General features: G+C 62.5%; 53 protein-coding genes and 8 tRNA genes (1 of these 61 only partly in view). 47 read left to right on the top strand and 14 right to left on the bottom strand.

Annotated features, from left to right (window positions below):
* From B0E46_RS12950 to B0E46_RS17400, 5 genes are all read left to right on the top strand, one after another.
* The coding region (locus tag B0E46_RS12950) for a hypothetical protein (RefSeq protein ID WP_217316349.1) at positions 1-421 on the top strand (421 nt) is incomplete at its 5' end.
* Positions 418-1,422: an RHS repeat-associated core domain-containing protein gene (locus B0E46_RS12955; RefSeq protein ID WP_168171202.1), complete on the top strand. Its 1,005-nt coding sequence runs from the start codon at positions 418-420 to the stop codon at positions 1,420-1,422. The genes B0E46_RS12950 and B0E46_RS12955, both read left to right, overlap by 4 nt.
* Positions 1,423-1,923: 501 nt before the next feature.
* A complete protein-coding gene (locus B0E46_RS17760) occupies positions 1,924-2,394 on the top strand; it encodes a hypothetical protein (RefSeq protein ID WP_168171203.1) in 471 nt (156 codons plus the stop codon).
* Positions 2,391-3,356, top strand: a complete 966-nt coding sequence (locus tag B0E46_RS12960; RefSeq protein ID WP_168171204.1) for an RHS repeat-associated core domain-containing protein — start codon at positions 2,391-2,393, stop codon at positions 3,354-3,356. The genes B0E46_RS17760 and B0E46_RS12960 overlap by 4 nt, the downstream gene beginning before the upstream one ends.
* Complete coding sequence (locus B0E46_RS17400; RefSeq protein WP_139350539.1) at positions 3,356-3,760, top strand: hypothetical protein; 405 nt, start codon at positions 3,356-3,358, stop codon at positions 3,758-3,760. The genes B0E46_RS12960 and B0E46_RS17400 overlap by 1 nt, the downstream gene beginning before the upstream one ends.
* Before the next feature lie 564 nt (positions 3,761-4,324).
* On the opposite strand, the gene B0E46_RS12965 is transcribed toward B0E46_RS17400, so the two are convergent.
* Positions 4,325-5,412, bottom strand: a protein-coding gene (locus B0E46_RS12965; RefSeq protein ID WP_254425159.1) for an IS3 family transposase whose coding sequence is annotated in 2 segments (ribosomal slippage) — positions 4,325-5,160 and positions 5,160-5,412 — 1,089 coding nt in all. Because the reading frame shifts where the segments join, the coding sequence is not laid out codon by codon here.
* A gap of 774 nt (positions 5,413-6,186) precedes the next feature.
* Here B0E46_RS12965 and B0E46_RS12980 point away from each other — a divergent pair.
* Positions 6,187-7,206: a hypothetical protein gene (locus B0E46_RS12980; RefSeq protein WP_254425160.1), complete on the top strand. Its 1,020-nt coding sequence runs from the start codon at positions 6,187-6,189 to the stop codon at positions 7,204-7,206.
* 213 nt (positions 7,207-7,419) lie between these two features.
* On the opposite strand, the gene B0E46_RS12985 is transcribed toward B0E46_RS12980, so the two are convergent.
* Together B0E46_RS12985 and B0E46_RS12990 are read right to left on the bottom strand one after the other, a co-directional pair.
* Positions 7,420-8,184, bottom strand: coding sequence for a sulfotransferase family protein (locus B0E46_RS12985; RefSeq protein WP_077556218.1), 765 nt, complete (start codon positions 8,182-8,184; stop codon positions 7,420-7,422).
* Positions 8,181-9,107, bottom strand: coding sequence for an aminotransferase class IV (locus B0E46_RS12990; protein WP_077556219.1), 927 nt, complete (start codon positions 9,105-9,107; stop codon positions 8,181-8,183). Before B0E46_RS12990 ends, B0E46_RS12985 begins: the two co-directional genes overlap by 4 nt.
* A gap of 134 nt (positions 9,108-9,241) precedes the next feature.
* On the opposite strand from B0E46_RS12990, the gene B0E46_RS12995 reads away from it, so the two are divergent.
* Positions 9,242-9,529, top strand: coding sequence for a hypothetical protein (locus B0E46_RS12995; protein WP_077556220.1), 288 nt, complete (start codon positions 9,242-9,244; stop codon positions 9,527-9,529).
* Positions 9,526-10,290 carry a DoxX family membrane protein gene (locus B0E46_RS13000; RefSeq protein WP_168171206.1) on the top strand — a complete coding sequence of 255 codons (765 nt, stop codon included), beginning with the start codon at positions 9,526-9,528 and terminating at the stop codon, positions 10,288-10,290. Before B0E46_RS12995 ends, B0E46_RS13000 begins: the two co-directional genes overlap by 4 nt.
* Positions 10,291-10,299: 9 nt before the next feature.
* Here B0E46_RS13000 and B0E46_RS13005 read toward each other — a convergent pair whose 3' ends face one another.
* The gene (locus tag B0E46_RS13005) at positions 10,300-10,683 is read right to left on the bottom strand and encodes an ArsR family transcriptional regulator (protein ID WP_254425161.1); all 384 of its coding nucleotides are present in this window, start codon (positions 10,681-10,683) and stop codon (positions 10,300-10,302) included.
* Positions 10,673-11,116, bottom strand: a complete 444-nt coding sequence (locus tag B0E46_RS13010) for an SRPBCC family protein (protein ID WP_077556222.1) — start codon at positions 11,114-11,116, stop codon at positions 10,673-10,675. Before B0E46_RS13010 ends, B0E46_RS13005 begins: the two co-directional genes overlap by 11 nt.
* A 257-nt stretch (positions 11,117-11,373) precedes the next feature.
* On the opposite strand from B0E46_RS13010, the gene B0E46_RS13015 reads away from it, so the two are divergent.
* On the top strand, positions 11,374-11,943 hold the full coding sequence (locus tag B0E46_RS13015) for a type II secretion system protein GspG (protein ID WP_139350540.1): 570 nt from the start codon (positions 11,374-11,376) through the stop codon (positions 11,941-11,943).
* A gap of 344 nt (positions 11,944-12,287) precedes the next feature.
* Here the strand turns inward: B0E46_RS13015 and B0E46_RS13020 are convergent, their stop codons facing one another.
* Positions 12,288-13,358 carry a serine hydrolase domain-containing protein gene (locus B0E46_RS13020; protein ID WP_168171207.1) on the bottom strand — a complete coding sequence of 357 codons (1,071 nt, stop codon included), beginning with the start codon at positions 13,356-13,358 and terminating at the stop codon, positions 12,288-12,290.
* 279 nt (positions 13,359-13,637) lie between these two features.
* Here B0E46_RS13020 and B0E46_RS13025 point away from each other — a divergent pair, with 279 nt between their 5' ends.
* The gene (locus tag B0E46_RS13025; protein WP_077556224.1) at positions 13,638-15,134 is read left to right on the top strand and encodes an amidohydrolase family protein; all 1,497 of its coding nucleotides are present in this window, start codon (positions 13,638-13,640) and stop codon (positions 15,132-15,134) included.
* On the opposite strand, the gene B0E46_RS13030 is transcribed toward B0E46_RS13025, so the two are convergent.
* Positions 15,131-15,889: a DUF4386 domain-containing protein gene (locus B0E46_RS13030; RefSeq protein ID WP_077556225.1), complete on the bottom strand. Its 759-nt coding sequence runs from the start codon at positions 15,887-15,889 to the stop codon at positions 15,131-15,133. The genes B0E46_RS13025 and B0E46_RS13030 overlap by 4 nt on opposite strands.
* Positions 15,890-15,942: 53 nt before the next feature.
* Between B0E46_RS13030 and B0E46_RS17765 the strand changes: the two genes are divergently transcribed.
* The 6 genes from B0E46_RS17765 to B0E46_RS13055 all read left to right on the top strand — a co-directional run bounded on the left by B0E46_RS17765 (position 15,943) and on the right by B0E46_RS13055 (position 22,391).
* Complete coding sequence (locus B0E46_RS17765; protein ID WP_168171208.1) at positions 15,943-16,140, top strand: hypothetical protein; 198 nt, start codon at positions 15,943-15,945, stop codon at positions 16,138-16,140.
* Positions 16,128-16,991: an AraC family transcriptional regulator gene (locus tag B0E46_RS13035; RefSeq protein ID WP_168171209.1), complete on the top strand. Its 864-nt coding sequence runs from the start codon at positions 16,128-16,130 to the stop codon at positions 16,989-16,991. Before B0E46_RS17765 ends, B0E46_RS13035 begins: the two co-directional genes overlap by 13 nt.
* Positions 16,992-17,066: 75 nt before the next feature.
* Positions 17,067-18,830, top strand: a complete 1,764-nt coding sequence (locus B0E46_RS13040) for a serine hydrolase domain-containing protein (RefSeq protein ID WP_168171210.1) — start codon at positions 17,067-17,069, stop codon at positions 18,828-18,830.
* A 280-nt stretch (positions 18,831-19,110) separates the two neighbouring features.
* A complete protein-coding gene (locus B0E46_RS13045) occupies positions 19,111-20,688 on the top strand; it encodes a sulfotransferase (RefSeq protein WP_077556228.1) in 1,578 nt (525 codons plus the stop codon).
* A 100-nt stretch (positions 20,689-20,788) separates the two neighbouring features.
* Entirely contained in the window at positions 20,789-21,493 is a 705-nt protein-coding gene (locus B0E46_RS13050; protein ID WP_077556229.1) for a glutathione S-transferase N-terminal domain-containing protein, read from the top strand.
* A gap of 127 nt (positions 21,494-21,620) precedes the next feature.
* Entirely contained in the window at positions 21,621-22,391 is a 771-nt protein-coding gene (locus B0E46_RS13055; protein ID WP_168171211.1) for a hypothetical protein, read from the top strand.
* Positions 22,392-22,621: 230 nt separating this feature from the next.
* On the opposite strand, the gene B0E46_RS13060 is transcribed toward B0E46_RS13055, so the two are convergent.
* Positions 22,622-23,458, bottom strand: a complete 837-nt coding sequence (locus B0E46_RS13060) for a DUF4097 family beta strand repeat-containing protein (RefSeq protein WP_077556231.1) — start codon at positions 23,456-23,458, stop codon at positions 22,622-22,624.
* Between the two features lie 261 nt (positions 23,459-23,719).
* Between B0E46_RS13060 and B0E46_RS13065 the strand changes: the two genes are divergently transcribed.
* Both B0E46_RS13065 and B0E46_RS13070 read left to right on the top strand, forming a co-directional pair.
* Positions 23,720-24,388 (top strand): NAD-dependent epimerase/dehydratase family protein, encoded by a 669-nt coding sequence (locus B0E46_RS13065; protein WP_077556232.1) that lies wholly within the window; start codon positions 23,720-23,722, stop codon positions 24,386-24,388.
* Between the two features lie 76 nt (positions 24,389-24,464).
* The gene (locus B0E46_RS13070; RefSeq protein WP_139350543.1) at positions 24,465-25,238 is read left to right on the top strand and encodes a hypothetical protein; all 774 of its coding nucleotides are present in this window, start codon (positions 24,465-24,467) and stop codon (positions 25,236-25,238) included.
* A 30-nt stretch (positions 25,239-25,268) separates the two neighbouring features.
* Here the strand turns inward: B0E46_RS13070 and B0E46_RS13075 are convergent, their stop codons facing one another.
* Positions 25,269-25,502: a hypothetical protein gene (locus B0E46_RS13075; RefSeq protein WP_077556234.1), complete on the bottom strand. Its 234-nt coding sequence runs from the start codon at positions 25,500-25,502 to the stop codon at positions 25,269-25,271.
* 492 nt (positions 25,503-25,994) lie between these two features.
* On the opposite strand from B0E46_RS13075, the gene B0E46_RS13080 reads away from it, so the two are divergent.
* Positions 25,995-26,771, top strand: a complete 777-nt coding sequence (locus B0E46_RS13080) for an iron-containing redox enzyme family protein (RefSeq protein WP_077556235.1) — start codon at positions 25,995-25,997, stop codon at positions 26,769-26,771.
* A 68-nt stretch (positions 26,772-26,839) separates the two neighbouring features.
* Positions 26,840-29,599, top strand: a complete 2,760-nt coding sequence (locus B0E46_RS13085) for an EAL domain-containing protein (protein WP_077556236.1) — start codon at positions 26,840-26,842, stop codon at positions 29,597-29,599.
* A 20-nt stretch (positions 29,600-29,619) separates the two neighbouring features.
* Here the strand turns inward: B0E46_RS13085 and B0E46_RS13090 are convergent, their stop codons facing one another.
* The gene (locus B0E46_RS13090; RefSeq protein ID WP_077556237.1) at positions 29,620-31,419 is read right to left on the bottom strand and encodes an aminopeptidase P family protein; all 1,800 of its coding nucleotides are present in this window, start codon (positions 31,417-31,419) and stop codon (positions 29,620-29,622) included.
* Between the two features lie 145 nt (positions 31,420-31,564).
* Between B0E46_RS13090 and B0E46_RS13095 the strand changes: the two genes are divergently transcribed.
* From B0E46_RS13095 to truD, 7 genes are all read left to right on the top strand, one after another.
* Positions 31,565-33,235 (top strand): CTP synthase, encoded by a 1,671-nt coding sequence (locus tag B0E46_RS13095; protein ID WP_077556238.1) that lies wholly within the window; start codon positions 31,565-31,567, stop codon positions 33,233-33,235.
* The gene (gene kdsA, locus B0E46_RS13100) at positions 33,232-34,068 is read left to right on the top strand and encodes a 3-deoxy-8-phosphooctulonate synthase (protein ID WP_077556239.1); all 837 of its coding nucleotides are present in this window, start codon (positions 33,232-33,234) and stop codon (positions 34,066-34,068) included. The genes B0E46_RS13095 and kdsA overlap by 4 nt, the downstream gene beginning before the upstream one ends.
* 61 nt (positions 34,069-34,129) lie before the next feature.
* Positions 34,130-35,428: a phosphopyruvate hydratase gene (eno, locus tag B0E46_RS13105; RefSeq protein WP_077556240.1), complete on the top strand. Its 1,299-nt coding sequence runs from the start codon at positions 34,130-34,132 to the stop codon at positions 35,426-35,428.
* 19 nt (positions 35,429-35,447) lie between these two features.
* A complete protein-coding gene (gene ftsB, locus B0E46_RS13110; protein WP_077556241.1) occupies positions 35,448-35,780 on the top strand; it encodes a cell division protein FtsB in 333 nt (110 codons plus the stop codon).
* Positions 35,777-36,472: a 2-C-methyl-D-erythritol 4-phosphate cytidylyltransferase gene (gene ispD, locus B0E46_RS13115; protein WP_077556242.1), complete on the top strand. Its 696-nt coding sequence runs from the start codon at positions 35,777-35,779 to the stop codon at positions 36,470-36,472. Before ftsB ends, ispD begins: the two co-directional genes overlap by 4 nt.
* Positions 36,472-36,945 (top strand): 2-C-methyl-D-erythritol 2,4-cyclodiphosphate synthase, encoded by a 474-nt coding sequence (gene ispF, locus B0E46_RS13120; RefSeq protein WP_077556308.1) that lies wholly within the window; start codon positions 36,472-36,474, stop codon positions 36,943-36,945. The genes ispD and ispF overlap by 1 nt, the downstream gene beginning before the upstream one ends.
* A gap of 46 nt (positions 36,946-36,991) precedes the next feature.
* On the top strand, positions 36,992-38,026 hold the full coding sequence (gene truD / locus B0E46_RS13125) for a tRNA pseudouridine(13) synthase TruD (RefSeq protein WP_077556243.1): 1,035 nt from the start codon (positions 36,992-36,994) through the stop codon (positions 38,024-38,026).
* Between the two features lie 77 nt (positions 38,027-38,103).
* On the opposite strand, the gene B0E46_RS13130 is transcribed toward truD, so the two are convergent.
* Positions 38,104-38,649, bottom strand: coding sequence for a Smr/MutS family protein (locus B0E46_RS13130; protein ID WP_077556244.1), 546 nt, complete (start codon positions 38,647-38,649; stop codon positions 38,104-38,106).
* A 142-nt stretch (positions 38,650-38,791) separates the two neighbouring features.
* Here B0E46_RS13130 and surE point away from each other — a divergent pair, with 142 nt between their 5' ends.
* From surE to B0E46_RS13150, 4 genes are read left to right on the top strand one after another with little or no spacing between them, the layout of a single operon-like run.
* Positions 38,792-39,589, top strand: a complete 798-nt coding sequence (gene surE, locus B0E46_RS13135; RefSeq protein ID WP_077556245.1) for a 5'/3'-nucleotidase SurE — start codon at positions 38,792-38,794, stop codon at positions 39,587-39,589.
* 3 nt (positions 39,590-39,592) lie between these two features.
* Positions 39,593-40,273, top strand: a complete 681-nt coding sequence (locus B0E46_RS13140) for a protein-L-isoaspartate(D-aspartate) O-methyltransferase (protein ID WP_077556246.1) — start codon at positions 39,593-39,595, stop codon at positions 40,271-40,273.
* Positions 40,273-40,878 carry a VTT domain-containing protein gene (locus tag B0E46_RS13145; RefSeq protein ID WP_077556247.1) on the top strand — a complete coding sequence of 202 codons (606 nt, stop codon included), beginning with the start codon at positions 40,273-40,275 and terminating at the stop codon, positions 40,876-40,878. Before B0E46_RS13140 ends, B0E46_RS13145 begins: the two co-directional genes overlap by 1 nt.
* 53 nt (positions 40,879-40,931) lie before the next feature.
* Positions 40,932-41,897, top strand: a complete 966-nt coding sequence (locus B0E46_RS13150; protein WP_077556248.1) for a peptidoglycan DD-metalloendopeptidase family protein — start codon at positions 40,932-40,934, stop codon at positions 41,895-41,897.
* Between the two features lie 40 nt (positions 41,898-41,937).
* Here B0E46_RS13150 and B0E46_RS13155 read toward each other — a convergent pair whose 3' ends face one another.
* Positions 41,938-42,315, bottom strand: a complete 378-nt coding sequence (locus B0E46_RS13155) for an Mth938-like domain-containing protein (protein WP_077556249.1) — start codon at positions 42,313-42,315, stop codon at positions 41,938-41,940.
* A gap of 11 nt (positions 42,316-42,326) precedes the next feature.
* A complete protein-coding gene (locus tag B0E46_RS13160; RefSeq protein WP_077446100.1) occupies positions 42,327-42,623 on the bottom strand; it encodes a YhbY family RNA-binding protein in 297 nt (98 codons plus the stop codon).
* Between the two features lie 81 nt (positions 42,624-42,704).
* Between B0E46_RS13160 and rlmE the strand changes: the two genes are divergently transcribed.
* The 16 genes from rlmE (at position 42,705) to B0E46_RS13240 (ending at position 55,635) form a co-directional block, all read left to right on the top strand.
* Positions 42,705-43,355, top strand: coding sequence for a 23S rRNA (uridine(2552)-2'-O)-methyltransferase RlmE (gene rlmE / locus B0E46_RS13165; protein ID WP_077556250.1), 651 nt, complete (start codon positions 42,705-42,707; stop codon positions 43,353-43,355).
* On the top strand, positions 43,352-45,307 hold the full coding sequence (gene ftsH / locus B0E46_RS13170) for an ATP-dependent zinc metalloprotease FtsH (RefSeq protein ID WP_168171212.1): 1,956 nt from the start codon (positions 43,352-43,354) through the stop codon (positions 45,305-45,307). Before rlmE ends, ftsH begins: the two co-directional genes overlap by 4 nt.
* A gap of 286 nt (positions 45,308-45,593) precedes the next feature.
* Positions 45,594-45,670, top strand: a tRNA-Arg gene (locus B0E46_RS13175).
* A gap of 175 nt (positions 45,671-45,845) precedes the next feature.
* Positions 45,846-45,922, top strand: a tRNA-Pro gene (locus B0E46_RS13180).
* Between the two features lie 26 nt (positions 45,923-45,948).
* A tRNA-Arg gene (locus B0E46_RS13185) sits at positions 45,949-46,025 on the top strand.
* A gap of 13 nt (positions 46,026-46,038) precedes the next feature.
* Positions 46,039-46,115 (top strand) — tRNA-His (locus tag B0E46_RS13190).
* 51 nt (positions 46,116-46,166) lie between these two features.
* Positions 46,167-46,242: transfer RNA gene (locus B0E46_RS13195), tRNA-Lys, on the top strand.
* 306 nt (positions 46,243-46,548) lie between these two features.
* Positions 46,549-46,633, top strand: a tRNA-Leu gene (locus tag B0E46_RS13200).
* Positions 46,634-46,726: 93 nt separating this feature from the next.
* Positions 46,727-48,019, top strand: a complete 1,293-nt coding sequence (tig, locus tag B0E46_RS13205; RefSeq protein ID WP_077556252.1) for a trigger factor — start codon at positions 46,727-46,729, stop codon at positions 48,017-48,019.
* Positions 48,020-48,109: 90 nt separating this feature from the next.
* Positions 48,110-48,733: an ATP-dependent Clp endopeptidase proteolytic subunit ClpP gene (clpP, locus tag B0E46_RS13210; RefSeq protein WP_217316351.1), complete on the top strand. Its 624-nt coding sequence runs from the start codon at positions 48,110-48,112 to the stop codon at positions 48,731-48,733.
* 109 nt (positions 48,734-48,842) lie between these two features.
* The gene (gene clpX / locus B0E46_RS13215; RefSeq protein ID WP_077440358.1) at positions 48,843-50,135 is read left to right on the top strand and encodes an ATP-dependent Clp protease ATP-binding subunit ClpX; all 1,293 of its coding nucleotides are present in this window, start codon (positions 48,843-48,845) and stop codon (positions 50,133-50,135) included.
* Between the two features lie 173 nt (positions 50,136-50,308).
* Positions 50,309-52,783: an endopeptidase La gene (lon, locus tag B0E46_RS13220; RefSeq protein WP_077556254.1), complete on the top strand. Its 2,475-nt coding sequence runs from the start codon at positions 50,309-50,311 to the stop codon at positions 52,781-52,783.
* A gap of 341 nt (positions 52,784-53,124) precedes the next feature.
* Complete coding sequence (locus B0E46_RS13225; RefSeq protein WP_007511239.1) at positions 53,125-53,397, top strand: HU family DNA-binding protein; 273 nt, start codon at positions 53,125-53,127, stop codon at positions 53,395-53,397.
* Positions 53,398-53,416: 19 nt separating this feature from the next.
* A tRNA-Val gene (locus B0E46_RS13230) sits at positions 53,417-53,491 on the top strand.
* 9 nt (positions 53,492-53,500) lie between these two features.
* A tRNA-Asp gene (locus B0E46_RS13235) sits at positions 53,501-53,577 on the top strand.
* Between the two features lie 153 nt (positions 53,578-53,730).
* Positions 53,731-55,635 (top strand): SurA N-terminal domain-containing protein, encoded by a 1,905-nt coding sequence (locus tag B0E46_RS13240; protein WP_077556255.1) that lies wholly within the window; start codon positions 53,731-53,733, stop codon positions 55,633-55,635.
* 230 nt (positions 55,636-55,865) lie between these two features.
* Here B0E46_RS13240 and B0E46_RS13245 read toward each other — a convergent pair whose 3' ends face one another.
* Positions 55,866-56,100, bottom strand: the final stretch of a protein-coding gene (locus B0E46_RS13245; RefSeq protein WP_343124472.1) for a transglycosylase SLT domain-containing protein. 833 nt of this gene lie beyond the right edge of the window; 235 of the gene's 1,068 nt are visible here — the last part of the coding sequence; the start codon falls outside the window, past its right edge; its stop codon occupies positions 55,866-55,868.

A 56,100-nucleotide genomic window follows, 5' to 3' on the forward strand; every position in this document is an offset into this window, starting at 1 on the left:
CAGCGGCTGGACAGCCTCCGCGCCGGTGTCGGTGACGCAGGTGCCGGCGACGCCCACGAACTTCGCCATGAGCACCACCAATGGCGTCACGTCGATGACCTGGAACGCGATGCCGTGGGCCACCAGCTACAACTTCACGGCGCTCGGCAAGAATGGCCATCTGGGCACGTACACCTACGTCGTGGCCACCAACAGCTACAACTTTCCCTCGGGCAGTTACACGGCCCAGCAACTGACGGCCTGCAGTATCGCCGGTTGCAGCGCCCCGCTGCAGATCAGTGGCCAATTCACGGTGGGCGGTGGGGCAGCCCAAACGAGTGCCGTGATGACGAAGCCCACGCGGGTGCTGGGGGCAGACACGGGCTCGGGGAGCGGATGCGACGCCAGTACCTGCTCGGTCACGCTGGGAGGCAACCCATGAGCCCGTTCATGAGCAGGGTGCGCCGCCGGCTGCTGGAGGCGATGGGCGGGCTGATGGTGCTGATGGCCACGGCCGCTCATGCGGGCTCGGTGACTTACGTGTACACCGATCCGCAGGGCACGCCGCTGGCGGAGGCCGATGCCAGTGGCAACATCACGGCGACGTACGACTATGCGCCGTATGGGAGCCAGGCGCTCGGGTCACCGCCGAACGGGCCGGGGTATACGGGGCATGTGAATGATCCGGATACGGGGTTGGTGTATATGCAGGCGCGGTATTACGATCCGGCGGTGGGGCGGTTTTTGAGTACGGATCCGGTCACACCATCAGCGGGGAGTACGTTCAACTTCAATCGGTTTGCTTATGCGAATAATAGTCCGATTGATAATATGGATCCGGATGGGAGACACCCAGACGACCCATTATTTATGCTAACCTGGACTAATCAAGTAATAAATGATGCATATCAAGATAATATCGTAAAACCCGTGAAAACTGCATATAACAAAGTGGATAACAGTGCAGTGGTTACTATAAATGTGGCGGCGGCTTCAGGCATTGGTCCATCATATGAGATTAACGCACTTCACCCCGAAAAAAGAAGGCTTGGTTTTGTCGTCGGGGAGGGAGCGAATGCGAGCATTGATATTGCGCCAAAAAGAGGCTTCAGCATGGCATTGGGCAACAACACTAATTCTACTAGTTTGCTAGCCAGTGCTGATTTTCTAGCTGGAGATATTTTTCACGGCGGATTTTCTCTAACTCTTGATGCGAACTTGAATTTAACAATCATTCCAAAGGCTGGTTTTGGAATGGGGGAGTTGATGACATTTAAGAAATTTGGTGTATCTGGGGCAGCTGGTTTATCAGATGAAGTCGTCTCAGGTCATCATGAAGAGAAGCATCCAGATAATAAGTCGTCTGTGTCTGAGCCGGGGTGTTATCTTGAAGAGTGTGAGCGTGGAAGGCCTTTTCCGGAGATGAAGCGTGGCGGTTCATAATGAAATGTTAAGTGAAAATTTCTGGAGCTTTCTATGAGTATTAGTACCATTATATGGATAATGGCGTCATATATATATATTCAATATATTTTTGCTAGGTACGTGGCCTGGATGATTAATAAGATTGACCCTGGTTATTTCGAATTCAATGAAGTTGATAATAAAATGCCAACGGGGATAAAAACATCGTTTGGCATTACGAGTATGATTTTTGACTCAGACCTTCCAGATCCCTGTCATGGTTCAAAAGTTAGAATATCTTTGTATCTTTTGCGATTCATTTATGCATTTACAATACCATTAGTAATAATACTATGGATAATATGATTACTTTAAGAATTTAAGTGCAATTTAATTTAACGGGACGGAGGCTGAGGTATCCCAATTAAAGGGGACGTGGCTAATTAATTCACTGAGGTAAACCCCAGCTTTGCTGGGGGACTCACAAAGTTTGACTTATGCGGCGGTCGGGGTTTCGAGAGCTTTTGCAAGAGCTGCATATTGCACGGTACCTACACCTATCAGGTCGCCGCCAGCAATGCCTACGGCACCAGCGGCTGGACAGCCTCCGCGCCGGTGTCGGTGACGCAGGTGCCGGCGACGCCCACGAACTTCGCCATGAGCACCACCAATGGCGTCACGTCGATGACCTGGAACGCGATGCCGTGGGCCACCAGCTACAACTTCACGGCGCTTGGCAAGAACGGCCATCTGGGCACGTACACCTACGTCGTGGCCACCAACAGCTACAACTTTCCCTCGGGCAGTTACACCGCCCAGCAGCTGACGGCCTGCAGCATCGCCGGCTGCAGCGCCCCGCTGCAGATCAGTGGCCAATTCACGGTGGGCGGTGGGGCAGCCCAAACGAGTGCCGTGATGACGAAGCTCAAACGGGTGCCGGGGGCAGACTCAGGCTCGGGGAGCGGATGCAACGCCAGTACCTGCTCGGTCACGCTGGGAGGCAACCCATGAGCCCGTTCATGAGCAGGGTGCGCCGCCGGCTGCTGGAGGCGATGGGCGGGCTGATGGTGCTGATGGCCACGGCCGCTCATGCGGGCTCGGTGACTTACGTGTACACCGATCCGCAGGGCACGCCGCTGGCGGAGGCCGATGCCAGTGGCAACATCACGGCGACGTACGACTACGCGCCGTATGGGAGTCAGGCGCTCGGGTCACCGCCGAACGGGCCGGGGTATACGGGGCATGTGAGTGATCCGGATACGGGGTTGGTGTATATGCAGGCGCGGTATTACGATCCGGCGGTGGGGCGGTTTTTGAGTACGGATCCGGTGGGGCCAAGCGTAGGTAACCCGTTCAACTTCAATCGGTTTGCTTATGCGAATAACAGTCCGATTGATAATATGGATCCGGATGGGAGGATGGTATGGGATGAAAGTCATCCTATGAATCAAGATTGTTATTCAAGAGCAGATTGCAGATTTGCATTATCAGCCGGAACTTCACATGGGAACTCAGGTGGCTCTCCAACGCACGTAACAAACCTTGCGGCAGTGACAGTTGTGGGTTCTTACTCTTCTGAATCGTTGATTAGTGGTATTGGCAGTAGTGCCGTGCGTATGACAGGTTTAGTTGCTCTAGGGTTGGAACTGTTCATCTGGGATGCCAATGATTTTCATGATAAGGTTTATGGGCATCAGTGTTGTTATGGAGAAATTCCACTTCACTTAATTCCTCAATTGTCAAAGCCAAAATATGGGGCGACATACAATGAAGGCGCACAACCCGACGAGAGAGATTTGACAAAATTGAAAGAGCGAGATGGAAATAAGGCGGCGGAAGAAGCTGGTTACGTTGACGCGCATGAAGCGAAAAAAGGCCGCGGAGCCGGGCATGTAGATATCTATAACGATAAAACAACAGGTAAGAAATGGCTTTGGAATGGTGTTCCTGGTGGCGGAAAGGAAGAATTATAATGTCATCTACAAAAGTCAAATCTGTCTCGTTGACATTTAGAGGTTTTGAAGTTGAGCCAGATATAATCGAACAATTAATGGGAGCTAAGGCCAATTCAATAGGGCGTATAGGATCACCTATTAAGGCTGGAGTTAAAACATTATTAAAGCGATCATTCGTTGAATTTTCAGTCAGTTTTAGCAAAGATTCTAGATTGGATGAAATGATTCCCATTCTACTATCGCATCTGGGTGGTGTTAATAATATCACGATGGTGCGCGAATATGTTTTGCCGGAATTTTTTGAAATAAATTTCACACTCCCAATAAAGAGTTCCGATGAGCAGGAGAGTGGATTTATTCCGGCGGAAGTTATCATGAATGTGTTTAAATTAGGATGTAGCTTGTCATTTGATTTTATCTGAGAGAACAAAAAGGCGGGTCACCATTTCGCCGCTGCGGTCAACAGGCACGCACTTGCTCTTCCCCGGCCGTGCCGAAGCGTAAGTGCCCGTTTTGCCGCTGACCACCCGCCGTTGTGTTTCATGCTGAAACCGGGGTCACCATTTCGCCGCTGGGGTCAACAGGCACGCACTTGCTCTTCCCCGGCCGTGCCGAAGCGTAAGTACCCATCTTGCCGCTGACCACTCGCCGCTGTGTTTCATGCGGTGCCAAGATCGCACCAGTCACCGTTCTGGTTCGGGTCGCGTAGCGACCCGGTTGTTCCCAAACACTCATCGGTCATCGCGGATCCCGTCCAGGTGCGCGTCGTGCGTCGCACAGAGTCTCGGGCTTGAAGCCCACCCCTTGATGGCTCGGTCCACGTGCGGTCTTGCTTACAACACGGGTGCCGACGGTCGCGACCTTTCAGAGTCACTGGCTCGAAGCCAAACCCCGATTCCAGCCTGCGACCGTCAGCGTAATCAGCCGAAGGCGCGCGCCAGATCGAACGGTAATCCTCCCGCTTTTAACTGACGCCAAAAGTGGAGCTATGCGGCAAGCGCCAGTTTCTGCATTGGGGTGATGCCGCCGAGTGCCATGTTCGGGCGCTCATGGTTGTAAGTCCATAGCCAGCGGGTGGCCGTGTCCTGCACCTGTTCGATCGAGTCGAATAAGGTCCGGGCCAGCCACGCGTAGCGCACGGTCCGGTTGTAGCGCTCGACGTAGGCGTTTTGCTGCGGCTTGCCCGGTTGGATGTGTTCGATCCGGATGCCGTGCTGCTCGGCCCAAGTCAGCAACGCGCCACTGATGTATTCCGGCCCGTTGTCGCAGCGGATTGCTCGCGGCTTGCCACGCCACTCGATGATCTGCTCCAAGGCGCGGATCACGCGAGCGGATGGGAGCGAGAGATCGACCTCGATGCCCAGCCCTTCGCGGTTGAAGTCATCCAGCACGTTGAACAGCCGGAAACTGCGGCCGTCGCTGAGCTGGTCGTGCATGAAGTCCATCGACCAGACCTGGTTGATGGACGCGGGCACCGCCAGTGGCTCGGGCCGCTCGCGCACCAGCCGCTTCTTCGGTTTGATCCGCAGGTTCAATTCGAGCTCTCTGTAAATCCGATAAACCCGTTTGTGGTTCCAGCTGAAGCCCTTGACGTTGCGCAGGTGCAGAAAGCACAGGCCAAAGCCCCAGTCGCGATAGGTCGTGGTCAACCGGACCAGCCAGTCAGCGATCCGCGCATTCTCCGCGCTCGCCTTGGCCTGATAGCGATAGCCGGTTTCGCTTAGTGCGAAGGTTTGGCAGGCGTGCCGGATACTCGTGCGTCCGCTCGCCACTGCCCATCGGGCCATCTCCCGGCGTTGAGATGGCCTCACCATTTTTTTGCCATCGCCTCCTTCAGCAACTCAGCACTGAGCTGCGCGTCGGCGTACATCTTTTTCAGGCGACGGTTCTCGTCCTGCAGCTCCTTGAGCTGGGACATCAGCGACGCATCCATGCCGCCGAACTTGCTGCGCCACTTGTAGAACGTCGCCGAACTGATGCCGTGTTCACGACACAACTGTGGCACGGGCGTGCCGGCTTCGGCTTGCTTGAGCACGGCCAGGATCTGGCTGTCGGTGAATCGCGATTTCTTCATGGAACCTCCTCGGGAAAGACTACGAGAAAATTCCACTTCTGGCGTCAGCTAACTGGCGGGGGGATTACCGACAATTAAAGATTTGATCAAATCGGGGGTTTCTCCGGATATAGAGACAGAAAATGGATTTACAGCCCTATATGCGGCTTCTCAATATGGGTGCCCTGAGACGATAGCGAGTCTGGTAAATTTGGGGGAAAATGTGAACTTCCATACGCGCGCGCGATATTCTGTTCTAATAAGTGCTATTGACACTTCACAGTATCGTGCTGCTCAAGAGTTAATCGACCATGGATACTACGTCTCCAGTGAAGAAAAGTTGGGAATAAAAAGAGCGTTGCATTACAGTGGTCGAGATGATATGTATAAAAGTTTATTCGAGAAATAAGCGAAGCCGCGGGGTGCCATTTCGTCGCCGAGGTCAAGAGACACGCAGATGCTCTTCCCCGGCGTTGCCGAAGCGTAAGTGCCCGTTTTGCCGCTGACCACCCGCCGTTGTGTTCCATGCGATGCCAAGATCGCACCAGTCACCCTTCTGGTTCGGCTCGCGTAGCGACCCGGTTGTTCCCAAACACTCACCGGTCATGACCAATGACCCTTCACCTTGTCATCCCACGCCGCTAGAGTTTGCGACGGTTTGCAATAGTGCCGTGTGCACTGTTCGACCTGACCATGGACATCAGACAGGGGAATAGCGTGATTCGATGTGCAAGACATGCAGCCGTAGCGGCTGCGGTGATGGCGTTGTGCGGATGCGCTCAGCAGGCGACCCGGATGGTGCGCCCGACGGCGGCGCAGTGGCAGGCGCTGCAGCCGCTGCCGGTGGTCGAGGTGATCGGCCAGGATGCGCTGGCGGCGCAGGATACGTTTACTTATGCCAGCGTCAATATCCTGCCCAATCCCTCGGTGCCGATCCTGGTGGGTGCGGCAGGTGGAGCGCTGGGCATGGCGATCGTCAATGCGCAGATCAAAGCTGAGGCACGCCGTTTCGCCGACCTGCACGTGCAGCCGCTGCGCAGCGTGCTGGCGGGTTTCGATGCGAAGGCTGCACTGGGCGACTCGCTGCAGCAGGCGCTTGCGCAACAGCCGGCGCTGTTCGGCAGCTACAGCGTGGCGGGCACCGTACCGGCTGGCGGCGGCCCGCGCGCGGTGATCGAAACCAGTTATGCGATGACGCCGGATTTCTCGGCGCTGCAGGTCATGGCCACGGTGACGATCCATGCGGCGGGCGCGGATGCCCGGCCGCTTTACCGCAACGTGTTGGTCTACCAGTCGTCGCGTCTGGACGTGCCACCGAAGACCGCGGCGGACAGCTCGCGCATGCTGGCCGAGGAGAACAGCCGTTATGCCGCCCTGCATGTCGACGACGATATCGCCAAGGCGAATGCAGCGCTTGCCAATCGCGATCCGGAAGCGGTGCACCTGCGCCAGAAGATCGGCGACGAGCAGTACCAGCACAAACAGCGGCTGCGTCTGGCGGCCATGACGGCCTGGGACCCGGATAGCCGGGCGCAGCGTTTGTGCGAAGCCTGGTCGTTGGGCCATGGCGAGGCCCTGAAGGCCGCCATGCGCGCCAGCGGTGCGGAGATCGTCCATATGCTGGAGCTGGACCTTGCCGACCAGGCGCCGGCCGATCAGGCAGGCAAGCCACGCACCGTGTTCAAGAACGATACGCGCGAGATCGACTACCGCATGGGCGGCCAGATGATTTCACTGGCGGTATCCGATGCGGATGCGTCGTTGAAGACTCCGGCACCGACGGTTACCGTACCGATGCCATCGGTGAGTCGCTGAGCAGGTCATGATCGGGCATGCCTCATGCGGAGTGCATTAGTCCTGATGCGCGAGCGGCTCGTCCCCCGGCGATAGAAAGCGGCCCATGCCCAGGCCGCTTTTTATCGAATGTCAAAGCAGGGCAGCGCCGGCTTTCATCACAACGGTGCTCCAACCCGGGCATTGCTTCATCGCGGATGGATGCGCCACGGAATTTACGGAAGAGGGGCCTGGTCAGCCTGGCGCTGACGTGTCCAGGGCGGCCATCCGGTGCGCGGAAAGCCTGTCGTAATGCGGCTGACACTGTTCGGCCAGGGCGCGCTGGAAGGCGCTCAGTTTGACTTCGTGGCCGCGCCAGGGCGCGAAGCCGGTGGAGCGCTCGACTTCGGCGTACCAGTGCGGCGCCCACACGCCGTCACTCGCGCGCGGGCCACGGGGCCATTGCAGCATGCGCGGACTGAAGGGGATATGCAGGCGTGCGCACAGCGCGTTCAAGATGCCCGCGGGATTCTTCAGTACATCGGTGGCGTCGATCACCGGCGGCGCGGTGCCGAGCTGGTCGCATACATGATCGAATAATCGCACCTGTTGTTCGAAGCCGAGCTCCCACGCGGCGGCGTCGGGACGTTGGACGGTGAAGGACGCCACCACCGCTTCCGGTTCGCGGATAAGGAAGCAGCTGCAGACATCGTCGAGCCAGTCCAGCGGCATCTTCGGCAGCATGTGCTGAGTCATGTGTTTCTGATACCAGAGCGGCCGGCCATCAGGGATCGGGCCGGTCAGCATCGCGGCGACATGCGCCGCGTCGGTGCTCTGCGCGGCGATCACTTCGTCGCGCCCCGGGTGCTGGACGCCGGTCCGCACCAGATAGTGCGCGTAGAACGGCTCGTCGATGACGACGGTGTCGGTGCGGTTCTCCCAGGCGCGCATCATCGCGGTGGAGATATTGCGTGGCCCCGACCACATCGCGATGCGCAGGCCATCGCGAGGCGCGTTCATACGCGGGGTTCCAGCCGGCTTTCCGTTTTCACCAGCTCCATGTATAGCCGTTGCAGGCGCTCGACCATGGGACCGCGCCTGCCGTCGCCCATCGTGCGGCCATCGATCCCGCAGGCCGGCACCACGCCGGCGAAAGTGCCGGTGACGAAGGCCTCCTCCGCGCCGTAGGCTTCGGTGAGGCTGAAATCCTTCTCGAATACCGGGATGCCGTGCGTGCGGCACAGCCGGATCACGTTGGCGCGGGTGATGCCGCCGAGGCAGTAGTTGCCAGTCGACGTCCACACCTCGCCTCGCCGCACAATGAAGAAATGCGTGGAGTTGCAGGTCGCCACGAAACCGTGCGGGTCGAGCATGAGTGCTTCGTCGTAACCCGCCTTCTGCGCCTGGATGCAGGCGAGGATGCAGTTGAGCTTGGAGTGGCTGTTGAGTTTCGGATCCTGCACGTCAGGTGCGCCGCGCCGCACATGCACCGTGAACAGGCGGATGCCTTGCTCGACCGTGGTCGTCAATGGCTGCTTGTATTCCGGGATGATGACGATGGTCGCGGCACCGATCACGAAGCGTGGATCTTGGTGTGGCGTGGCCTTGATGCCGCGCGTCACCATCAGCCTGATGTGCACATTCGACTGCATGTCGTTGGCGCGCAGCGTGTCGACGATACGCTGGGTCAGCTGTTCGCGGCTGAGGCCGATGTCGAGGTCGATCGCACGGGCGCCTTCGTACAGGCGATCCAGGTGTTGCTCCAGGAACGGCAGGCCGCCGTCGTGCAGGCGCAAGCCTTCCCAGATGCCGTCGCCCAGGACGAAGCCGCTGTCGAACACCGACACGCGCGCCTCGTGGCGTGGCTGCAATTCGCCGTTGACACTGATCCTGATCGCTTCGTTGCGCGGATCGCTCTGGTAGTCGTGCGTGCCTTTGCTCATGGTGGGTACCTTGTCAAGACAGGCTTCAGATTACCTTTTCTTTTGAGGTCCCGTGGCGCCCGGCACGGCAACACAGGGCCAGAGTCGACTTTACCCGGAGAGGCTGTCATTGCAGCCCATCACGGCGTGTTGTCGTGCTTGTCCTCTTCAAGCAGAACGGGCAGAACGGGCAGATTGAGAATGCGAAGATGGAGCGCAGCCTGGATATCCGGAACACGACGCCAGCGCCGCCGCAGCTGCAAGCGGCTGGAAGTACGTCCCTGCCACGGGAACAGCCCGCCGGTCGTTTGCGGCGCGCACGGCCGGTGAATTTTCGCTGGCTGCTGAAGCCGGTCGCGCATCAGGAAAATGCCGTCAAGGTATGGTTCGGCCTGATCATCAGCTCTGGCTGCACGTTCGCAATCGAGGGTGGAAAGTCATGACTGCGGAAAAAAGCACGATGGCCATCGGCTGGCGCGTCTACGGCCTGGGCGTGATGGCGCTGGGCATGCTCTGCCTGGCGTGGGGAAACTTCGATACGGGGCAGCCGGTGCCCAAGGACTTTCCCGACCGTACGGTTCTGGCCTACACCGCCGCTGCGTTCATGCTCGTCGCAGGCGCGGCCATCGAGTGGCGCCGGACCGTAGCCTGGGGCGCCGCGGCGCTCACTGCCTACTATGCACTGATCGTGGTTATCCTGATGAACGGCCGCGTGGTGCTGGCTCATTACGCCGAATACGGTACGTACGAAGGTATTGCCGAGCAGCTCGCGATTACGGCAGGCGCGCTGATCATCCATGCCGCCAACGCGAGGATCGATGGGGCGCTGGCCGCACGCCTCGTCCGCATTGGCCAACTGGCGTTCGGGGTTTGTGCGCTGATATTCGGCGGGGCGCATTTTGTCTATATGAGCTTGACCGCCCCGTTGGTCCCCCGATGGCTGCCGCCTTCGCAAGCGTTCTGGGCTTGTGCGACCGGGTTTGGCCATATCGTGGCGGGCCTTGCGATCCTGACGGGCGTGCGCGCGCGTCTCGCCGCGATCCTGCTGACCGCGATGTATGCCTCCTTCACCTTGCTGGTGCACGGACCGATGTTGCTGGCCAATCCCTCCAGCCATTGGATCTGGAGCGAGAACGCGCTGAATATCGCCCTGACCGGCGCTGCCTGGGTGGTGGCGGACTCGCTGGCGCGGTCGAAGCGCTAGCTGAAGATCTCAGGCAAACGGTGTCAGCGGCATTCGAGGCGCAGTCACTTTTCCACCAACGCCTTCAGCCGTGCCAGCGAGGCATCCCATTGTCCGGAGACCTGCTCGACGTAGCTGCGCAGCTCGTCGAGCGCGGCAGGATTCAGCGCGAAAAAGGTTTTCCCGTCCTTCGCACCGGCTGCGGACCACGCCGGCGCTTTCGAGAATGCGCAGATGCTTGCTGGTCGCCTGGCGGGTCAGTGGCTTGCTTTCGCTGAGCTGGGCAATCGACTGGCGGTTGCCGCGACTCAGCGCCAGCACGAGCGACAGGCGGGTGCCGTCGCCCAGTGCGGCGAAGACGACCGCGGTTGCATCCGATTGACGGGACAGCTTGGCGAGTGGGCTACGCGACATGCTTGCGGATGTTTTCCAGCTGCGCGGTCCAGCCGCCGTCGTTCATGCGGAACGCTTCGGCGCGACGGCTGGCGGGAATCTTGTCGAAGCCGGTCTCGGTGATCCGCAGCAGGGTGCCGCCGGCGCTGGGCTCCAGCCTGAACTCCACCAGGGTAGGCGTTTCGCCCTCGTAGTCGACGCTGGCATCGACCGCGTACGGATGCCCGGTGAACGAGAACAGGTGCTCGGGTTCGACCGCCTTGATGATCGCCCGCCAGGCGACATGCTCATGACCTGGGTGGGTAATCAGCCCCTGGGCCACCTTGCCGGGCTCGAACGGCGCGTCCAGCTTCACGCGAAACCACTCACCGAACTCACGGTAGTCAGTGAGTGCACGCCACACGCGCGACACCGGCGCCTGCAACTCGGCGGACTTCTCGATGCGCTCGTTCATATGCCACCTCCTGGTTGCATGTCAGCCAGGACCTGGATGAATGCAACCACCAGGTTGCCATTTGCATGCGCGATCGGGTGACGACCCTAGGGAGGGTCTGAATAATTTCGTCGTCCCGGCGAAAGCTGGAATGACGGGCAAAGACCAATGCCATCCCTAGGCTGCTCTGATACGGGCATGTGCGGCCAGTACAGGCATAATGAGCCGGCCAAATACCGGGGGATGCACCATTGGCCGATAAGCTGACTGGAAGCGCCATGCCGCCCGCATTGCCTGCTGCTCCACGACCGCCGTTGCCAGGCGGTTACTACGCTTTCGGCTGCGCTTCGTTTGTCCCGTTGCTGGGCATCTTCGTCGGCGTCGTCGCAATGGTCATCGGTTTCACTGCGCGGAAGAGGGGCGGCAAGCTGCTGGCGCTGCTTGGCGCCGGCGGCATCGCGTTCAGTGTGATCCTGTATGGCAGCCTGTTCTATTTCGGTTTCGTGCAGCGTGGCGGTGTCTACGACGGACTGCGTGCGCAGATGGCGCAATCCACCATCGACGCGTTGGTGCCGCAGATCGAGTTCTACCGGCTGCAGCACGGCACCTATCCGCCGTCGCTGGACGCGTTGCGCAAGTCATCATCCGCGCAAAGCGTGCTGATGACTTTCGACCCGTCGACGACCATCCCGCGCCCTTTCTATTACGAGCGGGTCGGCAGCGATCACTACTATCTCCGTGGGGTCGGGCCTGACGGCAAGGCGTTCACCGCCGACGACCTGATACCCGATGTGGATGTCCGGGACGGCAGCCGGATCGGCCTGCTCAAGCGGAAGGCCAACCGTTGAAGCGGGCTGGATGTCTGCCGGAGGTACATCTCCGCAAGAGGTTCGGACTCATGCTTTCGAAAGCAGCCACGATGCTGAAATATTTCCGTACTTGTTTCGGCTGGTGGCGCCTCCGTTATGGCCTGGTTCCAGGAGATGGATGCGTTGATGGGTAAAAGCGTTGCGGTATGGCTGCTGGCATGCTTGCTTTGTGTTGCTCCGCTGGCCATTGCGCAGGAGCCGCTGGCGCCGGTGGAGGCGCGCGTACCGTTTGCTCCGACGGCGTTTGGCGGCAGCGACGGGCTGACGCATCTCGCCTATGAACTGCATGTCACCAGCATCTACGGCGACACCGGTCCACCGGGTCAGTCGACCGCCCGTTTGGCAATCTCGGCCACGAATACATCCGAGTCGGTTGTTGCCGTATTGCCTAGGATGATGATCGTGATGTCCTGGTCGAGCACATTGAACAACTGGGTCTGGGCACCCATGATCGAACCGGGTCTTTTTACGACCGGATGTTTCGCTCCCTTCAAGGTGGTTTCATACGACCACAGTCCGTAGCCATAGTCGTCGAGTCCGGGCTTGATCATGCGTTCAAGTGTGGCCTGCCTGATCAGCTTCAGGCCGAACAGGGCATCGGAGAATTTCATGAGGTCGCCGGTTGTCGAGTACATCGCTCCGGCGGCGTACCAGTTCTCCGGGTACACCGGCAGGTCATTGGACAAGACCTTGCGGTCGTCACGATAGAAGTACGTATCGGCCAGCCGATCGACGATGTCGCCCTGATGCAGAAAGCCTGAGTCATTCATCTTCAGGGGCTGCAGAATTCTTTCCCTCAGTACCTGCTCATACGGCTCGCCGTAAAGGCGCTCGATGATTTTCCCCAGAACGACGTAGTCGGCGTTGTTGTAGTTGAACACCTTGCCGGGGATGCTGACGAGCTTGCCGCTGCAGTACTTCGTCAGAAGTTCATCGCTGGTGTGGGGCATCTGGTAGACGGGGATGCCATCGCGAATGGCGCTCGCCTGGTCAGAAATCCCATCGAAGCCTGGAAGGCCCGAGGTGTGATTGAGCAGCTGGCGGATGGATACCTTGCTCCCGGCCTCGCCCGCGTAGTCGGGCAGATAGGACTTGATGGGCTTGTCCAGATCGAGCCTGCCCTCTTCGTACAGTTGCAGGATCAACACTGACGTGAACAGCTTCGTGATTGACGCGATCTTGTATCGCGTCTGCTGTGTGCTTGGAATCCTGAAGGGAAGATTGGATAGCCCGAAGCTCTTCGCGTAACGGATCTCGGCCTGCTTCTGTACCAGGATCGAGCCGTTGAAACGATGCGCCTTGGCATACGCGTCAATGAATCCGCCCAGGTCCGTCGACTGCGCGCTAGCTCCACGGGAGAAGAGCAAGACGGCGATCAGGATCAAAATTTTCATGCAATGCTCCGGCGTGACCAATGATGTCGAGTCCACGCAGCGGCAATGGACGGCACGACCATGGTTTGCATGGTGGCCTTTCCTGCATGCATGGGGTCGTACGGGGACATGGGATACCGGCGCGAAGACATCGGTTGCGATGGCTTGCGCCACGGCCCCTGTCTTTCCGTCATTGCGTGGAGCTGGGGGGGTACTGGCTGCGGCATCGGCTTGGATCGTGCGATAGTGATCCCGACCGATCGGCGGGCCCATGCCTGCCTCGCTAATGGGGAGTCAACTGTGCCTAGGAAAGCCCGCCGTTTCGCGTCTGTCCTGCCGCCGATCAGCACTTGCCGGCATGCCGTGCTGGCCTTGGCGCTTGCCGGGCTCTGCGCTGCTCCGGCTGCCTGGGCGCAGTCGCCGCAGTTGTCGGCGCAGACGCAGCAGTTCGTGAAGTATGCGCAGCCGCTGCTGGCGATCGGCCATGTGCGGGTGATCGATGGCAACGGCACGCCGGCACGGGAAAACCAGACCGTGTTGCTGCGCGACGGATTGATCGCGGCGGTCGGCAGGCATCTCAAGCTGCCTAAGGGTGCGACGGTGATCGACGGCAGCGGGCACACGCTGATCCCGGGCTTGGTCGGCATGCACGACCACATGTTCTATCCGGCCCCGAAAGTGAACCCGGAAGCGAAGGAGGCGATCTATCCCGAGCAGGCATCGAGTTTTCCCAAGCTGTATCTGGCCGGTGGCGTCACCACCATCCGCACCACCGGCAGCACCGAGCCGTATACCGACCTTGAGCTGAAGAAGGCGATCGACGCCGGCAAGATCCCCGGGCCGAAGATGCATACCACCGGGCCGTATCTGGAAGGCAAGGGCAGCTTCACGCCGCAGATGCACGAACTGGTGGATGCGGCCGACGCCACCGATACGGTCAATTACTGGATCGGCGAAGGCGCGACCTCGTTCAAGGCGTACATGCACATCACCCGCGCCGAGCTCTCCGCGGCGATCGCGGCAGCGCATGCGAAACAGATCAAGGTGACCGGACACCTGTGCACGATCGGGTTCACCGAGGCGGCCGACCTCGGCATCGACGACCTGGAGCACGGGCTGCCGGTGGATACCGAGTTCACCGCGGGCAAGCAGCCGGACGTCTGTCCGGATACCAAGCTGGCGGTGGCCAACCTGGCGACGATGAGCGTCGACGATCCGCGCATCCAGCAACTGATCAAGCACCTGGTGTCGAAGCGCGTGGCGGTCACCTCGACCCTGCCGGTGTTCGAGACCTTCGTGCCCGGTCGTGCGCCGGTGGATACGCGCGTGCTGGACGCGATGCTGCCGGAAACCCGGGTGGAATACCTGGCGGCCCGCGAGCGCGTGGCCAGGACGCCCGACTCGCCGTGGGTGAAGGTGTTCAAGCTGGAGCAGGATTTCGAGCATGCCTTCGTGCAGCAGGGCGGCACCCTGCTGGCCGGACTCGACCCTACCGGTTATGGCGGCGTCATCGCCGGTTACGGTGACCAGCACGAGGTGGAGCTGCTGGTGGAGGCCGGTTTCACCCCACTGCAGGCGATCCGGATCGCCACCATCAACGGGGCACGCTTCATGGACGAGGACAAAGTCATCGGCTCCATCGAGGCCGGCAAGGCCGCCGACCTGGTGCTGATCGCCGGCAACCCCGCAACGAACATCAAGGACATCGAAAACGTCGAACTGGTGTTCAAGGACGGCGTGGGTTACGACCCGGCCAAGCTGGTGAAGGCTGCCAACGGCACGGTGGGCGTGCGCTAGCGGAGGCCCACCGTGGCCGATCCGGCGACCGCCGCCGAGCCGGTGCGGCGCGTCCATGCCTGCATGTTCACGCCCTTCACCAGCAGCCACGACGCAAGCGACAGTTCCGCGACGAGGCATGGCATCAGGATGAAGGGAAATATCCGTCCCTCGAAGTCGGGGGCGAGCAGCAGGGCGAAACTGTTGAGCAGATAGCACGCGCCAGCGACCTGCATCAGCACGCCGATGGCGCGCGGCAGGTATCCCGATTGGCGGATCAGGTGACCTTCCACCAGGCACACGCATCCGAAAAAGATCAGCCCGACGCCGAAGCCATATTCGTGCAGCCGGATCGCGAAGTACGACCACGCCTGCAGTTGCGCCAGGTCGAAGGCCTTGAGGTAGGGCGCGTCTCCCAGCAAGAGCAGCGGCACCAGCAGGCTCAGCTTGTTGGCCACCAGCACGGCCGTCTGGATCAGATTGAGCAGCAGGTTAAGCAGGGCCAGGTTCCGGCTGGCCGGTCGCAACAGGACATAGAGCGCCCACATCACGAAGACATCGCAGACATGCATCACCAGGTCGCCGGCGATGCCCATGCGCCACAGCGATTCCGAGGCCAGGATGTTGCTGGCGGTGGCTGCCGCATCGCCAGGCACCATCAATTTGCCGCGGATGAAGAGTTCGCCGAGCGCACCGGCCACGATGATGACGAGGTAGAGCAGGCCGCCGAACCTTGCATAGGTCTGCGGCGAGGTTGGCTTCGCTGACACGGTCATGGCGGACTCCCGATCCGGAACATTCATGGGTTGCGCGAGCTGCTGGCGAAGCGTTGCAGCGGATCACGCCAAAGCTATGCGACACGCCGTGTGCGCATCACGTGCCAGACGTCACCGTGACGATGGCGATGACCTCGGACATCGACATGGATGAATTCGAGGCCCGGATCCGGCAGTTCGTGCACATGGATTCTTCCGGCACATGGATTGGCGGCCAGGAAGCGGCGATGATCCGGCCATGCAGACAGTGACCTCCCGCCGGATTTTCGCCCACGACGAGTTTCTCGGGCAGTACGAGATGCGCTTGCCTGCCGGCGGTTTCGTGGTGGCGCGGCGCGTGCCGACGGTCCCCGAACACGAAGTCGAGGAACACACGCATACGGAGGCTCATTTCGTGCTGCTCATGCGGGGCGCCTATGTGTCCTCGGCCGCGGGTGCACCTGCGGTGGCAGAGCGCCCGTTGTTGATCTACAACCCGCCCGGCACCACGCATCGCGACTGCTTTCGTGGCGATGGTGGACAGTTCTTCACGGTGTCGGTGTCGATGGCCACGCAGCGACATTTTGCCTACGCGGTCGCGCTTCCCGACCACGCCTGTGTGCTTGGCCGTGCCGCGCTGGGCGTGGCATTGAACATGGCGGCGAGTGGTGCCGCGCCGACGCCGCACGACGGGCTGATCGTCGAGTCCTTGTGCGCGGAGCTGCTGACCGCCACGGCGCTCGACTTCAAGGATGTCCTTGACCGCGCGCCGGCTTGGTTGCGGCGGGCGCGTGAGCTGATGCACGACGACTGCGGCACCGAGTTGAGCCTGTCGGATGTCGCCATGGTTGCCGGCGTGCATCCGGTGCATCTGACGCGGACCTTCCGCCATCATTTCGGATGCACGCCCGGCGATTACCTGCGACGTTGCCGCCTGACCAAGGCGGCGGCACTGCTGATGGACACGTCCGCCGAACTGGTGGATGTCGCCGAGGCATGCGGTTACTTCGATCAGGCGCACTTTTCGCATACGTTCAAGGCCGCCTTCGGTGTGTCGCCCCGAGGTTACCGGTTGGGCGCGACAACCGGCCGGGCAGGTTTGCCAGATACAAGACCGGCGTAGCCACGCACACTAGGATCGATGGGGATGGCGGCCGTGGCTCAAGGTCGCACCCTGTTCCCAAGCGGAAACCGAATCATGCGACGACTTACCCTGATCCTTGGCGCTTTGTTTGCGGCAGTCCTCCCCATGATCGTGCTGGCGGATGAACCGGCGCCGGCCGGCGCGGATCGCCTGCTCGGTCTGTGGGGAAATGAAACGGCATTCGTGCCGCAAGCCGCCGGGACACTGGTGATCGATGGCCGCAGCGACGAGTGGCGGGCGTCGATCGGTGGCTTCGAGGCGGCCGTGCATCGTGCGGGCGACCGCATCGATGTCAGCTTGCCCGGCGATCAAGGCCGGTTCCGTGGCCATCTGGCCGCCGATGCGTCGGCTATCGACGGGTTCTGGATACAGCCGGCGGGGACCACGTTGAGCAGTGCCTACGCCACGCCGCTGACCTTGAAGCCGGTGCAGGCCGGCGTGTGGTCGGGGCGGGTGCAGCCGTTGGCCGATCGTGTTTCCCAATACCTGCAGATCGCGCGCGGGTCCGATGGTGCGCTGGTGGCCTCCATCGCCAATCCGGAATTCAACCTCGGCCGAAGCCAGCTCTACAAGGTGGCGGTCGATGGCGATGCGTTGACATTGAGCGACCCGCGGCGACCCGCCTGGCAGTTGCACGGCAACTTCGACGAAGACAGCGGTCAGTTGCGCCTGGACTGGCAGGGCATCGGCTGGTTCGCCTTCACGCGCCGCGACCGCGATCATGCGCCGGGGTTCTATCCGCGGACGCCGGCGGCGACCAGCTACGCCTACCGGCAACCACTGGATCTGGACGATGGCTGGGCGACCTCATCGCTGCAGGATGCGGGGCTCGACGCGCACATGATCGCCGCGCTCGTCGAGAGCATCGAGCGCGATGCGATGACCGGTCCGGCGGCGCCACAGATCCAGGGCGTGCTGATCGCACGGCATGGCAAGCTGGTGGTGGAGGAGTACTTCCATGGCTTCGATCGCGAGCGTAAGCATGACACGCGCTCGGCTGGCAAGTCCTTCGCCTCGCTGATGGTCGGTCTGGCGATGCAGCACAGTACGAAGCTCACTCCGGATACGCCGGTACTGTCGTTGTTGCCGCAGTACCAGGGTCTGGCCAACCCCGATCCGTGCAAGCGCCAGATCACGGTCGCCGATCTGATGAGCATGACTTCAGGGCTGGCCTGCGATGACAACGACGACAAATCGCCGGGCAACGAGGATGTCATGCAGTCGCAGCACCGGCAGAACGACTGGTACCGCTACACCCTGGACTTGCCGATGGCTCGCGCCCCTGGCGGCAACAAGGCGGTGTACTGCTCGGCCGGCATCAACCTGCTGGGCGGTGTCGTCGGCCACGCCACGGGCATGTGGCTGCCGGCGTTCTTCGACACCTATATCGGCCGGCCGTTGCAGATGCGCGACTACCACATCAACCTGATGCCGAACGGTGATGCCTACCTTGCCGGCGGCATTTACCTGCGCCCCCGCGACATGCTCAAACTTGGGCAGCTGTATCTCGCCGGTGGCGTCTGGAATGGGCATCGCGTGATCGATCGCCATTGGGTCGATCTGTCCACCATCCGCCATGCCGAATTCGCGCCGGACCACGGCTACGGCTATGCCTGGCATCTGCATGCGATGAAATCCGTCGGCCACGACTATCGCGAATACGCCGCCGAAGGCAACGGTGGCCAATTCATCATCGTCGTGCCGGAGCTGGACATCACGGTCGTGATCACCGCCGGCAACTATGGCGATTTCAAGACCTGGTATCCGCTGCAGGATCTTGTGGCCAAATACATCATTCCAGCAGCAAACAAGCAGTAGCGCGTCCGGTGGCTCTTGCAGAAATGTGGTTGCATCGAGGTGCGCCAAACACCAAAGAGCCCCGGTCGGTTGGATGGCCAGCTTGGCCTGCTCGATACGCGTGAGCCGTGGAACAGTGCGGGCATTGCCAGTACGCCAGGTCGGCCGCCCGAGGTTTCCCGCAAGCGGCGTCCAGCATTGCCGCTGCAAATGGCTGTTCCGCAATTATTCGAATCTGCGTTACGTGATGGGATAAGCCATAATCGCCGGGGCACGATCTGTCGTCACGTTAAGGCCTTGCATGCCCGACCCCAACAAGCTCTTTGCCCAGGCCACCACGGCGTACAACCAGGGAAACTGGCGCCAGGCATACGATGTGGCGACACCGCTGCTGCCGCTTGCGCCAGACCATGCAGGGTTGCACTACCTGATCGGGCTTGCTGCGCTCGGCTTGAAGCAGATGCCACAGGCAGTGAAGCACCTGCAGAGGGCCGTCAAGCTGGATCCCCTGCGGGCCGAATATGCGGCGCAATTTGCGAAAGTGCTTTCCCTGGTCAACCAGCCTGCGGTTGCTCTGCGGGTCGTCGACCGGGCGTTGACCCTGTCGCCGCTGGATGCTCCGACGCTCGATACCCTTGGGGTGGTGCTGTCGCGTGCCAACGAGCATGAGCGCGCGGTAACGCTGTACGAACGCGCGGTAGCGCTCGCACCGGCCCGCGCCGATCTTCATTACAACCTGGCCAAATCGCTGATCTGCCTGGGCAGGCTTGATGATGCCGACCAGGAGATGGAAGTCTGCCTTGATCTGGCGCCACAGTCCTGGGACATCCATCTGACATTGTCACAGCTGCGCAAACAGAGCCGGGCGAGCAATCATCTGCAGCGATTGCAGTCTCTGCTGCCAGACAGCGTCGGCAACCCGGTGGCGCAGTTGCATCTGCATCTGGCGTTGTTCAAGGAGTACGAGGATCTGGCCGACTATCCCCGTGCCTTCGAACACCTCGCCATCGGCAAGGCGGCGGGCAGGGTCGGACGAGGTTATTCGCACGAACAGAAAGAGGCCCAGTTTGCTGCGTTGACCCGTGCCCTGACGGAGCCGCAACCTGCTGCCGCAGGTTTCCCGACCGACGAACCGATCTTCGTCCTGGGCATGCCTCGCTCGGGCACGACTCTGGTGGAGCGCATCATCTCCAGCCATCGCGATGTGCATTCCGCGGGCGAACTGCAGAACTTCCCGGTCTCGTTCAAGCAGGTCTCCGGCAGTCGCACGCCACAGCTGCTGGATCCGGAGACCATCGGCTGCGCAAGCAGGATCGATTGGCGAAAGTTGGGCGAAACCTATCTTTCCAGCACCCGGCCGGCGACTGGCCAAAAACCCCGCTTCATCGACAAGCTTCCGCACAATTTTCTCTATGCGGGGTTCATCGCCAACGCCTTGCCCAACGCAAAGATCATCTGTTTGCGGCGCGATCCGATGGATACATGCCTGAGCAATTTTCGCCAGCTTTTCGCGCTGCAGTCGACCAATTACGACTACTCATTCGACCTGCTGGATACCGGGCGTTACTACGTCTTGTTCGATCGCCTGATGGCGCACTGGCAACGGCTATTCCCGGGACGCATCCTGGAGGTGGATTACGAGACGTTGGTGGATTCTCAGGAAAACAGTTCGCGCCAGATGCTCGAGTTCTGCGGCCTGTCCTGGGACGATGCCTGCCTGCGCTTCGAGGACAATCCGGCGCCTGTCGCGACGGCCAGCGCAGTGCAGGTGCGCAGGCCGATGTACCGTAGTTCGGTCAAACGCTGGAAACACTATGAAGCGCAAACGGCCGACTTGCAGAAGCTGCTGATCGACGCGGGTATTGAGCTCAAGCCATAGCAAGCAACGCGAGAGGCCCATCTTTCAGCATGGCTTGGAAGGGGTGGTGTTGGACCCCAATGGCCTATCTTGCCTTGGCCCCGAGACGCAGGAATACGACATGTCCCATCTCTCCGATTTTCCCATCGCCGCTCGCTGGCCTGCTCGGTACCCGGACCGGATCCAGCTTTATTCGCTCAACACGCCCAACGGCGTGAAGGTGTCGATCATGCTGGAGGAGGCCGGGCTGCCGTACGAGCCGCATCTCGTCGACATCATGAAGGACGAGAGCCACACGCCCGAGTTCCTGTCGCTGAACCCGAACGGAAAAATTCCCGCGATCATCGACCCGGACGGTCCCGACGGCAGGCCGCTCGGGTTGTTCGAGTCGGGTGCGATCCTGCTGTATCTGGCGGACAAGTCCGGCAAGTTCATTCCGGCTGACCCGGCACGGCGCTGGGAGACGATCCAGTGGCTGTTCTTCCAGATGACGGCGATCGGCCCGATGTTTGGCCAGGTCGGCTTCTTCAACAAATTCGCCGGCAAGGAGATTGCCGACAAGCGCCCGCTTGCTCGCTATGTTGCCGAATCGAAGCGCCTGCTGGGCGTACTCGATGCGCGGCTCGACGGCCGCCGCTGGATCATGGGCGAGGAATACAGCATTGCCGACATCGCCACGCTCGGCTGGGTCAACAACCTCATCACCTTTTATGGGGCACGCGAGCTGGTCGAATACGACAGCTTTGCCCATGTCGTTGCATGGCTCGCTCGTGGGCTGGCGCGACCCGCTGTGAGGCGCGGACTGGAGATCCCCAGGAGAGGCTGATCGACCGGCCGGCCCCGATGACAGGCCATGCAGGGCCGGGTATCCCCCGAGTTACCCGCTGTCGAGCTGGGCGGTGCCGTATACCATGCAGCGATGTCGCAAGCCGGTGCTTGCCTGGGGCCTCCATATGTTCTCGGATTCAACGCATGACATCGACGTGGTCGCGTGGCTGGCCACGTTCGGGATTCTGCTCTGCCTGGTCGCCGCGCGTGAATTCGGCTACTGGATGCATCGGCGAAAAATCCGTGGCGGTTCGCCCGAGGCAGAGGACGGCTTCACCCTGACCAGCGTGCTGGGCTTGCTGGCACTGCTGGTCAGCTTCACCTTCTCGATGAGCCTGAGTCGCTACGACAGCCGGCGCGAGCTGGTTGTTGCCGAGGCGAATGCGATCGGCACCACCGCGCTGCGGGTGCAGTTGCTCGATGCCAATGCGCGCAGCGAGCTGGAGCCGCTCATGCGGGCCTATGTGGCCGAGCGCATCGTCTACGGCAAGGCAAGCACCGAACAGGAACAGGATGCCAGTTACGCACGTGCCTCCCGATTGCAGAACCGGTTCTGGCAGGCCATGAGCCGTGGCATCGAGCCGATCCGCACGACACCCCTGTCAGCGCTGGTCGTTTCGGCAACCAACGACATGTTCGACCTGGCCGCGTCGCGCAAGGCAGCGCGTGCGGCGCATATCCCGACGCGCGTGCTGGTGGTGCTGCTCATCTACAGCGTGTTCGTCGCCTTCCTGGTGGGTTACGAGAAAGGTCATGCGCGCTGGGCCAGCACCATGCTGTTCGTGCTGCTGCTGATCGCGGCCGCGCTTATCCTCGATATCGATCAGCCGGTGCGTGGAGCAGTGCAGGTCTCGCAACAATCGATGCTGGATGCCCAGGCGGCGATGGGGCCTTGACTTCTGGCTTCTGCGTGGTGTTCAAGCCCACCCGAGGCTGACCATCCGTGTCGAAAGGCTGTGTGCGGCGGCGGTCGTTCTGAAGCGCCATGCCGGTTTGCCGCCACCAGCACGGTTTCGCTCATCCAGACAGATCGGTCATGGTTCAACGCGGTGGCATGCCCGATGCGCCGGTGCATTGCCTGATAGGCAGCGGACAGTGCCGGTCGATGGCAATGCCGAGTCGCGATTCAGTCGTCGTCACTCTTCGGTACGCTGACTGTGCCCTTGACGTTCTGATGATGGATGTCGCCGCTGCCGTTGGCGCCTACGCTGAAATTGCCGCCGACGCCATTGGCGTTGACATCGCCGGAGCCGGTGCTGCCGACCCTGGCGTCACGGCCGATATGGCTGAGCGTGACGTCGCCGGAGCCGGTCGCGCCGACGTTGACGCTGCCGCTCACGTTGCTGAAGACAAGATCGCCCGAACCGGAATGATCTGCCTGGACATCGCCGCGGACATCATCGACGTGCACATCGCCCGAGCCGGTTTCGTGCAGGTTGACGCTGCCGACGTGCTGCGCCTTTACATCGGCCGAGCCGAGTTTAAGGGTCAAGGCGCCGGCGATGTGGTCCGCGACCAGGTCGCCCGAGCCGGAATCAAGGTTCAGCGAGGCGAGGTTGCTGGCGTTGACGTCGCCGGAACCGCTGTCGACGTTGATGGCGAGCGATGCCGGCACGCGGACCTGCAGTTTCAGATATGCGTAGCTGGAGCCGAACAGGTTGATGTTCATATGGCTGTTGTCATGCTCTGTGTCGACTGTGGCGCGGTCGCCATCGCGGTTGGCACCGACCTGCAAGTCGCTCAGCCACGACGCGTTGGAGGCACAGGCGGTGCCGCGTACCTCGACCTTGGTCAAGCCGGCGACGCTCTGGATGTCCAGGTCGGTGGAGCCAAGCTTGAGCAGCAGGCTGCTCAGGCCGGCGGCGTCAAGGTCGGCATTGCGCGGCGCGCTGTAGCGGCATTCAGCCGCGCCGGCCGCCAAGGGCAGCGTCGTCAACAGCAGGGCAAGGATGGTTTTTCGCATGGTTTCTACTCCGGGTTGGCAACATCGGTCTGATGCGCGCAAGAGGCTGAGCGTTTATAGGCGATGCGTATCGCGTGCGATATATGACCTTTGGCGGCGCGGTAATCGCGATGCCCGCACAAAGCCGGTTGTTCATGCGATGGCTGCCAGTACGCGGCCACACGATCTGAGAATAAGCGCGTTGCAACCAGAACCGATGCGATTCCTGCCTTGCGGACTATCCTTTCCAGCCATGTATGACCGCTGGCATGAGGTAAAACCATGAATGTCCTGTTGTTCGGTGCTACCGGCATGGTCGGTCAGGGTGCATTGCGCGAGTGCCTGCATGCCGACGACGTGACCCGGATACAGACGGTCGGTCGTACCGCGACGGGCCAGCAACATCCCAAGCTGCACGAACTGGTGCACCAGGACCTGTTTGACTGCAGCGCCATCGAAGCGGAGCTCACGAATTTCGATGCGTGCTTCTTCTGCATTGGCGTGGCCTCGTCCGGCATGGCGGAGGCGCAGTACACGCGACTGACCCACGACCTCACCTTGGCGGTGGCGAAGACGTTGGCACGGCTCAACCCGCAGATGACGTTCGTCTATGTCTCCGGTGCCGGTGCGGACAGCAGTGAGGCGGGCAGGGTGATGTGGGCGCGGGTGCGCGGCCGGCTCGAAAATGCATTGCAGCGGCTGCCGTTCAAGGCGGTATACGTATTCCGGCCAGGCATCATCCAGCCGTTGCACGGCATCCGTTCCAAGACGGACGCCTATCGCTGGTTCTATCTGCTGGCACGGCCGTTGCTGCCAATGCTGCGCATGTTGATGCCGAATACGGTGTTGAGCACGCAGATTGTCGGCCGTGCGATGCTGGCGGTGGCTCGCCGCGCTGCGCCCAGGGCGATACTGGAAGCGGCGGACATCCGTGCATTGGGGCGTGCATGATGGAGCGGCAGCGAGCGGAACCCGATCGTGCCGGTTGCGGTCACGTTTTCACCCACTCATAACTAAGGACGGTTTCATGAAGCATGGCGCTCTGTGGTCGATGGTGGTTCTGGGCTTGCTGGCAGCATCGGCGGCACATGGAGATCCAGTGCCTGATTTGCGCAGCACGCTGACGCGCTTGCGCGCGGACCGGCCGTTGGCAGTCACAGCGTGCGTCAACAGCACGGTGCACGATGGCAGCGATGCGGCAAAGAATACGCAGGCGCAAGTGCAGATCAGTGTGGCCAGCGGCACGGACGGCTTGCAGATGGGCTTTTCGCCGGCCTTGCTGCAGCGCTCGGCGCAGGAGGCGGCCATACACGCGAAGAACAAGGACGCCCCCACGCCGATCGCGGACCTGCTGGGCAAGCTCAGTCCGGTGAACGTGCAGCCGATGCTGGATTTCGCACCGGAGCTGCAGCGCAAACTCGATGGCGCCATTCTCTCCAGCCAGCGCGACGAGATGCATGATGGCAAGCCCGCGCATCTGCTGGTGTTCGATGTGCCATTGCCGCCCTCAGCCAGCAAACAGATGACGATCAAGCAATACACCGGGCAACTGAATGTGTGGCTCGGTACCGACGGTGTGCCGGTCGCGGTGAAGGAGGCAGTGCAGATCAAGGGACGCAAGATGCTGATCGGCATCGAGCTGGGCAGCGCGTCCAGCTACGAGTTGCGCACCGTCGGGACCCGACTGGTGGTGATCTCGCGGCACACCGAGGAATCACATTCCGTATTCGGCAGCGAGGGCGACAGCACGACCGACGCAGTGCTCACGCTGGCAACGGGTTCTTCCAAGCCGTCCAGCTGACGTGCGCGCAGGCTGGACGTCGCAATCCGATCAATTGTTGCCGGTGACCTGCGGCTGCGCGGCACCGGCATCGTGCAACGCCTGCCATCCGAAGCTGCAAGCAGCGTAATCGATGATCCGTTTGACCGGCTTCCGCTGCAGCAGGCGTTTGGCCGCAAGCCGCGTGGTTGCCAGCGCAGCCTCCGGAATCCAGTCTTTGTCCCTCCCACGGTGGTGTAGGTTCGGTCGCGTGCCGCCGGCGATGGAGTCGACCTCCGGCGCCACCGGCTTTCGCCCAGCAGGCCGAGTTGCGGGCCTTACTCCAGCGATCTCAAGCGACTGAATCCAGGAGCGCTCCGGGTCCCTGCTCGACCAGCCATTCGGCTGTTGGAGGCGCCGTGCGGGGCCGACGAGAAGAAGCCCGGCTTTTCGAGACCCGCCCAGGCCTGATCGAGAAGCGCGCCGACGGCTGGAATCCAGTTGGCCGGAATGCGGCACGGTATCCAGACGGCTGCCCGATGAAGCAGGACCCTCGCCCCCATGACCGCAGGACGCGCTAGGCAGCGCTACGCTCGCCTGTCATGGACCCATCGTTGGTTCCGGGATGCCGGCGCTGAGAGCCACGCCGCATCCGGCTCGGGTAATCCGATGCCAGGAACAGGGGTCCAGGATTTCCGGCATCACTTTCCGATGCCGGGGATGGCTGGGCACAGCGGCTCCCGTGCCGGCCGAACAAAGCAGTAACCCATATGACGTCACAACTACGAGGAAAACCAAATGAACACGCATTTCGAACGTACCGGTGCATTGACCGAACTGACCAGCTACCCACAATGGGCACAGGACATGGTGGCCGATTGCGAGAGCACCAAACAAAGCGTGGTGCAGCATGAGATGTGGGACATGATGAGGAAGGCTACCCTCAGCCATGCGTCCACGGCCAACTTCATGGTGGGCATCTGGCCCGTGATCGAGCGGTTTCCGGCCTATATGGCGCTAAGCCTGCTCAAGACCCGTTTCGGCCGTAGTCCCGGCGACAATCTGGCCCGGCGCTGGCTGGTACGCAATATCCGGGTCGAGCAGAACCACGCCGAATACTGGCTCAACTGGGCCGAGGGCGCAGGTGTGTCGCGCGAGCAGGTTCTGCATGGACGGGCACCCCATGGTACCGGGACGCTTGCTGACTGGTGCGAGGAGATTTGTACCGGCGGCAGCCTGGCTGCCAGTATCGCGGCCACCAACTATGCCGTTGAAGGAGCCACCGGAGAGTGGTCGCAGCGCGTCTATGAGAGTAAAACCTATGCCGAAAGCTTTCCGGCGAAGGAAAGGGTGGGCAGTTTGCGCTGGCTACAGTTGCATGCGGCTTATGACGATACCCATCCGTGGGAGGCTCTGGAGATAGTCTGTACGTTGATGGGCACGACGCCGGCTGCCGATGAGGTGACGCATGTCGGCGACTGTATCAAGCGGAGCTATACCAGCATGCGCATCAGCATGGATCGCTGCCTTGAGGTGCGCCGTTATCTGGAGGCAGTGAGCGAGGCTGCTGCCTGATAGATGCGGTCGTGGCAAGGTTGCAGGTGTGTATTCACAACGTATTGGCCATGATAGAAAGAGGTACGATGCGTAACGCACAAACCACCTTGCAACGACCGCTGTCACGACGCTTGATGCCGCTGGTGTACGCGTTGGTGGCGATGGTGGGGCTGATCCTGGCGTTGACCTGGGGAGCCCTGCAGGTTCAGATCACTCTCGCCGGGTTCTTGAACGGCGAGAGTCTCTGGTCCAAGGCCCAGAAGCAGTCGGTGATCGATCTCGATGCTTATGCGGTCAGCGGCAACGCTGCGGATATCGACAGTTTCCGGCGCAACTATGCCGTGCTTGATTCCGATCGCTGGGCACGCGATGCCATCGCGTCGGGCAGCTTCGACCATGAAAAGGTGATGCAGGCATTCGAGCGTGGCAGCGTGATCCCCGCGGCCATACCCGGGATGATTTTCATACTTGAGCATTTTCCCTCCGCACCGCACATCAACGAGGCGCTGCGGGCGTGGTACTCGACGGACGACGCGATTGCCGAGCTTGCGGGCATCGCACGCCAATTGCAGGCGGCCCATGCAGGTGGCGGACTGTCCGGCGCCGAACTGACTCGCCAGCGCGAGCGCATTTATACGCTCAACAATTATATCGGGCCGCGCACCAACATCTTCTCGCTGGAGATTGCGCTTGGCGCATCCTGGGTCAGTGAAATCCTGTTCGGCAGCGTATTGGCTGCGGCATGCATCGCTATGCTGCTGTGGTTGAGGATGGCACGCCGGATCCTGGCAAGCGTACGCGGTACCGAGGAGCGCTACCGGCTGCTGTTCGACAGCGCAGCCGATGCGATCGTGATGGTCGATGAAACGAGCGGGCGAATACTCGACGTCAACCGTACGGCATCGATATGGACCGGGCGTCACGCCAATGAGCTGATCGGCGACAGGTTTGTCCATTTGTTCGTGCAATCGATCTCGGGGCAGCAGGCCGGTCGTGCCGCCACCAACACGCTGCTGGGGCTGGGCGGCATCAAGCGCCCGGTCGAGACGCAGACCAGCCTCGCCACGTGGGGCAACCTGCCGGTGCGGCAGGCGATCATCCGCGACATTTCCGAGCGCGTGGCGATCGAGCAGGAGCGCCGGGTCGCCGCCGAGGCGCTGGCCAGCATTGTCGAGGGCGTTATCATTGCGGATGCGGATCGCCGCGTGATCTCGACCAATGCGGCGCACACGGACATCACCGGTTTCACCAGCGTGGCCTTGCAGGGCAAACGGTTCGATGAGAGCCGCCGTCTGCCCGATGGCAAGCCCCTGCCGAAGTCGATCTGGGAGGATATCGCCGCGGGTCGCAACTGGCTGGGCGAAGTGCAGAGCACGCGCAATGACGGCAGCAGCTATCCCGAACACCTCAGCATCAGCGCGATCCGCGACACGGACAATCAGGTGCTGTACTTCGTCGCGGTGTTCACCAACATCCACGAAGCGAAGCTGCATCAGCACCGGCTGGAACACCTGGCGCGGCACGATCCGCTGACCGGGCTGGTCAACCGGGCGGAGTTCGAGCGCCGTTGCAGCGAGTCGATAGCTCTGGCTGAGCGCGAGCGGTTGGCGGTTGTCGTGCTGTTCATCGATCTGGACGCATTCAAGATCGTCAACGACAGCTACAGCCATGCGATCGGCGACCGCCTGCTGGTCAAGGTCGCCGATCGCATAAGCCGGCAGTTGTCCGAGAGCGATGTGGTCGGGCGCATCGGCGGCGACGAGTTCACCGTGCTGATCAACCGGCTCAGCCTGCGCGAGGATGCGCGCCCGATCGTCAACCGGCTGCTGGCGACGTTGTCCGAGCCGCTGATCGTCGACGATTACGAGGTCGTCCTCAGTGCCAGCATCGGCGTGGCCGGTTATCCCCTGGACGGCACCGATTCGGCAACCCTGATCGCCAACGCCGATGCCGCGATGTATACCGCGAAGACCGAAGAGCGCAACACGTTCCGTTTCTATACGCCGATGATGCATGCCGATACCCGCCGCCGCCTGCAGCTGGCCAGCGAGTTGCGGCTGGCGCTGTCACGCAACGAGTTCCATCTGCTCTACCAGCCCAGCATCGAGCTGCGCACCGGGCGCATCGTGGCGGTGGAGGCGCTGTTGCGCTGGCAGCATCCGGAACGTGGCGAGGTGCTGCCCGGCGAATTCATCCCGGTGGCGGAAAGCCTGGGCATGATCCGTCGCATCGACGAATGGGTGATGCAGGCCGTATGCGCGCAGATCCAGGTCTGGGACCTGGCCGGCATGCCGCCGATCCGCGTGGCGGTGAACATTTCCGCACGCTGGTTCGGCCACCCGGCCTTCGTCGACGGCGTCAGCCGCACCCTGCAGTCGCGACAGCTGTCGCCGAAGCGTCTGCTGCTGGAGATCACCGAGAGCGCGATGTTGCGGCTGGGCGACGATACCGAGCGCACCATGCGTACCCTGCATGGGTTGGGTATCGAAGTGGCGGTCGACGATTTTGGTACCGGCTATTCCTCGATGGCCTACCTCAAGCTGCCGGCGGTGGCCTATCTGAAAATCGATCGTTCCTTTGTCACCGGCCTGCCCGGCAACGCCAACGATGCGGCGATTGCCGAGGCGATGCTGGCGATGTCCAGGAGCCTTGGCCTGGGCACGATTGCGGAGGGCATCGAAACCGAGGCGCAGCATGATTTCCTGCTGCGTGCCGGTTGTGCCGAAGGGCAGGGCTACCTGTATTCGTACCCGCTGAAGGCGGACGAGATCCTGCACCTGCTATGTCCGAATCAACCGCAGTTTCCGGTCAGCAAGCTCCGGCTGGTGCCGCCCAAGCGCAGTTGATCGCTGTCGCGGATGGGCGCCTAGAGCGGTGCGCAATGCCGGTTCAGCCATTCCAGGTCGGCGTCGTCCAGTAGCGGGCTGAGCGCGGCGCGCACATTGGCGTGGTAATCGTCGAGCCACGCGCGCTCTTCCGGATTGAGCAGGCCCGCTTCGAGGGCGCGGCGGTCGAACGGGCACATGGTCAGCGTCTCGAAGGCGTTGAACTCGCCGAACTCGGTGCGATCGGCCTCGATCACCACCGCCAGATTCTCATGACGGATGCCGTGTCGGCCCGGCTTGTACAACCCTGGCTCGATCGAGCTGATCATGCCCGGCTCCAGCGCCACCAACGCCCCGCCAGCGACCGGCGGGCGGATGCCATGCGGGCCTTCGTGCACATTCAGGAAATAGCCTACGCCATGGCCGGTGCCGTGGCCGTAATCCATGCCGCTGGCCCATATCGGCGCACGTGCCAGCGCATCCAGTTGCGGGCCGCTGGCACCTTTCGGGAAGCGCGCGCGCGACAGCGCGATCATGCCTTTCATCACCAGCGTCGCGTCGCGTCGTTGTTCCGGCGTGGTCTCGCCGAGCGCCAATACGCGGGTAATGTCGGTGGTGCCGCCGAGATACTGGCCGCCCGAATCGATCAGCAGCAGTCCCTCGGCCTGCAGCGTGCTGTGCGATTCCGGCGTGGCGCGGTAATGCGGGAGCGCGCCGTTGGCCTGGTAGCCGGCGATGGTGGCAAAGCTCTCGCCGATCCAGCCGGGCTGGGCCGAGCGCTCTTCGTGCAGCAGGGTGTCGACATCCAGTTCGGTCACGGTCATGCCGGCGGCCAGTCGTTGTTCCAGCCGGCGGAAGCCGCGTACCAGGGCTGCCCCGTCGCGGCGCATCACGTCGCGGATATGCTCGAGTTCGGCGGCGCTCTTGACGGCCTTGAACGCGGTGCTCGGGTTGGCAGCCTCGATCCGGCTGACGGTCGGCGCGATCGCCGCGGCGATCGCGCCGACCACCCGGCCACTGTCCAGCAGCAGGCTGTCCGGCGTCCCCAGCTCGTTCAAGGCCGAGCTGATCGACGCATAGTCGGCGATCCCGATGCCATCGGCGGCCAGCGCGGCGACCAGGGTATCGCTGAGTTTGGCGCGATGGACGAACAGCGTGGCACGGCCGCCCGGCTGCACCAGCAGGTGGGCGAGGAATACCGGATTGCACTCCACGTCGCTGCCGCGCAGGTTGGTCAGCCAGGCGATGTCATCGAGGCTGGACAGCAGGTGATGGGTGGCGCCGAGCTTGCGCATCGCATTGCGCAGGCGCGCGAATTTGTCGCCGCGCGGGATGCAGGCGTGGTCCAGCTCATGTTCGAACACCGGCGCCTGCGGCAGCGCGGGACGGTCGGTCCAGATCGCGCCAGGCAGATCCAGGTCGGTGCGCACGGTGGCGCCGGTCGTGGCCAGCCGGCGCTCGATCTGCCGCTGGGTGGTCAGCGCCACGCTGTCGCCGGCTACCGCGAGCACCTCGTCGTCGCGCAGGTGCTGCTGCAACCATTCCAGATGCTCGGCGGCGTGCGGCACGCGCAGCTTCATCAGGCTGATGCCGCTACCGGCCAGCTGCTGTTCGGCCTGCGCGAAGTAGCGCGAATCGGTCCACAGCCCGGCGTGATCGGCGGTGACGATCAGGGTGCCGGCCGAGCCGGTGAAACCGGACAGCCACGCCCGTGCCTGCCAGTGCCCAGGCAGGTATTCGGACAGGTGCGGATCGGCGCTGGGAACGAGGACGGCGGCGACGCCATGCTGTTGCATGGCCGCGCGCAGGGCGGCGAGACGGGCAGGAATGGGGGAGTTCATCCGGTCATGCTAGCAGGCGGCCAAGCGCTGTTTCACCCGTCGTGGCGGTCGTGGAGATGAACCAAAACGATGAAATATCCATTGCCATCTCGCAGCGGGACGCTTCTGCGGCTAAAATGCCTAATTTCCAGCACGGCTACTTTCCATGACCCCCCTGATTTTCGTCACCGGCGGTGTGGTGTCCTCGCTTGGCAAGGGCATTGCTGCGGCGTCGCTCGCTTCCATTCTCGAAGCGCGCGGACTCTCGGTCACCATGATGAAGCTCGATCCCTACATCAATGTGGATCCGGGCACGATGAGCCCCTTCCAGCACGGCGAGGTCTATGTGACCGACGACGGTGCAGAGACCGACCTCGACCTCGGTCACTACGAGCGTTTCGTGCACACCCGCTTGACCGGCAAGAACTCGATCACCACCGGCAAGATCTACGACGCCGTGATCCGCAAGGAGCGTCGGGGCGATTACCTGGGCGCCACCGTGCAGGTGATCCCGCATATCACCGACGAGATCAAGCACTGCATCCACGAGGCCACCCGCGGTTTCGACGTGGCGCTGGTGGAGATCGGCGGCACGGTCGGCGACATCGAATCGCTGCCGTTCCTGGAGGCGATCCGCCAGCTGCGCATCGAGCATGGCCCGGAGAAGGTGGTGTTCATGCACCTCACCCTGGTGCCGTATATCAAGGCCGCCGGCGAGATCAAGACCAAGCCGACCCAGCATTCGGTGAAGGAGCTGCGCTCGATCGGTATCCAGCCGGACATCCTGCTGTGCCGCTGCGAGCAGCCGTTGCCCGAGGGCGAGCGCCGCAAGATCGCGTTGTTCACCAACGTGCCCGAGAACGCGGTGATCAGCGCCGCCGACGTGGACATCATCTACAAGCAGCCGCTGTGGCTGCACCAGCAGGGGCTGGACGACATCGTGGTGAAGAAGCTCGGCCTCGATGCGAAGCCGGCGGACCTGTCCGCCTGGCAGCGCACGGTCGATGCGGTAGAGCATCCGAAGGACGAGATCACCGTCGCCATCGTCGGCAAGTACGTCGAACACAAGGATGCCTACAAGTCGCTGGGCGAAGCGCTGCGCCATGGCGGCATCAAGCAGCAGACGCGGGTGACCCTGGACTGGATCGACTCCGAGCAGGTCGAGGCCGAGGGCGCTGCCAAGGTGCTCGGCAAGGCCGACGCGATCCTGGTGCCGGGCGGTTTCGGCAAGCGCGGTTTCGAAGGCAAGATCCTCGCCGCGAAATATGCGCGCGAACATGGCGTGCCGTACTTCGGCATCTGTTACGGCATGCACGCCGCGGTGATCGATTTCGCCCGCCACGTGGCGGGTCTGACCGAGGCCGATTCCAGCGAAAACGACCGCAACACGCCCGACCCGGTGATCGCGCTGATCACCGAGTGGACCACCGCCAGCGGCGACATCGAGCAGCGCAGCGATCGTTCCGACCTGGGCGGCACCATGCGCCTGGGTTCGCAGGAATGCCGCCTGAAGGCCGGTACGCTGGCGCGCGAGCTTTACGGGCAGGACGTGGTGCGCGAGCGCCATCGGCATCGCTACGAATTCAACAATCGCTATCGCCAGCCGTTCGAAGACAAGGGGCTGGTGATCTCGGGCAAGTCGATGGACGACCTGCTGGTGGAGATGGTCGAGCTGCCGCCCCAGCGGCACCCGTGGTTCCTGGCCTGCCAGGCGCATCCGGAATTCACCTCGACCCCGCGCGACGGCCATCCGCTGTTCATCGGTTTCGTCCGTGCGGCGCGTGAGTTCAAGGCGGTGCGTGACGGTGAGCGGCTGGCGCAGGAGTCGATCGCATGAAGCTGTGTGGTTTCGAGATCGGGTTGAACCGGCCGCTGTTCCTGATCGCCGGGCCGTGCGTGGTCGAGTCGGAACAGCTGCAGATCGACACCGCCGGTACGCTGAAGGAAATCACCAGTCGGCTCGGCGTGAACTTCATCTTCAAGTCCAGCTTCGACAAGGCGAACCGCTCTTCCGGCGACAGTTTCCGCGGACCGGGGATGGAAGCGGGCCTGCGCATCCTGGCCGAAGTGAAGCGCCAGGTCGGCGTGCCGCTGCTCACCGACGTGCACGAATACACCCCGATGGAGGAGGTCGCCTCGGTGGTCGACGTGCTGCAGACGCCGGCGTTCCTGTGTCGGCAGACCGACTTCATCCAGAAGGTCGCGCGTGCCGGCAAGCCGGTGAACATCAAGAAGGGCCAGTTCCTGGCGCCGTGGGACATGAAGCATGTCGTGGCCAAGGCCAAGGCGGTCGGCAACGACGAGATCATGGTGTGCGAACGCGGCGCCAGCTTCGGCTACAACAACCTCGTCTCGGACATGCGCTCGCTCAGCGTGATGCGCGACACGAACTGCCCGGTGGTGTTCGACGCCACCCATTCGGTGCAGCTGCCGGGCGGCCAGGGGGCCACTTCGGGCGGTCAGCGCGAATTCGTACCGGTGCTGGCGCGCGCCGCGATCGCGGTCGGCGTGGCCGGCCTGTTCGCCGAGACGCACCCTGATCCCAGCAAGGCGCTCAGCGATGGCCCGAACGCATGGCCGCTGGGCAAGATGGAAGCGCTGCTGGAAACCTTGATGGAACTCGATGCCGTGACCAAGCGGCACGGTTTCCTGGAGCAGACCGTTTCCTGAGCTGCCGGGCGCAGCGATGCGCTCCTTCACTATCATCACCACGAACGCAAACGGACACCGCATGAGCACTCTGATCACCCGCATCCACGCCCGTGAAATCCTCGATTCGCGCGGCAATCCCACGTTGGAAGCCGAAATCACCCTCGCCGGTGGCGGCTTCGGTCGTGCGGCCGTGCCGAGCGGTGCTTCCACCGGTTCGCGCGAAGCGGTCGAACTGCGGGACGGCGACAAGTCGCGCTATGGCGGCAAGGGCGTGAAGAACGCGGTCGCGAACGTCAACGGCGTAATTGCCGATGCGCTGAAGGGTTTCGACGCGGCCGATCAGAAAGGCCTGGACGCGAAGCTGATTGCGCTGGACGGTACGCCGAACAAGAGCAAGCTGGGCGCGAACGCGCTGCTTGGCGTGTCGCTGGCGGCGGCACATGCGGTGGCCGCGTCGCGCGACGAACCGCTGTGGAACTACCTGTCGAACGGCAAGCCCGGTGCATTGCCGGTGCCGATGATGAACATCATCAACGGTGGCGAGCATGCCGACAACAATATCGACGTGCAGGAGTTCATGGTGTTGCCCGTGGGCATGCCAAGCTTTGGCGAGGCGCTGCGCGCCGGTGCCGAGATCTTCCATGCCTTGAAAAGCGTGCTCAAAGGGCGCGGCCTGAGCACCTCGGTGGGCGATGAAGGTGGCTTTGCACCCAACCTGCGCTCCAACATCGAGGCGCTGGACACCATCCTCGAAGCGATCCACAAGACCGGTTACAAGATCGGCGGCGAGATCCTGCTCGGCCTCGACGCGGCCAGCTCGGAGTTCTACAAGAACGGCAAGTACGACCTGGCCGGCGAAGGCAAGCAGTACAGCTCGGCTGAATTCGTCGACCTGCTGGCCGGCTGGGCGAAGCAGTACCCGATCGTCAGCATCGAGGACGGCATGGCCGAAGGCGACTGGGACGGGTGGAAGCTGCTGACCGATACCATTGGCGATCGTATTCAGATCGTCGGCGACGACCTGTTCGTGACCAATCCGGTGATCTTCCGCGAAGGCATCGAGAAGAAGATCGCCAATTCGATCCTGATCAAGGTGAACCAGATCGGCACGCTGTCCGAGACGCTGGAAGCCATCGCGATGGCGGACGCCGCGAAGTATTCCGCGGTGATCTCGCATCGCTCCGGCGAGACCGAGGACACCACGATCGCCGATATCGCGGTGGCCACGACGGCGACCCAGATCAAGACCGGTTCGCTGTGCCGCAGCGACCGTGTGGCCAAGTACAACCAGCTGCTGCGCATCGAGGAGCAGCTGGGCGCTGGCGCGCGTTATGCCGGCCGCAACGCGTTCCCGAACCTGACCCGCCTGCCGGGCTGAGCGGAATAGTCGACGGCCCATGTTGCGCTGGATCGCCCTGGTTCTGATCCTGATCCTGATCGGACTGCAGCTGAAGCTGTGGTCCGGCAACGGCAGCATGCACGAGGTAGACAGCCTGCGCATGGCGGTGAAAAAGCAGACCGACGACAACGCCAGGCTGCTGCAGAGAAATCAGGCTGTCGGCGCGGATGTGCTCGATCTCAAGCACGGCGATCAGGCGGTCGAGGCGCGTGCGCGCACCGAACTGGGGCTGATCAAGCCAGGCGAGACGTTCTATCAGGTGGTCGAGCAGCCGGCCAATGCCGCCAGCGCGGCGACACCGCAGGCCACCTCGTCTGCCGGCTCGCCATGAGCATGCCACTGGTGTGGTGCGTGGTGCCGGCGGCCGGGCGCGGCACCCGGGTCGGCGGCGATTGCCCCAAGCAATACCTGCCGCTAGGCGGACGTCCGTTGATCGAACATACGTTGCAGCGGCTTGCTGCGCATCCGCAGATTGCCGGCCTGCTGGTGACGCTGGCAGCTGCAGACGGGCATTGGCCGGGTATCACCTCGCTCAGCGGCAAGCCCGTGCTGACCGCGACCGGCGGTGTTGAGCGCAGCAACTCCGTGCTGGCGGGACTGGATGCGTTGCCGGATGCCGTGGGCGCGGACGATTTCGTGCTGGTCCACGATGCAGCACGGCCCTGCGTGCGGCTGGCCGATATCGGCAAGTTGATCGAGCTGGCCAGCGCGGCGGGAGGCGGCCTGTTGGGGGCGCCGGTGCGCGACACGCTGAAGCGCGCGGATGCTGCCGGTCGCAGCGGCTTGACCGAGCCGCGCGAGCAGCGCTGGCGCGCCTTCACCCCCCAGATGTTCCGGCGCGGCCCGTTGTCCATGGCGCTGCGCGATGCGGCGCGGCGCGGGGTGAATCCCAGCGACGAGGCGATGGCGATGGAGCAGGCTGGTTTCGCACCCTTGCTGGTCGAAGGCGCCGAGGACAATATCAAGGTGACCACGGCGGCGGATTTCGCGCTGGCCGAGTTCCTGCTCGCGAGGACAGCATGATGCGCATAGGCCAGGGTTTCGACGTGCACGCGTTCGGTGACGGTGACCATGTCACGCTCGGTGGCGTGCGTGTGCCGCATCATCGCGGGGTGGTTGCGCATTCGGACGGTGACGTGGTCATCCACGCGCTGTGCGACGCCATTTTCGGTGCGCTGGCGCTGGGCGATATCGGCACGCATTTTCCGCCCAGCGAGGAACGCTGGCGCCACGCCGACAGCCGCCAGTTCCTGCGCCATGCAGCGATGCTGATGGCGCAACACGGTTACGCGCTGGGCAATGCCGACGTCACGGTGATCTGTGAGGCGCCCAAGGTCGGCCCGCACGCGCCGGCGATGCGTGCAAACCTCGCCGACGACCTGGACAGCGAGGTAGGCCGCGTCAGCATCAAGGCCACCACCACCGAAAAGCTCGGCTTCACCGGCCGTGGTGAAGGTATCGCGGCACAGGTCTGCGTACTGCTCGAGCGGCGCTGAGCGCAATCCGTTTCCATTTGAGTGCCGGCGCGACCGGCGGAGTGTCATGTCCGAATCCGAACTTGCCCTGGCCCCGTTGCCGTGGGCCCATGGTGCGCCGCCCTTGCAGGCGCAATTGCGCAGCACGCCGGAGGACTTCGTGGTCGAGGAAATCCTCGGCTACGACGCCGATGGCGCTGGCGAGCATGCCTTGCTGTGGGTGGAGAAGCGCGGTGCGAACACCGACTGGGTGGCGCGCGAGCTGGCAAAGTTTGCCGGCGTATCGCCGGTCGCGGTCGGTTATGCCGGGTTGAAGGATCGCCATGCGGTCACCCGGCAGGCGTTCTCGGTGCAACTCGCCGGCAAGCCCGATCCCGACTGGTCGGCATTCCCGCATGCTGACGTGAAGGTGCTGGCAGCGACACGACACTCTCGCAAGCTCAAGCGCGGCGCATTGCGCGGCAACCGCTTCACGCTGGTGCTGCGTGCGGCGCAGGGAGATCGCGAGGCAGCCGAACGAGTGCTGGCGCTGATCGCCACACGCGGCGTGCCGAATTACTTCGGCGAGCAGCGTTTCGGCCGCGAGGGCGGCAACGTGGCACAGGCGCGGGCGATGTTCGCGGGACGCCGGGTCGATCGCGAAAAGCGCTCGTTCCTGCTGTCGGCCGCACGCTCGCACATCTTCAACAGCGTGCTCGCGGCAAGGGTCGAGCGCGGTGCATGGGATCAGCCGCTGGAGGGCGAAATCTGGTCGCTGGCCGGTTCGCGCTCCTGGTTCGGTCCGGAACCGCTTAGTCACGTGCTGGCTGAGCGGCTGGCACGGGCGGACATCCATCCGTCCGGTCCGTTGTGGGGGCAGGGCGAGCCGCCGACGCAGGGTGACGCGGGCGCACTGGAGCGCGAGATCGGTGCAGCCAACAGTGACCTCGCCGAAGGCGTGGCCGCGGCGCGCATGGATCAGGAACGACGCCCCCTGCGGTTGCTGCCGAAGGATCTGACCTGGCGCTGGCTGGCAGACGATGCGCTGGAACTGGCGTTCGAGCTGCCGGCCGGGGCCTATGCCACGGTGGTGGTGCGCGAGCTGGCTTGCGAGCAGAAGTGAATAGTAGAGAAGTTGAGTGTGAGCACGGAGCGCCGGGGCTTTTACTCACTTCCCACTCCTCTTTCTTCGCATATGACCTAACCTTTCAACAGCACCACCACGGCACCGGTGCCACCTTGCGCAGGTCGTGCCGAGGCAAACGCGATCACATCGTCGCGTCGGCGCAGCATGCGGTCGGTGAGGCTTTTCAGCACCGGCCCGGCAGCTTTCGAGCGCAGGCCCTTGCCGTGCACGATGCGCACGCAACGCAGTCCGCCATGCTTCGCCTCGGCCAGGAAGGTGACGATGCTGGCCTGTGCGGCGGCGGCATTCATCTGGTGCAGGTCGATATCGTCCTGCACGCTGAACTGCCCACGCTTGAGCTGGCGCAATAGCTTCGGCGGGTAACCGTCGCGCAGGTAGCTCAACTCCTCGCCGACTTCGAGCATGGCCGGGTCGAATGCCATCTGCAGCAGTTCGCCCGGCACCGCCGCCTCGTCGGCTTCCAGCATGTGCGGGTGGGGCGCCGGTTTTGGCGCGGCTGGCGGCGGCTCGACCTGGTCGAGCTGGCGCACGTCGCCGATCGCCTCGCGAAACAGGCGGCTGTCGTGATCGTCGACCGGGGAGGGTGCACGGCGCTTCATGCGGCCATGGTAATGCGTGACGCTGATCGCAGCGGGTGTAGTGCATGTAAATCTGCCTGTTCGCTACGGTAGACTTCGGTGATGGAGTGCGCGCCGGGGAATTGCCGGCGACGCATCCGCAGACAGTCTCAGACGGATCATCATGCGAGTTTTGGTAAGTAACGACGATGGCGTGGATGCACCGGGTATCCGCGTGCTGGCCGAGCGCCTCGGTGCAGTCGGCCAGGTGACCGTGGTGGCGCCTGATCGCGACCGTTCCGGCGCCAGCAATTCACTCACCCTCGATGCACCGCTGCGCGTGCTGCCGATGGGCAATGGCTATTACCGCGTGGCCGGCACGCCGACCGACTGCGTGCACCTGGCGCTGGCCGGATTGCTGGAGCAGGAGCCCGAGATCGTGGTGTCGGGCATCAACAACTCGGCGAATCTCGGCGACGACGTGATCTATTCGGGCACGGTGTCGGCGGCGATGGAAGGACGTTTTCTCGGCCTGCCGGCGATTGCGGTGTCGCTGGTCAGCCAGGATCACAAGGGCGTGCACTACGACTCGGCTGCCAGTGCCGTGCTGCTGCTGATGCAGCGCCTGCTGGTCGATCCGCTGCCGGCGGATACGATACTCAACGTCAACGTGCCGGATCGACCATGGGCGGAGATCGAGGGCTTTGAGGTGACGCGGCTGGGACGGCGCCATCGCGCCGCGCCTTGCATCAAGCAGACCGATCCGCGCGGGCGGCCGATCTGGTGGATCGGTCCGCCTGGCGAGGTGGACGACGCCGGCCCCGGCACGGATTTCGATGCCGTGCGACGAGGGTTTGTTTCGGTGACGCCGATCCACGTCGACCTGACCCGGTTCCAGGCACTGGAGAAAGTCAGCAGCTGGATGCAGGCACTCAGCGACGACATGGCGACCGGCCAGACCACCCACGATGAGGCCGCCTGAGCGATGACTCCTTACCCACTGCCGGCCGCGGAGCTCAAGGGCGAAGGCATGACTTCGCAGCGTGCGCGCGATCGCCTCGCGAACAGCCTGAAGGAAGAAGGCATCCGCGACCTGCGCGTGGTCGATGTCATCCGCAACACGCCACGTCATCACTTCATCGACCAGGCCCTACATTCGCGCGCCTACGAGAATACCGCGCTGCCGATCGGTCACGGCCAGACCATCTCGCAGCCGTGGGTGGTGGCGCGGATGACCGAGGCATTGCTCGAGTTCGGCATGCCGCAGAAGGTGCTGGAGATCGGCACCGGCTCTGGCTACCAGGCAGCGGTGCTGGCCGCGCTGGTGCCGCAGGTGTTCACGGTGGAGCGGATCGAGGAGCTGTTGCGTCAGGCCCGTCGCCGTTTCCGCCAGCTCGGCCTGGCCAACCTGCGCTCGCGCTACGACGACGGCAAGCTGGGCTGGCCTGATGAAGCGCCGTTCGACGCGATCATCCTTACCGCCGCCGGCGACACCATTCCGACCCGGATCCTGGACCAGCTGAGCCCCACCGGCGTGCTGGTGGCACCGGTCGGCTCGCCCAGCCGGCAGACCCTGATCCGCATGCGCGGCGACGGGCAGGGCGACTTCATCCAGGAGGAACTCGGCGCGGTGAGTTTCGTGCCGCTGCTCGGGGGAATCGGCTGATGCGCCTGTTCGGAACGCTTTATGCCCGCGCACTGGTGTGGGCACGGGCGCCACGCGCCCTGTATTACCTGTGCGGGCTGAGTTTCGTCGAGGCCTTCATCTTCCCGGTCATGCCCGAGGTGATGCTGGCACCGATGATGCTGGGCAAACGGCACAAGGCGTTTTTCTACGCCAACATCTCGCTGCTGTTTTCACTGGTCGGAGCGCTGGTCGGTTATGCGCTGGGGCACTGGGCCTACGAGGCGGTGAAGCCGCTGTTCAGTCCGCACATGCAGCAGACCGTTTCGATCTGGGTGGAAAACCTGCGGACCGACATGAACCAGCATTGGCTGGCCATGCTGGGAGCGTTGATGCTGGCTGCGCTGCAGCCGGTGATTCCGATGAAGTTCGTCACCTGGGCGGCCGGCATCGTCGGCGTGCCGTTGTTGCCGTTCCTCGCCTGCATCGCGGTGGGCCGTGGCAAGCGGGTGTGGCTCCTTGCCCTGCTGATCAAACTGTTCGGTGAACGTGCCGAACGCATGTTGCACAAACATATCGAATGGATTGGCTGGGCGGCGCTGGTCCTGCTGGTCCTGCTGCTGGTGTGGTGGCTGTGGCTGCGATGATTGTCAGCTGACTGGCGGAGCAACCCTGCATGAAAAAGCTGCTCGGCCTCGCTATGCTGATGCGCATGGATCGAACTCTCCCATGGCTGACGGCGATTGCCGTGTCTATGCTGCTTGCCGGTTGCGGCACCATGCGCAGTTCGGTGGTGGTCGAGCCGGCAACGGGTAACGGCTACGGCAGCCACGCGACCGCGATGCCGGCACGCACGCGGGTTCCTGGCGGCAGCTATGAAGTGGCCAAGGGCGACACGCTGTATTCGATCGCCTTCCGCAACGGCGTGGATTTTCGCGACCTGGCGCAATGGAACGGCATCGCGGCGCCTTACACGATCTGGCCAGGGCAACGGTTGACGCTGTCGCCATCCGGCAAGCCGGTTACCACCGGTTTGCCAACCGCACCCCCACATGTCACGCCAACGCCGGCAGTTGCGGCAGCTCCGGTATTCGAGGCAGTGACGCCGGCGCCCGCCAACACATCGACGCACGCGGTGCTGGCGCCACCGGCGCCCCCTCTGCCGCCATCATCGAAGGCGGCACAGCCAGCCGTGGTATCCACCACGCAAGTCGTGCCGGTAGCGGGTGTGCCGCCAGCTTCCATAGCGCCGCCGGCACCGGTCGCTGCGCCGAGCGGCCCCTCGCGTGCAGTCAGTGGAGTGAACTGGCGTTGGCCAGCCGAAGGCAGCCTGGTCAGCCGCTTCCAGAGTGGCGACGCGATTCCCGGCATCGAGATCGGCGGCAAGCAGGGTGATCCGGTGCGCGCCGCTGCCGATGGCGTGGTGGTCTACAGCGGCAACGGCCTGGTCGGCTATGGCGAGCTGGTGATCATCAAGCACAACGACAGCTTCCTGTCTGCGTACGGCCACAACAGCAAGCGGCTGGTGAAGGAGGGGCAGCGGGTCAGCGCCGGTCAGCAGATTGCCGAGATGGGCTCCACCGGTGCGTCGCGCAATGAGCTGGAGTTCCAGATCCGCAAGGACGGCAATCCGGTCGATCCGCTGGGTTATCTACCGTCGCGTTGAGATGGTCGCAGGATGGCCGGATCGACGATTGTCCGTGTGATCAAGCGGGCGGCAGAATGAATCCGGCCACCACGCGTCGCCCCTCGCCTGCCAGCAGGTTGTAGGTACGTGCGGCGGCGGCGTTGTCCATCACCTCGATGCCGACACCCTTGCGCAGGAAGCCGGCCATGAAGGCGGGTGCCGGAAACATCTGGCGTTCGCCGGTTCCCAGGATCACCAGCTCCGGCTGCAGGGCCAGCACGGCATCGACATGGCAGGCATCCAGCACAGCGGCGTCATCGACCGGCCAGTGTTCGATCGCCCGGTCCGGTGCCAGCAGGAAGCTGCTCTGGAACTCGCGGTCGACCAGGGTGACGCTGCGGTCGCCGACGCGACGCACGAACAAATAGCCTTCGGGACGGTCGAGCGAGAGGTCCATCCGGCGGCCCTTCAGCGTGGCAGGGCGATTTTCGGTTCGTCGTCGTTGCGGCGGAACAGCACGACGACATGGCCGATCTGGTGCACTTCTTCGGCCTTGGTGCCATCGACGAGCACGTCGATCTGCGCCTGCCGCTCATCCTTGTCGCCGCCTGAAAGCTTCACCTTGACCAGCTCGTGGATGTCCAGCGTCAGGTTCAGCTCCTTGACCACGGCCGCCGAAGCCCCCTTGTTGCCAAGCAGGATGAGCGGGCTCAGATCGTGGGCGAGGCTGCGCAGGTAACGGATCTGCGAGGAGGAAAGGGCCATGCGGTGGTGCTCGATTCGCGGTCAGTGAACGCCAAAGGGTATCATGCGGCATCCCGTTCCCCAATCGGCGACCCCAACGACATGGCCCGCAGCAAAAGCAGCGCAGTCTGGCTGCGTGAACATTTCAATGACGAATACGTGAAGAAAGCCCAGGCCGAGGGCTTGCGTTCGCGTGCGGTCTACAAGCTGGAAGAACTGATCGAGCGCGACCGGCTGCTCAAGCCAGGCATCAACGTGGTTGACCTCGGCGCTGCGCCGGGCAGCTGGTCGCAGCTCGTGCGCAACCGCCTGGGCGATACCGGCAAGGTGTTCGCGCTGGACATCCTGCCGATGCAGAGCATCGCCGGGGTGGACTTCCTGCAGGGTGACTTCCGCGAGGAAACCGTGTTGCACGAGCTGGAATCACGCCTGGAGGGGCTCAAGGTGGATCTTGTACTGTCGGATATGGCCCCCAATATGAGTGGTGTGGCGCTGGCCGATCAGATCAGGGCGATGAATCTGGCCGAACTGGCGCTCGATTTCAGTAGACAATGGCTCAAGCCGGGCGGTTCGTTCCTGATCAAGTTGTTCCAGGGAGCCGGTTTTGACGATTACCTGCGCAGCTTGCGCGCGGACTTCACCCGCGTAACCATGCGTAAACCTAAGGCCTCGCGCGCGCGTTCGCGTGAGGTGTACGCACTGGCGGTGGGGCTCAAGCCCTCCGCGGTGTCACCGGGCGAGAACCGTGCATGAATGAAACAGCGAAAAATGTGTTGCTCTGGGTAATCATCGCGGTGGTGCTGTTCGCCGTGTTCCAGAACTTCAACCCGCGCGGTACGTCCTCCTCGGATCTGCCCTACAGCAGCTTTGTGCAGAGCGTGGACAACGGCAACGTGGCCAGCGCCACGATCAGCGCCGACCAGCCAGCCACGCTCAGCGGCAAGCTGAAAGACGGCAGCGCGTACCGCACGGTGGCCCCGATGCTCGGCTTCTCCACCAATGCGGTGGTCAAGCAGATGCAGGACAAGGGCGTCGAGGTGCGCCAGGATCCGTCCGAGGGCTTCTCGCTGATCGGCCTTTTGGTCAGCTGGCTGCCGGTGCTCCTGATCGTCGGCGTGTTCATCTGGTTCATGCGCCAGATGCAGTCCGGTGGCGGCGGTCGCGGCGCGATGAGCTTCGGCCGTTCGCGCGCCAAGCTGCAGGGCGAAGATCAGATCAAGGTCAACTTCAGCGATGTCGCCGGTTGCGACGAGGCCAAGGAGGAGGTCGGCGAACTGGTCGAGTTCCTGCGTGACCCGTCCAAGTTCCAGAAGCTCGGGGGCAAGATCCCGCGCGGCGTGCTGATGGTCGGCCCGCCCGGCACCGGCAAGACCCTGCTGGCGAAGGCGATTGCGGGCGAGGCCAAGGTGCCGTTCTTCGCGATCTCCGGTTCCGACTTCGTCGAGATGTTCGTCGGCGTCGGTGCCAGTCGCGTGCGCGACATGTTCGAGCAGGCCAAGAAGCACGCTCCTTGCATCATCTTCATCGACGAGATCGACGCGGTCGGTCGCCATCGCGGCGCCGGCCTGGGCGGTGGCCACGACGAACGCGAGCAGACGCTGAACCAGCTGCTGGTCGAGATGGATGGTTTCGAGGGTACCGAAGGCATCATCGTGATCGCCGCGACCAATCGTCCCGACGTGCTGGATCCGGCGCTGTTGCGGCCGGGCCGCTTTGACCGCCAGGTCGTGGTGGGCCTGCCCGACGTGCGCGGCCGCGAACAGATCCTCAAGGTGCACATGCGCAAGGTGCCGACCGCCAGTGACGTCAATGCCATGACGATCGCGCGCGGCACGCCGGGCTTCTCCGGTGCCGACCTGGCCAACCTGGTCAACGAGGCCGCGCTGTTTGCCGCGCGCGAGAACGCCCGCGAAGTGCGCATGAATCACCTGGACAAGGCGCGCGACAAGATCCTGATGGGCACTGAGCGTCGCTCGATGGCGATGAGCGAGGACGAGAAGAAGCTCACTGCGTATCACGAGGCAGGTCATGCCATCGTCGGCCGCCTGGTGCCCGAGCACGACCCGGTCTACAAGGTGACGATCATTCCGCGCGGTCGCGCGCTCGGCGTCACCATGTATCTGCCCGAGGGCGACAAGTACAGCATCAACCGTGTGGCGATTCAGTCGCAGCTGTGCTCCCTGTATGGCGGACGCGTGGCGGAGGAGCTGATCTTCGGTGCCGACAAGGTCACCACCGGCGCGTCCAACGACATCGAGCGGGCTACCAAGATGGCGCGCAACATGGCGACCAAGTGGGGCCTGTCCGATGAGCTTGGTCCGATCACTTACGGCGAGGACGAGGACGAGGTTTTCCTTGGCCGCTCGGTGACCCAGCACAAGAGCATCTCCAACGAGACGGCGAGCAAGATCGACGAGGTGGTGCGTGGCATTCTCGATCGCGCTTATGCGCGCAGCAAGGAGCTGCTGACCGCGAACCTCGACAAGCTGCATACGATGGCCGAGCTGCTGCTGCAGTACGAAACCATCGACGCGCACCAGATCGACGACATCATGGCCGGGCGCGAACCTGGGCCACCGGCCGACTGGACCAAGAACGCATCGTCCGGCACGCCGCCACCGCCGCCACCGCCGAAGGGCGATGCAGGGTCGGCGGTGGGCAAGGTCGAACCGGCAACGCAGAATCGTTCCGGCCTGGATGGCTGACCCGGTTTGGACGGCTATAAGCGTTTTGCCGAGCAGCAATGAAAGAGAGGGCGGCCATTGGCCGCCCTCTTGATTCGTGGTGCCGCGATCTCGGAGCCTGAGCATCGCGGCGGATGAACGGCAAAATCATTTGTCAGGTCATGTTCGTGCGGTCTGTTGAGATGTGACGAAAAAAATTCACGAAAAGTGTTGACGCAAAGGGCTGGACCCTGAATAATTCCGCTCCTTGCTTCACCGCCTTGATGTTCACGCATGGAGACGGTGAAGTTCGAACAATTTTTTCAGTGCGCCCGTAGCTCAGTTGGATAGAGTACCTGGCTACGAACTAGGTGGTCGGGAGTTCGAATCTCTCCGGGCGCACCATTTTTATACGGCGAGGCGGGGTGCTTGCACCCCGTTTTGTTTTCACGGAGAAGGTGGTTCTTCTTCGCGAAAACGGCGATGAGGCAGGAAGGTGTGCTTCGATACGGATTGACTGAGCGAAGCGTCACCCGTAACATTTCAAGGCTCCGGTGGCGACACGATCGGGGATTCGAAACGGGGTATAGCTCAGTCTGGTAGAGCGTTGCGTTTGGGACGCAAAAGTCGGGGGTTCGAATCCCTCTGCCCCGACCAGCGAAACGTTCTACCGCGCAGTGACTGCGCCTGTAGCTCAACCGGATAGAGCATCGGCCTTCTAAGCCGACGGTTGCAGGTTCGAGTCCTGTCGGGCGCGCCAGTATCGATCGATGGTGGATGTAGCTCAGCTGGTTAGAGTCCCGGATTGTGATTCCGGTTGTCGTGGGTTCGAATCCCATCATCCACCCCAGTTTCAAGCCTGCCGGCTTCAAGTCAGGTTGTCAGGTGCAAGTCAGTTCAAGGGCCGTTAGCTCAGTTGGTAGAGCAGTTGACTCTTAATCAATTGGTCGAAGGTTCGAATCCTTCACGGCCCACCAATGAAACCAAAACGCCGATCGCTTGCGATCGGCGTTTTGGTTTTCCTGAGACATGCTTGCGGCCAGTGGCGGCATGTTTGCCGAGGGATTTCGACGACTGGTGACGTTGCGGAAATGATTGCGTCATCGCGGCTGACTGACTTGTGCTGCGAGGCTTTGCAACCGTAAAATGGTCCGCTTTCGTATAAGGTAATCATTGACTTAGACCGACGTGCCGAGTGCATGTCGGAGACAACGACGGGATCCATGGAGCTGATGAAATAGGCTTCATAATCATGTAGTTGTGCAAGTCTGACGGGGCAACAGGCGAGAGTGGCGGAATTGGTAGACGCACCAGATTTAGGTTCTGGCGGTTAACCCCGTGGGGGTTCGAGTCCCCCCTTTCGCACCACGCCCCGTGGGTTTCCTTGCTTTTTTGCTGGCGACGGTTGTCGCCATGGCGCCTGTGGCAGGCCCACAACATCAGGTAGTACCAGGAGACGTCATGCAGGTTTCGGTTGAGAACATCGGCACGCTCGAGCGCAAGCTCACGGTGAAGTTCCCCGCGGAGCGATTCGAGACGCAGGTCAGTGCGCGTATCGCGGAAATGGGCCGTACGGTGCGGCTGAAGGGTTTCCGCCCGGGCAAGGTGCCGACGACGGTGATCACGCAGCGTTTCGGCGCGCAGGTGCGAGGTGAGGTGCTGTCCGACCTGATTGGCAGCACGCTGCGCGAAGCGGTGGAGCAGGAAAAGCTGCAGCCGATCGCGAATCCGGCGATCAATACCACCGGCCAGCCGGAGAATGGCGAGATCGCGTACACCGCAACCTTCGAAATCATGCCGGAGTTCCCGGCCGTGGATGTGGCTGCGCTGGAGATCAGTCGTCCGGTGGCCGTGGTGGCCGATGCCGACATCGACAAGATGCTGGAGACCCTGCGCCAGCAGCGCCGCAGCTTCGAGGAAGTGGAGCGCGCCTCGGTCGAGGGCGACTTCGTGATGTTCGAATACGCCGCCGAAGCCGGCGACTACCGTTTCCCGACCGAAGGACTGGAGCGTGCCGGCAGCGTGCTGGGCTCGGGTACCTTGTTCAAGGCGCTGGACGAAGCGCTGAACGGTCGCAAGGCCAATGACAGTTTCGACACCGAAATCGCGTTCCCGGAAGATTTTCGCAACGATCAGTTGGCTGGCAAGACTGCCAAGGTCAGCTTCAAGATCATCAAGGTGCAGGAGCCGAAGTTGCCCGAGCTCGACGGTGAATTCGCCAAGCTGTTCGGCATCGATGATGGCGACCTGGACACTTTCCGCAAGGAAGTTCGTGCGAATCTCGAGCGCGAGCTGAAGGCGGCGCTGATGGCACGCCTGAAGTCCGAAGTGGCCGAAAAGCTGGCTGATAGCCACGCCGAGCTGGATGTGCCGAAGCTGATGGTGCAGTCCGAGGCGCGCAACATGGCCGTAGGCAGTGTGCCGCAAGGGCAGCAGCCGCCGCCGCAGTTGATCGAGGCGGCGATGCCGATCGCGCGCAAGCGCGTGATCGCCGGCCTGCTGATGGGCGAGATCGCCCGCAAGCAGTCGATCAAGATCGACCGCAAGCGGGTTGCCGAGCAGCTCGCCGCGATCGCCTCGACCTACGAGGAGCCGGAGAAGGTCATTGAACTCTACAACGGCGACCCCCAGTTGATGTCCGGGCTGCAGAATCGCGTGATGGAAGACCAGGTGGCCGAGTGGGTGGCGGAGCATGCCAAGACCACCAACCTGGACCTGAGCTTCGATGACGTGATGCGCCCGGCAGGCGCCTGATTGATTCAGGCGCTACGCCCATCGGGCCTGACCTGACGTCAGGCCCGATGCCATACTGTCAGGCACATCAACCGGAGAGCCGCAATGGCCATGGACCAGATCCAGAACCTCAATTTGATACCGATGGTCGTCGAGCAGACGGCCCGGGGCGAGCGCTCCTATGACATCTATTCCCGCCTGCTGAAGGAGCGGGTGATCTTCCTGGTGGGCGAGGTCAACGACCAGGTCGCCAACCTGCTGGTCGCGCAGATGCTGTTCCTGGAGTCGGAAAATCCGGACAAGGACATCCAGTTCTACATCAACAGCCCGGGCGGTGCGGTCACCGCGGGTCTGGCGATCTACGACACCATGCAGTTCATCAAGCCGAATGTCAGCACCATGTGCATCGGCCAGGCCTGCAGCATGGGCTCGTTCCTGCTGATGGCCGGGGCCAAGGGCAAGCGTTTCGCGCTGCCGAACTCGCGGATCATGATCCACCAGCCTTCGGGCGGTGCGCAGGGGCAGGCGACCGACATCGAGATCCAGGCGCGCGAGATCCTCTACATCCGCGAGCGCTTGAACAAGCTGTATGTCGAGCATACCGGCCAGCCGCTGGAGAAGATCGAGCTGGACATGGAGCGTGACCGCTTCATGAGCCCGATGGACGCAAAGGCTTACGGCCTGATCGACGAGGTGCTCGACAAGCGCGCCGGCGAGACGGTGAAATCAGCCTGATTCCCACGTCGTACCCACGAGCCGTGAAGCGGGCTCCGCGTCTGGATGCAGACGCGGAGCCCTGTGTTATTCTCGCGGCGCATTCAGATTTACCAGCGGGATCGAAAGTATGAGCGACGACCGGCAGGGGCGTTCCAGCGACAGCGGCAAGATTCTCTATTGCTCCTTCTGCGGCAAGAGCCAGCATGAAGTGCGCAAGCTGATCGCGGGTCCGTCCGTGTTCATCTGCGACGAGTGCGTGGAGCTGTGCAACGACATCATCCGCGAGGAGCTGGAGGAGAAGGCCGCCTCCGGCCGTACCCAACTTCCCAAGCCGCGCGAGATCCGCGAGTCGCTGGATCAGTACGTGGTAGGCCAGACCCGTGCCAAGAAGGCGCTGGCGGTGGCGGTGTACAACCATTACAAGCGGATCGAGTCGCGCCAGAAGAGCGACGACATCGAGCTTGGCAAGTCCAACATCCTGCTGATCGGTCCGACCGGTTCGGGCAAGACGCTGCTGGCCGAGACGCTGGCGCGCCTGCTCAACGTGCCGTTCACGATCGCCGACGCCACCACGCTGACCGAAGCCGGTTACGTGGGCGAGGACGTCGAGAACATCATCCAGAAGTTGCTGCAGAAGTGCGACTACGACGTCGAGAAGGCGCAGTCGGGCATTGTCTACATCGACGAGATCGACAAGATTTCGCGCAAGAGCGAGAACCCGTCGATCACTCGCGACGTGTCCGGCGAAGGCGTGCAGCAGGCGTTGCTGAAGCTGATCGAAGGCACGCTGGCCTCGGTGCCGCCGCAGGGTGGCCGCAAGCATCCGCAGCAGGAATTCCTGCAGGTCGACACCAAGAACATCCTGTTCATCTGCGGTGGCGCGTTCGCGGGCCTGGAAAAGGTCATCCAGCAGCGTTCCGAGACCACCGGCATCGGCTTCTCGGCCGAGATCCGCAGCAAGGAGCGCACCGAGAACCTGGGCAAGGTACTGGCTGATGTGGAACCGGCCGATCTGGTGCGGTTTGGCCTGATCCCCGAGTTCGTCGGTCGCCTGCCGGTAGTGGCCACGCTCGACGAGTTGGATGAGCCTGCGCTGGTGAAGATCCTCACCGAACCGAAGAACGCTGTCACCAAGCAGTTCAAGAAGCTGTTCGAGATGGAAGAGGTGGAGCTGGAGTTCCGCCCCGAGGCCCTGCAGGCGATCGCCAAGAAGGCGCTCAAGCGCAAGACCGGCGCGCGTGGCCTGCGCACCATTCTCGAGCAGGTGCTGCTCGATACCATGTACGAGCTGCCTTCGCTGGAGCACGTCAGCAAGGTGGTGGTGGACGACGCGGTGATCGACGGCCAGGCCGAGCCTTACCTGATCTATCGCGGCAACCTGCAGCAGCGCGTGGCAGGCGAGGGCAGCGGCGCTGCCTGATCCTCGCCCGTAGGCTTGTCATGAGAACGGCTCCGGCGATTGTGTCGGGGCCGTTCTGTTTTCAGCGCCCGTATACCTTGAGTGAGCAGGCATCTGCCACCACTTGACCTGAAGATGTACCCGGCGCAGTGTCGGGACGAACCATGATCCGAATTTCGAGGAACCCGTCTTCCATGGCCAAGAACGCCTCCCTTCCCGTTGCGCTGGACGCCTTGCCGGTATTGCCGCTGCGCGACGTGGTGGTCTACCCGCACATGGTCATTCCGCTGTTTGTCGGTCGCGACAAGTCCATGCGTGCACTCGAGCGCGCGATGGAGGGCGAGCGGCAGATCCTGCTGGTGGCGCAGAAGAGCCCGGATATCGACGATCCGGAGATTGCCGATCTGCATCAGGTCGGTACTTTGGCCGGCGTGCTGCAGCTGCTGAAACTGCCCGATGGCACGGTCAAGGTGCTGGTCGAGGGCCAGTCGCGCGTGTCGGTCGAGGATTTTCGTGAGGAAGGTGGCATGCTCACCGCACGCTCGCGCGTCATCGAGCCGGTCTACAACGCCAAGGAGCGCGAGCTCGATGTGGTCTCGCGCACGCTGATCTCGCTGTTCGAGCAACTGGTCAAGCAGAGCCGCAAGCTGCCGCCCGAAGTGCTGGCCAGCCTGTCGGGCATCGACGATCCGTCGCGCGTGGCCGACTCCATCGCTGCGCACCTGTCGGTGCGCATGGCCGACAAGCAGAAGGTGCTGGAAACGGCTGACGTGGGCCAGCGGCTGGAGTTGTTGATCGGCCTGGTCGATGGCGAGATGGACCTGCAGCAGGTCGAGAAGCGCATCCGCGGCCGGGTCAAGTCGCAGATGGAGAAGAGCCAGCGCGAGTACTACCTCAACGAGCAGATGAAGGCGATTCAGAAGGAGCTCGGCGACAACGAGGAGGGCCCGAACGAGGTCGAGGAACTGCAGAAGAAGATCGAGACATCCGGCATGCCCAAGGCCGTGTTGTCCAAAGCGCGGCAGGAGTTCAGCAAGCTCAAGCAGATGTCGCCGATGTCGGCCGAGGCCACCGTGGTGCGCAACTACCTCGACTGGCTGGTCGGCGTGCCGTGGAAGAAGCGCAGCAAGGTGCGCAAGGACCTGCAGCTGGCGCAGGAGGTGCTCGATGCCGACCACTTCGGGCTTGAGAAGGTCAAGGATCGCATCCTCGAATACCTTGCCGTGCAGCAGCGCGTGTCGGTGATGAAGGGGCCGATCCTGTGCCTGGTCGGGCCGCCCGGCGTGGGCAAGACCTCGCTGGGGCAGTCGATCGCCAAGGCGACCAACCGGAAATTCGTGCGCATGAGCCTGGGTGGCGTGCGCGATGAGGCCGAGATCCGCGGTCACCGGCGCACCTATATCGGTTCGATGCCGGGCCGCATCGTGCAGAACCTCAACAAGGTCGGTGCCAAGAATCCATTGTTCGTGCTGGACGAGATCGACAAGATGTCGATGGACTTCCGCGGCGACCCGTCGTCCGCACTGCTGGAAGTGCTCGACCCGGAGCAGAACCACGCGTTCAACGATCATTACCTGGAGGTCGACCTTGACCTGTCCGAGGTGATGTGGATTGCCACGGCCAATTCTCTGAACATTCCCGGGCCGTTGCTGGATCGCATGGAAGTCATCCGCATTCCGGGCTACACGGAGGACGAGAAGCTGGGCATTGCGCAGAAATACCTGCTGTCGAAGCAGCTCAAGGCCAATGGCCTCAAGCCGGAAGAGCTCAGCGTGAGCGAAGATGCGCTGCGCGACATCGTTCGCTACTACACGCGCGAGTCGGGCGTGCGCAATCTGGAGCGAGAGATTTCAAAAATCTGCCGCAAAGTGGTCAAGGAGCTGACGCTGGGCGAGGTGAAAAAAGCCAAGGCCAAGGCGCCGCCGGCAAAGACGGCCAAGGTCAAGGCAAAGCCGGCTGCGGGTCGGGTCAGGGTGGATTCGAGCAATCTGGATCATTACCTGGGCGTCCGTCGCTTCGACTTTGGGCGCAAGGAATTGCAGAACGAGGTCGGTCTGGTGACTGGCTTGGCCTGGACCCAGGTTGGTGGCGAGCTGCTCAGCATCGAGGCCTCGGTGGTGGCTGGCAAGGGCCGCCTGGTGCATACGGGGCAGCTGGGCGATGTGATGAAGGAATCGATCCAGGCCGCGCTGTCGGTCGTGCGTGCGCGTGCCGATCAGCTGGGTATCGATCCGGAATTCCACCAGAAACTCGACGTGCACATCCATGTCCCGGAAGGCGCCACGCCGAAGGATGGCCCGAGTGCGGGCATCGCGATGTGCACGGCGCTGGTTTCGGTGCTGACCAAGGTCCCGGTGCGTTCCGAAGTGGCGATGACGGGCGAGATCACCTTGCGTGGCCGCGTGCTGCCGATCGGTGGCCTGAAGGAGAAGCTGCTGGCGGCGCATCGCGGCGGCATCACCACGGTGATCATCCCGGAGGACAACAAGAAGGACCTGGCGGATATGCCCGACAACATCACGTCCTCGCTGGAAATCCATCCGGTGCGCTGGATCGATGAAGTCCTCGATATCGCCCTGGAGCGCCCGTTGCAGCCGAATCCGGCGAAGGAGGAGGCAACGGCAGCGGTTGCCGGCGAGGCTGCGGAAGTGCACTCGCGCACGCATTGATCCTGCCGCTGGATCGACCGGTCTGGAATGCCCTGTTTCGGCAGGGCATTTTTGTTTGCATGGGACTGTCAGTCGATGACTTCGCGCGCTAGTCCTCTGGCGCTGGTTTTGCAAGCGATTTCTTCTGCCATCGATCTGCCGGAAACGTTGCTGCAGCTTGTGTTGCGGATTCCGGCAAGGCACTGGTATAAAGGCGGCACCGCAGTCCCGGCGTTACTTCAGTCAGCGCAGCGATGCGGGGTTGCGTTACGGCACCTAGTCAAGAGCCAACCATCCATGCCGGCGTTGTCCCGTCTCTGGACCGACCACGTTGTGCGAATCCGAACAAGGGAGTTTTCTCAATGAATAAAACCGATCTGATCAATGCCATTGCCGAAAAGGCCGAGCTGACCAAGGCCGATGCCGGCCGCGCTCTCGAAGCCTTCTTCGAAACCGTGCAGAAGTCGTTGAAGAAGGGCGAGGACGTCTCGGTGGTTGGCTTTGGCACGTTCACCGTGCGCAAGCGCGCCGCTCGTACCGGTCGCAACCCGCGCACCAACGAAGCGATCAAGATCAAGGCCTCGAAGGTACCTGCCTTCAAGGCTGGCAAGACCCTCAAGGATGCCCTAAACTAAGCGGCTGACGCTTGGTTTCGGGTGCTTAGCTCAGCGGTAGAGCGTCGCCCTTACAAGGCGGTGGTCGTAGGTTCGATCCCTACAGCACCCACCAGAAAAATGCGGAGTGGTAGTTCAGTCGGTTAGAATGCTGGCCTGTCACGCCGGAGGTCGCGGGTTCGAGTCCCGTCCACTCCGCCACAGTTCGCAAGGGCGCCCGTGTGGCGCCCTTGTCATTTAGGCAGGATGCGTCCGCGTGATGGTTCGGCTGATCGGGTAGGCGTGGTCAGCGGACCATGACGTCCAGGCGCCACGCGGGTCATGCGCCTTCAACCACGTAGCGGGAAGATTTCAATGCTGCAGGCAATGCGTAACAAGATGCATGGATGGCCGTCCATCGTCCTTCTTGGTGTTTGCGTTTTTGCGATGTCGTTCTTCGGCATAGAGACCTATTTCATGTCGCACGCGGACTCGTTCGTGGCGAAGGTCGGCAAGCGTGAGATCAGTCAGCAGGATTTTCAGCGTGGCATGAATCAGTCACGCCAGGATCTGAGCGCCAGACTGGGGGACAAGTTCGACCCGACCGTGTTTGAGAAACCTGAGGTCAAGCTTCAGGTTCTGGATGGGCTGATTAACCAGCAATTGCTGCTGCAGGCCAATGACGAATGGGGCATGCGCGTGGCCGATCAGGCGGTGCGCGACTACATCGCCCAGATTCCCGTGTTCCAGGTCAACAACCAGTTTGATCCGACCAGCTACCGCGCGTGGCTGGCCAGCCAGCGCAAGACGCCGGACATGTTCGAGAGCGAAATCCGCTCCTCCTTGGCGGTACAGCTGCTGCCGGATGCGATCACCGACAGCACCATCGCGACCGATGCGCAGGTCGATGGTTATCTGAACCTGCTCACCCAGCGTCGTGATCTGCGCTACTTCCTGTTGCCGCGGCCGACCCAGGTCGATAACACGGCAAGCGACGAGCAGATCGAGGCTTACTACAAGGCGCACCAGGCCGACTACATGAATCCCGAGCAGGTCTCGGTGACGTACATCGAAGTCAATGGCGCCGATCTCAAGCCGGACAGCACGCCGAGCGACGAGGATCTGAAGAAGCGTTATGAGGAAGAGAAGCATCGCTTCGTGCAGCCGGAGCAGCGGCTCGTTTCACACATTCTGATCAACGTGCCTGCCAACGCCACGCCGGACCAGCAGAAGGCGGCACTGGCCAAGGCCGAGAAGATCGCGGCAGAACTCAATCCAGGCGATTTCGCCAAGATGGCCGAACAGGATTCCGAGGATCTCGGTTCCAAGCGCCAGGGCGGCGATCTGGGCTGGCTGGAGAAGGGCGTGACGAACGCTGCCTTCGACTCGGCGATGTTCGCTTTGCAGAAAGGCGAGATTTCCAAGCCTATCCTGTCGCCCGATGGCTATCACATCATTTGGCTGCGCGACGTCCGCAGCGGCGAATCCAAGCCGTTTGACGAAGTGCGCGACCAGTTGGTCAAGGAAGCCTCGGCCGCTGATCGCGACCGCGAGTACAACGATGTCGCCGGCAAGCTGTCCGACAGCACCTATCAGAACCCGACATCGCTGGAGCCGGCCGCGACCGCCCTGAATCTGCCGATCAAGAGCACCGGATTGTTCTCGCGCAAGGGTGGCGAAGGTCTGGCTGCGAATCCGAAGGTAATCGCCGCTGCCTTCAGCGATGACGTGCTGGTACAGGGCAACAATTCTGGTCTGATCGACCTCGGCAACGATCACTCCGTGGTGATCCACGTCGACAAGCACGTGGCGGCTGCGGCGCGTCCAGTAGCCGAGGTGCGCACGGACATCACGAAGAAGATCATCGACGAACGTGTGGCCGCCGCCGAAAAGAAACTGTCCGACGAAGCATTGGCGCGCCTGAACAAGGGTGAAGCCATGTCGGCGGTGGCTGCCGCGATGGGGGGTGAACTCAAGAGCGTGAGCGAGGCTACCCGTCAGGGCAGCAATCTGCCGGCAGCGTTGCTCTTGCAGGCGTTCCTGCTGCCCCATCCCGTCGCCGGCAAGGCTCAGTTCGCCGCGGTGGACATGAAGGACGGCAGCTATGCCTTGCTGGCCGTGGACAAGGTGCAGGACGGCGACCTGTCAAAGGTTCCACCGGAGCAGCGCGATGCGCTGCGTCAGCAGATGGCCCAGGTCTATGGGGCCGAAGCCACGCATGAAATGCTTGAGTTGCTGCGTGCGAAGACCAAGATCAAGATCAACAATAGCCTGATGTAAGCCCTGTCGTGCAATTCGCAGAAGCAGAAGGGGCGGCCACGGGCTGCCCCTTCTGCTTCTGGATGAGGGAGGTATCACATACCGTCCATGCCCAGGATGGAAAACGAAGGACCGTGTCGGCAACCGCGAACAGGCTGTTTCTGACGGCTCACATGACTTGGGCCTGCCGTACTTGCGCCAGCTCTGCCACTGTGCATCTGGCCCGGGCGGTTTCCGCGCAGCAGCGACTTCTAGTGAGTGCCGTTGACCTGCAGCACCTGGCCTGGCTTCAGTGTGTTCCCGCGCAAATGGTTCCAGCGTTGCAGCTGGGTTGTGCTTACCGAGTAATGGCGGGCGATCTGCCATAGGCTTTCACCGTACTGCACGGTGTGGGTTTGTTGGCGTGGCTCCGTGATGGCCGGTGCACTGGTGACGGGCGAGGGTGTCGCCGGATCGCTGTTGCTGATGTTGAATGGGAGACTTGCG

The organism is Rhodanobacter sp. B04 (assembly GCF_002001125.1).
Classification (GTDB): domain Bacteria; phylum Pseudomonadota; class Gammaproteobacteria; order Xanthomonadales; family Rhodanobacteraceae; genus Rhodanobacter.

What these genes read in the sequence shown, in the direction of transcription:
- B0E46_RS13080 (WP_077556235.1), top strand. Translation starts at nt 25,995, where the DNA reads ATGAACACGCATTTCGAACGTACCGGTGCATTGACCGAACTGACCAGC.
- B0E46_RS13145 (WP_077556247.1), top strand. Translation starts at nt 40,273, where the DNA reads ATGCGCCTGTTCGGAACGCTTTATGCCCGCGCACTGGTGTGGGCACGG.
- B0E46_RS13140 (WP_077556246.1), top strand. Translation starts at nt 39,593, where the DNA reads ATGACTCCTTACCCACTGCCGGCCGCGGAGCTCAAGGGCGAAGGCATG.
- surE (WP_077556245.1), top strand. Translation starts at nt 38,792, where the DNA reads ATGCGAGTTTTGGTAAGTAACGACGATGGCGTGGATGCACCGGGTATC.
- B0E46_RS13030 (WP_077556225.1), bottom strand. Translation starts at nt 15,889, where the DNA reads ATGACCGTGTCAGCGAAGCCAACCTCGCCGCAGACCTATGCAAGGTTC.
- B0E46_RS13130 (WP_077556244.1), bottom strand. Translation starts at nt 38,649, where the DNA reads ATGAAGCGCCGTGCACCCTCCCCGGTCGACGATCACGACAGCCGCCTG.
- B0E46_RS12990 (WP_077556219.1), bottom strand. Translation starts at nt 9,107, where the DNA reads ATGAGCAAAGGCACGCACGACTACCAGAGCGATCCGCGCAACGAAGCG.
- B0E46_RS12980 (WP_254425160.1), top strand. Translation starts at nt 6,187, where the DNA reads ATGGTGCGCCCGACGGCGGCGCAGTGGCAGGCGCTGCAGCCGCTGCCG.
- B0E46_RS13045 (WP_077556228.1), top strand. Translation starts at nt 19,111, where the DNA reads ATGCCCGACCCCAACAAGCTCTTTGCCCAGGCCACCACGGCGTACAAC.
- ftsH (WP_168171212.1), top strand. Translation starts at nt 43,352, where the DNA reads ATGAATGAAACAGCGAAAAATGTGTTGCTCTGGGTAATCATCGCGGTG.
- eno (WP_077556240.1), top strand. Translation starts at nt 34,130, where the DNA reads ATGAGCACTCTGATCACCCGCATCCACGCCCGTGAAATCCTCGATTCG.
- B0E46_RS13160 (WP_077446100.1), bottom strand. Translation starts at nt 42,623, where the DNA reads ATGGCCCTTTCCTCCTCGCAGATCCGTTACCTGCGCAGCCTCGCCCAC.
- B0E46_RS13000 (WP_168171206.1), top strand. Translation starts at nt 9,526, where the DNA reads ATGACTGCGGAAAAAAGCACGATGGCCATCGGCTGGCGCGTCTACGGC.
- clpX (WP_077440358.1), top strand. Translation starts at nt 48,843, where the DNA reads ATGAGCGACGACCGGCAGGGGCGTTCCAGCGACAGCGGCAAGATTCTC.
- B0E46_RS13225 (WP_007511239.1), top strand. Translation starts at nt 53,125, where the DNA reads ATGAATAAAACCGATCTGATCAATGCCATTGCCGAAAAGGCCGAGCTG.
- B0E46_RS13055 (WP_168171211.1), top strand. Translation starts at nt 21,621, where the DNA reads ATGTTCTCGGATTCAACGCATGACATCGACGTGGTCGCGTGGCTGGCC.
- B0E46_RS13095 (WP_077556238.1), top strand. Translation starts at nt 31,565, where the DNA reads ATGACCCCCCTGATTTTCGTCACCGGCGGTGTGGTGTCCTCGCTTGGC.
- B0E46_RS13020 (WP_168171207.1), bottom strand. Translation starts at nt 13,358, where the DNA reads ATGAAAATTTTGATCCTGATCGCCGTCTTGCTCTTCTCCCGTGGAGCT.
- B0E46_RS13240 (WP_077556255.1), top strand. Translation starts at nt 53,731, where the DNA reads ATGCTGCAGGCAATGCGTAACAAGATGCATGGATGGCCGTCCATCGTC.
- ispD (WP_077556242.1), top strand. Translation starts at nt 35,777, where the DNA reads ATGAGCATGCCACTGGTGTGGTGCGTGGTGCCGGCGGCCGGGCGCGGC.
- B0E46_RS13090 (WP_077556237.1), bottom strand. Translation starts at nt 31,419, where the DNA reads ATGAACTCCCCCATTCCTGCCCGTCTCGCCGCCCTGCGCGCGGCCATG.
- B0E46_RS13010 (WP_077556222.1), bottom strand. Translation starts at nt 11,116, where the DNA reads ATGAACGAGCGCATCGAGAAGTCCGCCGAGTTGCAGGCGCCGGTGTCG.
- B0E46_RS12985 (WP_077556218.1), bottom strand. Translation starts at nt 8,184, where the DNA reads ATGAACGCGCCTCGCGATGGCCTGCGCATCGCGATGTGGTCGGGGCCA.
- B0E46_RS12955 (WP_168171202.1), top strand. Translation starts at nt 418, where the DNA reads ATGAGCCCGTTCATGAGCAGGGTGCGCCGCCGGCTGCTGGAGGCGATG.
- ispF (WP_077556308.1), top strand. Translation starts at nt 36,472, where the DNA reads ATGCGCATAGGCCAGGGTTTCGACGTGCACGCGTTCGGTGACGGTGAC.
- B0E46_RS13150 (WP_077556248.1), top strand. Translation starts at nt 40,932, where the DNA reads ATGCTGATGCGCATGGATCGAACTCTCCCATGGCTGACGGCGATTGCC.
- B0E46_RS13070 (WP_139350543.1), top strand. Translation starts at nt 24,465, where the DNA reads ATGAAGCATGGCGCTCTGTGGTCGATGGTGGTTCTGGGCTTGCTGGCA.
- tig (WP_077556252.1), top strand. Translation starts at nt 46,727, where the DNA reads ATGCAGGTTTCGGTTGAGAACATCGGCACGCTCGAGCGCAAGCTCACG.
- B0E46_RS17400 (WP_139350539.1), top strand. Translation starts at nt 3,356, where the DNA reads ATGTCATCTACAAAAGTCAAATCTGTCTCGTTGACATTTAGAGGTTTT.
- B0E46_RS13060 (WP_077556231.1), bottom strand. Translation starts at nt 23,458, where the DNA reads ATGCGAAAAACCATCCTTGCCCTGCTGTTGACGACGCTGCCCTTGGCG.
- B0E46_RS13040 (WP_168171210.1), top strand. Translation starts at nt 17,067, where the DNA reads ATGCGACGACTTACCCTGATCCTTGGCGCTTTGTTTGCGGCAGTCCTC.
- clpP (WP_217316351.1), top strand. Translation starts at nt 48,110, where the DNA reads ATGGACCAGATCCAGAACCTCAATTTGATACCGATGGTCGTCGAGCAG.
- truD (WP_077556243.1), top strand. Translation starts at nt 36,992, where the DNA reads ATGTCCGAATCCGAACTTGCCCTGGCCCCGTTGCCGTGGGCCCATGGT.
- B0E46_RS13050 (WP_077556229.1), top strand. Translation starts at nt 20,789, where the DNA reads ATGTCCCATCTCTCCGATTTTCCCATCGCCGCTCGCTGGCCTGCTCGG.
- kdsA (WP_077556239.1), top strand. Translation starts at nt 33,232, where the DNA reads ATGAAGCTGTGTGGTTTCGAGATCGGGTTGAACCGGCCGCTGTTCCTG.
- B0E46_RS13035 (WP_168171209.1), top strand. Translation starts at nt 16,128, where the DNA reads ATGCAGACAGTGACCTCCCGCCGGATTTTCGCCCACGACGAGTTTCTC.
- B0E46_RS13155 (WP_077556249.1), bottom strand. Translation starts at nt 42,315, where the DNA reads ATGGACCTCTCGCTCGACCGTCCCGAAGGCTATTTGTTCGTGCGTCGC.
- B0E46_RS13005 (WP_254425161.1), bottom strand. Translation starts at nt 10,683, where the DNA reads ATGTCGCGTAGCCCACTCGCCAAGCTGTCCCGTCAATCGGATGCAACC.
- rlmE (WP_077556250.1), top strand. Translation starts at nt 42,705, where the DNA reads ATGGCCCGCAGCAAAAGCAGCGCAGTCTGGCTGCGTGAACATTTCAAT.
- B0E46_RS13015 (WP_139350540.1), top strand. Translation starts at nt 11,374, where the DNA reads ATGCCGCCCGCATTGCCTGCTGCTCCACGACCGCCGTTGCCAGGCGGT.
- B0E46_RS13065 (WP_077556232.1), top strand. Translation starts at nt 23,720, where the DNA reads ATGAATGTCCTGTTGTTCGGTGCTACCGGCATGGTCGGTCAGGGTGCA.
- B0E46_RS13085 (WP_077556236.1), top strand. Translation starts at nt 26,840, where the DNA reads ATGCGTAACGCACAAACCACCTTGCAACGACCGCTGTCACGACGCTTG.
- B0E46_RS12960 (WP_168171204.1), top strand. Translation starts at nt 2,391, where the DNA reads ATGAGCCCGTTCATGAGCAGGGTGCGCCGCCGGCTGCTGGAGGCGATG.
- lon (WP_077556254.1), top strand. Translation starts at nt 50,309, where the DNA reads ATGGCCAAGAACGCCTCCCTTCCCGTTGCGCTGGACGCCTTGCCGGTA.
- ftsB (WP_077556241.1), top strand. Translation starts at nt 35,448, where the DNA reads ATGTTGCGCTGGATCGCCCTGGTTCTGATCCTGATCCTGATCGGACTG.